The sequence below is a fragment of the Paraburkholderia sp. GAS448 genome (assembly GCF_050435685.1).
Classification (GTDB): Bacteria; Pseudomonadota; Gammaproteobacteria; order Burkholderiales; family Burkholderiaceae; genus Paraburkholderia.
In genome coordinates, this window is the sequence record NZ_JBNDKT010000003.1 from 456,824 (window position 1) to 513,228 (window position 56,405).

General features: G+C 63.3%; 51 protein-coding genes and 1 other RNA gene (1 of these 52 cut by a window edge). 26 read left to right on the forward strand and 26 right to left on the reverse strand.

The genetic code is table 11. From position 1 onward, the window contains the following. The 12 genes from P3T23_RS08525 to P3T23_RS08580 form a co-directional block, all read right to left on the reverse strand. Nucleotides 1-1,085, reverse strand: the 5' portion of a protein-coding gene (locus P3T23_RS08525) for an NlpC/P60 family protein (RefSeq protein ID WP_429315727.1). It extends 94 nt beyond the left edge of the window; 1,085 of the gene's 1,179 nt are visible here — the first part of the coding sequence; its start codon is at nucleotides 1,083-1,085; the stop codon falls past the left edge of the window. 223 nt (nucleotides 1,086-1,308) lie between these two features. Continuing rightward, nucleotides 1,309-3,141 carry a PhoH family protein gene (locus P3T23_RS08530; protein WP_429315728.1) on the reverse strand — a complete coding sequence of 611 codons (1,833 nt, stop codon included), beginning with the start codon at nucleotides 3,139-3,141 and terminating at the stop codon, nucleotides 1,309-1,311. A gap of 101 nt (nucleotides 3,142-3,242) precedes the next feature. Continuing rightward, complete coding sequence (locus tag P3T23_RS08535; protein WP_279571332.1) at nucleotides 3,243-3,374, reverse strand: hypothetical protein; 132 nt, start codon at nucleotides 3,372-3,374, stop codon at nucleotides 3,243-3,245. A 102-nt stretch (nucleotides 3,375-3,476) separates the two neighbouring features. Further along, nucleotides 3,477-3,938, reverse strand: a complete 462-nt coding sequence (locus tag P3T23_RS08540; RefSeq protein WP_429315729.1) for a peroxiredoxin — start codon at nucleotides 3,936-3,938, stop codon at nucleotides 3,477-3,479. Between the two features lie 156 nt (nucleotides 3,939-4,094). After that, complete coding sequence (locus P3T23_RS08545) at nucleotides 4,095-4,991, reverse strand: polysaccharide deacetylase family protein (protein ID WP_429315730.1); 897 nt, start codon at nucleotides 4,989-4,991, stop codon at nucleotides 4,095-4,097. Between the two features lie 10 nt (nucleotides 4,992-5,001). Further along, nucleotides 5,002-6,051, reverse strand: coding sequence for a bifunctional UDP-4-keto-pentose/UDP-xylose synthase (locus tag P3T23_RS08550; protein ID WP_429315731.1), 1,050 nt, complete (start codon nucleotides 6,049-6,051; stop codon nucleotides 5,002-5,004). Next, the gene (locus P3T23_RS08555; RefSeq protein ID WP_429315732.1) at nucleotides 6,048-6,986 is read right to left on the reverse strand and encodes a formyltransferase; all 939 of its coding nucleotides are present in this window, start codon (nucleotides 6,984-6,986) and stop codon (nucleotides 6,048-6,050) included. Before P3T23_RS08555 ends, P3T23_RS08550 begins: the two co-directional genes overlap by 4 nt. Continuing rightward, on the reverse strand, nucleotides 6,983-8,044 hold the full coding sequence (locus tag P3T23_RS08560; protein WP_429315733.1) for a glycosyltransferase: 1,062 nt from the start codon (nucleotides 8,042-8,044) through the stop codon (nucleotides 6,983-6,985). Before P3T23_RS08560 ends, P3T23_RS08555 begins: the two co-directional genes overlap by 4 nt. A gap of 6 nt (nucleotides 8,045-8,050) precedes the next feature. Next, entirely contained in the window at nucleotides 8,051-9,202 is a 1,152-nt protein-coding gene (locus tag P3T23_RS08565; protein WP_429315734.1) for a DegT/DnrJ/EryC1/StrS family aminotransferase, read from the reverse strand. Between the two features lie 164 nt (nucleotides 9,203-9,366). Beyond that, complete coding sequence (locus P3T23_RS08570) at nucleotides 9,367-9,738, reverse strand: SMR family transporter (protein ID WP_429315735.1); 372 nt, start codon at nucleotides 9,736-9,738, stop codon at nucleotides 9,367-9,369. Between the two features lie 33 nt (nucleotides 9,739-9,771). After that, nucleotides 9,772-11,454 carry a phospholipid carrier-dependent glycosyltransferase gene (locus P3T23_RS08575; RefSeq protein ID WP_429315736.1) on the reverse strand — a complete coding sequence of 561 codons (1,683 nt, stop codon included), beginning with the start codon at nucleotides 11,452-11,454 and terminating at the stop codon, nucleotides 9,772-9,774. Nucleotides 11,455-11,621: 167 nt separating this feature from the next. After that, nucleotides 11,622-11,996, reverse strand: a complete 375-nt coding sequence (locus tag P3T23_RS08580; RefSeq protein ID WP_133664196.1) for an Mth938-like domain-containing protein — start codon at nucleotides 11,994-11,996, stop codon at nucleotides 11,622-11,624. 469 nt (nucleotides 11,997-12,465) lie between these two features. On the opposite strand from P3T23_RS08580, the gene P3T23_RS08585 reads away from it, so the two are divergent. The 6 genes from P3T23_RS08585 (at nucleotide 12,466) to P3T23_RS08610 (ending at nucleotide 18,849) form a co-directional block, all read left to right on the forward strand. Continuing rightward, nucleotides 12,466-13,713: a pyridoxal phosphate-dependent aminotransferase gene (locus P3T23_RS08585; protein WP_429315737.1), complete on the forward strand. Its 1,248-nt coding sequence runs from the start codon at nucleotides 12,466-12,468 to the stop codon at nucleotides 13,711-13,713. 68 nt (nucleotides 13,714-13,781) lie between these two features. Further along, entirely contained in the window at nucleotides 13,782-15,113 is a 1,332-nt protein-coding gene (locus P3T23_RS08590) for a homoserine dehydrogenase (protein WP_429315738.1), read from the forward strand. A gap of 9 nt (nucleotides 15,114-15,122) precedes the next feature. Beyond that, on the forward strand, nucleotides 15,123-16,574 hold the full coding sequence (gene thrC / locus P3T23_RS08595; RefSeq protein ID WP_429315739.1) for a threonine synthase: 1,452 nt from the start codon (nucleotides 15,123-15,125) through the stop codon (nucleotides 16,572-16,574). Nucleotides 16,575-16,820: 246 nt separating this feature from the next. Beyond that, complete coding sequence (locus P3T23_RS08600; RefSeq protein ID WP_429315740.1) at nucleotides 16,821-18,065, forward strand: molybdopterin molybdotransferase MoeA; 1,245 nt, start codon at nucleotides 16,821-16,823, stop codon at nucleotides 18,063-18,065. A 30-nt stretch (nucleotides 18,066-18,095) separates the two neighbouring features. Continuing rightward, nucleotides 18,096-18,353 carry a molybdopterin converting factor subunit 1 gene (gene moaD, locus P3T23_RS08605; RefSeq protein WP_429315741.1) on the forward strand — a complete coding sequence of 86 codons (258 nt, stop codon included), beginning with the start codon at nucleotides 18,096-18,098 and terminating at the stop codon, nucleotides 18,351-18,353. A 22-nt stretch (nucleotides 18,354-18,375) separates the two neighbouring features. Further along, the gene (locus P3T23_RS08610; protein ID WP_429315742.1) at nucleotides 18,376-18,849 is read left to right on the forward strand and encodes a molybdenum cofactor biosynthesis protein MoaE; all 474 of its coding nucleotides are present in this window, start codon (nucleotides 18,376-18,378) and stop codon (nucleotides 18,847-18,849) included. A 67-nt stretch (nucleotides 18,850-18,916) separates the two neighbouring features. Here the strand turns inward: P3T23_RS08610 and P3T23_RS08615 are convergent, their stop codons facing one another. Further along, nucleotides 18,917-19,459 (reverse strand): group III truncated hemoglobin, encoded by a 543-nt coding sequence (locus P3T23_RS08615; RefSeq protein WP_429315743.1) that lies wholly within the window; start codon nucleotides 19,457-19,459, stop codon nucleotides 18,917-18,919. 254 nt (nucleotides 19,460-19,713) lie between these two features. Here P3T23_RS08615 and P3T23_RS08620 point away from each other — a divergent pair, with 254 nt between their 5' ends. Together P3T23_RS08620 and clpB are read left to right on the forward strand one after the other, a co-directional pair. Next, the gene (locus P3T23_RS08620) at nucleotides 19,714-20,187 is read left to right on the forward strand and encodes an RrF2 family transcriptional regulator (RefSeq protein WP_429315744.1); all 474 of its coding nucleotides are present in this window, start codon (nucleotides 19,714-19,716) and stop codon (nucleotides 20,185-20,187) included. 138 nt (nucleotides 20,188-20,325) lie between these two features. Next, nucleotides 20,326-22,923, forward strand: a complete 2,598-nt coding sequence (clpB, locus tag P3T23_RS08625; protein WP_429315745.1) for an ATP-dependent chaperone ClpB — start codon at nucleotides 20,326-20,328, stop codon at nucleotides 22,921-22,923. 166 nt (nucleotides 22,924-23,089) lie between these two features. Here the strand turns inward: clpB and P3T23_RS08630 are convergent, their stop codons facing one another. The 10 genes from P3T23_RS08630 to trxA form a co-directional block, all read right to left on the reverse strand. Next, entirely contained in the window at nucleotides 23,090-23,515 is a 426-nt protein-coding gene (locus P3T23_RS08630) for a YidB family protein (RefSeq protein ID WP_429315746.1), read from the reverse strand. Nucleotides 23,516-23,644: 129 nt separating this feature from the next. After that, entirely contained in the window at nucleotides 23,645-24,199 is a 555-nt protein-coding gene (locus P3T23_RS08635; protein WP_429315747.1) for a ComEA family DNA-binding protein, read from the reverse strand. Between the two features lie 258 nt (nucleotides 24,200-24,457). Then, complete coding sequence (locus P3T23_RS08640; protein ID WP_429315748.1) at nucleotides 24,458-25,837, reverse strand: MATE family efflux transporter; 1,380 nt, start codon at nucleotides 25,835-25,837, stop codon at nucleotides 24,458-24,460. Between the two features lie 2 nt (nucleotides 25,838-25,839). Beyond that, nucleotides 25,840-27,594 carry an ArnT family glycosyltransferase gene (locus P3T23_RS08645; protein ID WP_429315749.1) on the reverse strand — a complete coding sequence of 585 codons (1,755 nt, stop codon included), beginning with the start codon at nucleotides 27,592-27,594 and terminating at the stop codon, nucleotides 25,840-25,842. A gap of 318 nt (nucleotides 27,595-27,912) precedes the next feature. After that, nucleotides 27,913-28,176, reverse strand: a complete 264-nt coding sequence (locus P3T23_RS08650) for a type B 50S ribosomal protein L31 (RefSeq protein WP_133663386.1) — start codon at nucleotides 28,174-28,176, stop codon at nucleotides 27,913-27,915. Nucleotides 28,177-28,315: 139 nt separating this feature from the next. Then, the gene (locus tag P3T23_RS08655) at nucleotides 28,316-29,167 is read right to left on the reverse strand and encodes a M90 family metallopeptidase (RefSeq protein WP_429315750.1); all 852 of its coding nucleotides are present in this window, start codon (nucleotides 29,165-29,167) and stop codon (nucleotides 28,316-28,318) included. Nucleotides 29,168-29,170: 3 nt separating this feature from the next. Further along, a complete protein-coding gene (locus P3T23_RS08660) occupies nucleotides 29,171-30,727 on the reverse strand; it encodes an MFS transporter (RefSeq protein ID WP_429315751.1) in 1,557 nt (518 codons plus the stop codon). After that, entirely contained in the window at nucleotides 30,724-31,251 is a 528-nt protein-coding gene (locus tag P3T23_RS08665; protein WP_429315752.1) for a MerR family transcriptional regulator, read from the reverse strand. Before P3T23_RS08665 ends, P3T23_RS08660 begins: the two co-directional genes overlap by 4 nt. Before the next feature lie 162 nt (nucleotides 31,252-31,413). Next, the gene (gene rho / locus P3T23_RS08670) at nucleotides 31,414-32,676 is read right to left on the reverse strand and encodes a transcription termination factor Rho (protein ID WP_133663382.1); all 1,263 of its coding nucleotides are present in this window, start codon (nucleotides 32,674-32,676) and stop codon (nucleotides 31,414-31,416) included. 223 nt (nucleotides 32,677-32,899) lie between these two features. After that, complete coding sequence (gene trxA, locus P3T23_RS08675) at nucleotides 32,900-33,226, reverse strand: thioredoxin TrxA (RefSeq protein WP_074264820.1); 327 nt, start codon at nucleotides 33,224-33,226, stop codon at nucleotides 32,900-32,902. 408 nt (nucleotides 33,227-33,634) lie between these two features. On the opposite strand from trxA, the gene ffs reads away from it, so the two are divergent. From ffs to P3T23_RS08715, 8 genes are all read left to right on the forward strand, one after another. After that, nucleotides 33,635-33,733, forward strand: an RNA gene (gene ffs / locus P3T23_RS08680) — signal recognition particle sRNA small type. A 220-nt stretch (nucleotides 33,734-33,953) separates the two neighbouring features. Next, the gene (locus P3T23_RS08685) at nucleotides 33,954-36,590 is read left to right on the forward strand and encodes a DNA polymerase III subunit gamma/tau (RefSeq protein ID WP_429315753.1); all 2,637 of its coding nucleotides are present in this window, start codon (nucleotides 33,954-33,956) and stop codon (nucleotides 36,588-36,590) included. Nucleotides 36,591-36,671: 81 nt separating this feature from the next. Further along, complete coding sequence (locus P3T23_RS08690; protein ID WP_006048866.1) at nucleotides 36,672-36,998, forward strand: YbaB/EbfC family nucleoid-associated protein; 327 nt, start codon at nucleotides 36,672-36,674, stop codon at nucleotides 36,996-36,998. 45 nt (nucleotides 36,999-37,043) lie between these two features. Beyond that, on the forward strand, nucleotides 37,044-37,640 hold the full coding sequence (gene recR, locus P3T23_RS08695; protein ID WP_429315754.1) for a recombination mediator RecR: 597 nt from the start codon (nucleotides 37,044-37,046) through the stop codon (nucleotides 37,638-37,640). Between the two features lie 93 nt (nucleotides 37,641-37,733). Further along, nucleotides 37,734-38,948, forward strand: coding sequence for a CaiB/BaiF CoA transferase family protein (locus tag P3T23_RS08700; RefSeq protein WP_429315755.1), 1,215 nt, complete (start codon nucleotides 37,734-37,736; stop codon nucleotides 38,946-38,948). A 150-nt stretch (nucleotides 38,949-39,098) separates the two neighbouring features. Then, complete coding sequence (locus P3T23_RS08705; RefSeq protein ID WP_429315756.1) at nucleotides 39,099-40,136, forward strand: ABC transporter substrate-binding protein; 1,038 nt, start codon at nucleotides 39,099-39,101, stop codon at nucleotides 40,134-40,136. Between the two features lie 88 nt (nucleotides 40,137-40,224). Continuing rightward, on the forward strand, nucleotides 40,225-41,037 hold the full coding sequence (locus P3T23_RS08710) for an ABC transporter ATP-binding protein (protein ID WP_429315757.1): 813 nt from the start codon (nucleotides 40,225-40,227) through the stop codon (nucleotides 41,035-41,037). A gap of 41 nt (nucleotides 41,038-41,078) precedes the next feature. Next, nucleotides 41,079-41,903 (forward strand): ABC transporter permease, encoded by an 825-nt coding sequence (locus tag P3T23_RS08715; RefSeq protein ID WP_429315758.1) that lies wholly within the window; start codon nucleotides 41,079-41,081, stop codon nucleotides 41,901-41,903. A gap of 137 nt (nucleotides 41,904-42,040) precedes the next feature. Here the strand turns inward: P3T23_RS08715 and P3T23_RS08720 are convergent, their stop codons facing one another. After that, nucleotides 42,041-43,015 (reverse strand): NADPH:quinone oxidoreductase family protein, encoded by a 975-nt coding sequence (locus tag P3T23_RS08720; protein ID WP_429315759.1) that lies wholly within the window; start codon nucleotides 43,013-43,015, stop codon nucleotides 42,041-42,043. A 153-nt stretch (nucleotides 43,016-43,168) separates the two neighbouring features. On the opposite strand from P3T23_RS08720, the gene surE reads away from it, so the two are divergent. Genes surE through P3T23_RS08745 form a run of 5 tightly spaced genes read left to right on the forward strand, consistent with a single transcriptional unit; the run spans nucleotide 43,169 to nucleotide 47,672 of the window. Next, nucleotides 43,169-43,927, forward strand: a complete 759-nt coding sequence (gene surE / locus P3T23_RS08725) for a 5'/3'-nucleotidase SurE (RefSeq protein ID WP_429315760.1) — start codon at nucleotides 43,169-43,171, stop codon at nucleotides 43,925-43,927. Continuing rightward, nucleotides 43,924-44,835: a protein-L-isoaspartate(D-aspartate) O-methyltransferase gene (locus P3T23_RS08730; protein ID WP_429315761.1), complete on the forward strand. Its 912-nt coding sequence runs from the start codon at nucleotides 43,924-43,926 to the stop codon at nucleotides 44,833-44,835. The genes surE and P3T23_RS08730 overlap by 4 nt, the downstream gene beginning before the upstream one ends. 5 nt (nucleotides 44,836-44,840) lie before the next feature. After that, nucleotides 44,841-45,788 carry a peptidoglycan DD-metalloendopeptidase family protein gene (locus tag P3T23_RS08735; RefSeq protein ID WP_429315762.1) on the forward strand — a complete coding sequence of 316 codons (948 nt, stop codon included), beginning with the start codon at nucleotides 44,841-44,843 and terminating at the stop codon, nucleotides 45,786-45,788. Between the two features lie 11 nt (nucleotides 45,789-45,799). After that, nucleotides 45,800-46,891: an RNA polymerase sigma factor RpoS gene (gene rpoS / locus P3T23_RS08740; protein WP_429315763.1), complete on the forward strand. Its 1,092-nt coding sequence runs from the start codon at nucleotides 45,800-45,802 to the stop codon at nucleotides 46,889-46,891. A gap of 4 nt (nucleotides 46,892-46,895) precedes the next feature. After that, the gene (locus tag P3T23_RS08745) at nucleotides 46,896-47,672 is read left to right on the forward strand and encodes a 3'-5' exonuclease (protein ID WP_133663370.1); all 777 of its coding nucleotides are present in this window, start codon (nucleotides 46,896-46,898) and stop codon (nucleotides 47,670-47,672) included. A gap of 54 nt (nucleotides 47,673-47,726) precedes the next feature. On the opposite strand, the gene P3T23_RS08750 is transcribed toward P3T23_RS08745, so the two are convergent. Further along, entirely contained in the window at nucleotides 47,727-48,581 is an 855-nt protein-coding gene (locus tag P3T23_RS08750; protein ID WP_429315764.1) for an endonuclease/exonuclease/phosphatase family protein, read from the reverse strand. 53 nt (nucleotides 48,582-48,634) lie between these two features. Here P3T23_RS08750 and rlmD point away from each other — a divergent pair, with 53 nt between their 5' ends. Beyond that, nucleotides 48,635-50,071 carry a 23S rRNA (uracil(1939)-C(5))-methyltransferase RlmD gene (gene rlmD, locus P3T23_RS08755; RefSeq protein WP_429315765.1) on the forward strand — a complete coding sequence of 479 codons (1,437 nt, stop codon included), beginning with the start codon at nucleotides 48,635-48,637 and terminating at the stop codon, nucleotides 50,069-50,071. Nucleotides 50,072-50,223: 152 nt separating this feature from the next. On the opposite strand, the gene P3T23_RS08760 is transcribed toward rlmD, so the two are convergent. Then, complete coding sequence (locus tag P3T23_RS08760; protein ID WP_429315766.1) at nucleotides 50,224-51,108, reverse strand: outer membrane protein assembly factor BamD; 885 nt, start codon at nucleotides 51,106-51,108, stop codon at nucleotides 50,224-50,226. A gap of 38 nt (nucleotides 51,109-51,146) precedes the next feature. On the opposite strand from P3T23_RS08760, the gene P3T23_RS08765 reads away from it, so the two are divergent. The 4 genes from P3T23_RS08765 to P3T23_RS08780 all read left to right on the forward strand — a co-directional run. Further along, a complete protein-coding gene (locus P3T23_RS08765) occupies nucleotides 51,147-52,379 on the forward strand; it encodes an RluA family pseudouridine synthase (RefSeq protein WP_429315767.1) in 1,233 nt (410 codons plus the stop codon). Further along, nucleotides 52,376-53,209 (forward strand): peptidoglycan editing factor PgeF, encoded by an 834-nt coding sequence (pgeF, locus tag P3T23_RS08770; RefSeq protein WP_429315768.1) that lies wholly within the window; start codon nucleotides 52,376-52,378, stop codon nucleotides 53,207-53,209. Before P3T23_RS08765 ends, pgeF begins: the two co-directional genes overlap by 4 nt. 430 nt (nucleotides 53,210-53,639) lie before the next feature. Next, on the forward strand, nucleotides 53,640-55,559 hold the full coding sequence (gene phaC / locus P3T23_RS08775; RefSeq protein ID WP_429315769.1) for a class I poly(R)-hydroxyalkanoic acid synthase: 1,920 nt from the start codon (nucleotides 53,640-53,642) through the stop codon (nucleotides 55,557-55,559). 142 nt (nucleotides 55,560-55,701) lie between these two features. Continuing rightward, nucleotides 55,702-56,405 (forward strand): acetyl-CoA C-acyltransferase (locus tag P3T23_RS08780; RefSeq protein ID WP_429315770.1); only part of this gene is annotated, 704 nt, incomplete at its 3' end.

The following is a 56,405-nucleotide window of genomic DNA, read 5'->3' on the forward strand; positions in this document are numbered from 1 at the left end:
TGCACTTCACCGGCCGCGCCGGATTGCTGCGCCTGCTGCGCCTGCTGTGCCTGACGCACAGCGACTGCCGCGGGCGGCGGGGGCTCGAAGGCGTCGGCGGCGGCGTCGATGGCGTCCGGCGCATTGGCGACTGCGGCGTGCTCCGCGGAGGCTTCAGGCGCGACCTGGATGGGTGCTGGCGTGGTGGCCCGCGTGGACGCGAGGGCATCCGAACCTTCTTGCGCACGGGGCGCCTGCACAACCGAAGGCGCGATGGCCCCGGCAGCGCGCGCCTGCATCTGCGCCGCGCTCAAGCCTGGCGGGGGCGGTTCAAACGGGTCACTGGACGCAGCAGCGGGTTGGGCCGTGGCGGAAATGACTGTCGAAGTGGAGCCGGTGGCGGACGGTGTCCGGAATGAAGCAGCCGACACGCGTGCTGAAAGTGGCGACGAAGTCGCCACGGTCGGCGCAGCTCCGGATGCAGCCTGGCTAACAGGGGGCTGCGTCATCGAAGGGGCTTTATCCGGCTCAGTCGACGCCTGCAAGGTTGGTGTATCGAACGGAGCAGGGTTTCGGGCGGGCGGTGCGACTCGCCGGATGCCGTCAAACCGCTTCGCCCAGTAGGGATTCGTCAGGTAGTCGAGCCGGACCGTACCACCTGTCGATGGCGCATTCACAAAGCGCAGCTTGCCGACGTAAATGCCGACATGCGAATGTGGCCGACCCGTTGTATTGAAGAAAATCAAGTCCCCGGTGGCGATCTCGTCGGGTTCGACCGATTCGCCGCGCCCGCTCATGTCCGCTGTTGTACGAGGCAGACTCACCGAGGCTGCCCGCGATACTACATAACGCACGAGCCCGCTGCAGTCGAAGCCGCTGTCCGGCGTATTGCCGCCCCAGCGGTACGGTACACCGACGAGGCTCATGGCCTGGATCGAGATTTCCTCACGACCGACGCTGTGGTCGACGAAATTCGGGAAACCGGATGGGGTGGTGCGGTAGGCGCCTTCGCTCGAGGTGGCCGGCCCGCGCGAGACCTTCTGCGGCGCGCCGGAGCATGCAGCGAGCAGAAGCGCAATCAGCAGCGGGAACCAGAGTCGGCGCATGGACACACAGACGAGCGTAAACGTCCGCTTAAAGCGAAGATGTGCCGATGGTAGTCCGTGCGACCAGCCTCAGGCAAGAATTGCTGATAATTTACTTGAAGTATGCGCGCTAAGTGTTGCTTTGCCGGAACGGCGCGATTGCAGCACCCGAGTTGGGTTCACCAGGAAAAAAGCCGCGCCGGGCAATACCCGGCGCGGCTTCGAGACAAAGCAGGAGCGAAACTTAAAGAATCTCGGACGCGTAATCCGCCAGCCGCGAGCGTTCGCCGCGGGCGAGAGTCACGTGGCCGCTATGCGCCCAGCCTTTGAAGCGATCGACGACATACGTCAGCCCCGAGCTGCCTTCCGTCAGGTAGGGTGTGTCGATCTGCGCGATGTTACCGAGGCAGATGATCTTGGTGCCTGGTCCCGCCCGTGTGACAAGTGTTTTCATCTGTTTTGGCGTCAGGTTTTGCGCCTCGTCGATGATCAGGTATTTGTCCACGAACGTGCGGCCACGCATGAAGTTCATGCTCTTGATCTTCAGGCGCGAGCGGATCAGTTCCTGGGTCGCGGCGCGTCCCCATTCGCCGGCGGCATCGTCGGTTTTCTGGAGGACCTCTAGGTTGTCGTCGAAGGCGCCCATCCACGGCTGCATCTTTTCTTCTTCCGTACCCGGCAGGAAGCCGATGTCTTCGCCCACCGGCACCGTCGCACGCGTCACGATGATTTCGTTGTAGCGCTTGTCGTCGAGCACCTGTGCGAGGCCGGCCGCCAGCGCGACGAGCGTCTTGCCGGTCCCGGCCTGGCCCAGCAGCGTGACGAAATCGATCTCCGGATTCATCAGCAGATTGAGCGCAAAATTCTGCTCGCGGTTGCGCGCCGTGATGCCCCACACGTTGTTCTTGTGGTGGCCGTAGTCACGCAACGTCTGCAGCAATGCGGTCTTGCCGTTCAGTTCACGCACGAGCGCATGGAACGCCGGTTCGCCGTTCTGCGGTTCGAGATAAACGAATTCGTTGACGAGCATCGACGCGCACAGCGGGCCGGTTACGCGGTAATACGTGGTGCCGGTTTTCGTGTCCTGCCAGCTCTCCATGCCCTTCGCGTGCTTCGTCCAGAAATCCTGGGGCAGCGCGCGGATGCCGGAATAGAGCAGATCCTTGTCTTCGAGAACCTGATCGTTGAAGTAGTCCTCGGCGGGCAGGCCGAGCGCGTGCGCCTTGATGCGCATGTTGATGTCTTTCGACACCAGCACGACCTGGCGGTCCGCCCGGTCACGCTGCAACGCACGCACTACGCCGAGAATCTGGTTGTCAGCCTTGCCTTGCGGCAGGCCTTCGACCGGCTCGATGTGGGTCAGCCTGGTCTGAAAATACAGACGCCCCGACGCTTCACGGCTACCGAGGCGGGCCAGGGAGATGCCTTCCGACATGTCGCCCGCGTTCGCGACGAGCGCGTCGAGCGTACGGCTGACCTGGCGCGCGTTGCGCGCGACTTCCGACATCCCTTTCTTGTGGTTGTCGAGTTCTTCCAACGTCATCATCGGCAGATAGACGTCGTGTTCCTCGAAGCGGAACAGGCAGGTCGGATCGTGCATCAAGACGTTGGTGTCGAGCACGAACAGCTTGCGGATTTCGATTTCGCCGGCTTTGCGGCCACGGCTCTTTGTCGTGCCGCGTGTCGCGGGCGCGGACGCGGCGGGAACGGCGGCTTCGGCTTCCTTGCCGGCGCGTGCCACTACGGGGTGAGCGGGCTCGGCAGGTTGGCCCGGCTCGGTGCGTGCAGCGGGCACGGGCTGAAGCAGCGCGGCGGTCTGTTTCGAGCGGCGGCCCCGGGCGGGCGCCGGCGCTTCGGCCGCGGCAGGCGAAGCCGGAACGGGGCGCAGCGTAGTCGCGGCGTTGGCGGCGTGCGTCATCGGCGTGGCAACGCTGGTACGACCATAATCGGCCGTTTCCAGCTGCTCCCCTTCGTGGGCCTGTTTGCGGGCGGATTTCGCCGCTGGCTGGGCTTTCGCCTTGTACTCATCAGGCGGCAAGAGATTGCCGAGCTTGCTGGGCGGGGTAGGCAAAGGCATGGTTTCCCTCGGAAAAAGCGGGTCACATATCGTGCGTCGCCTGTCGCATCCTGTCGTGCCGGAACAGCGCACGCAGTTTGCGCCCGGAGACGCGCTTTGGTCTAGAAATGCCGGTTCGCCTGAGTTTCGATGCGCTCCTTGACAAAAACGCGTTGCTGAACGGAAGAACGGCTTCGCGCAAACAAAAAAGCCGCCTCCCCGGCAACCGGGGCAAGCGGCTCGACTTCGGTCATCGCGTTGCGCCTCACGACTTCAACAACAGCAGCGTGAAAGCCAGCGCAGCAGCGGAAAGAATGGGGTGATGGGGCACTCATTGCGGACCAATATAACGCGCCTCAAAGCGCTTGTACAGCCTCCAGAATCTCGTCGACATGCCCCGGCACCTTGACGCCGCGCCATTCCTGGCGCAACACGCCATCGCCGTCGATGAGGAAGGTGGAGCGCTCGATTCCACGTACTTCCTTGCCATACATTTTCTTCAGTTTCATGACGCCGAAGAGTGCGCACAGCGTTTCGTCCGGATCGGACACAAGCGGAAAGGGCAGTTCGAGCTTTGCCTTGAAGTTGTCATGCGAGCGTACGCTATCGCGCGACACACCGACGATTTCCGCGCCGGCCTTCCTGAACTTCGGGTAAAGATCGCGGAACTGCAGACCTTCGGTCGTGCAGCCCGGCGTGTTGTCCTTCGGATAGAAATACAGCACCGCCTTCTTGCCCCGAAGACTTGACAGCGTGAACTCGCCGCCGGTTGCGGCAGCGGTAAAGTCGGGGACGGGTTGGTCGACTGCGATGGGCACGAGGTTCTCCGGTTGTTATCGGCATGACGAAGCGGCTGGGGCGGCTTCGTCAGTCTTGAGCATCGAGGTGCGGGGAGTGGTCCGGTACGCGTGAAACGTCGCGACAGCGCGTAAGGTCCGGCGAGGTCCGCAAGGTCCGGTTTGGCGCGGCGCCGATCAGTCGGGCTGGACGATCAGTTCGCCGGAGCGGCCGGGAATTTCACCCCATGTAACAGGGTACGATGGCAGCGTGCTTCGGTCCAGCGCGGCGTGATAGTCGCCCATGGTCGCAAACGTATGGCCTTGCGCGCGCCAGCCGTCGAGGAGTTGCTCAAACACCGGCGCGAGCTTCTGTCCTTCGAGTTCGGCGTGCAGCGTGAAGACCTGATCGTGCGGATTGTTCTGCGTGCGCTTCAGGTACCACGCGGCAACGTTATCGATATCCACGCCATCGACCCCCAGCACTTCATCGAGCGTTGGCAGCGTGGTGGGCATCTGGACGTGCGACAGCGTTCGTCCGTTGACCACCGGAAAATACGGCGTATGGCCACGCCCGTCGGACGCGTAGTGCATGCCCCACGCGTCGATCTGCTCGAACGCGGCGCCGTTCATCTGCCAGCCGGCTGCACCGTGCGTAACAGGCGGCGAGCCGAAGATGTCGATGAACCGGGTGTAACTCTTCTTCATCTCGGCGGCGGTCCATTCGGGCGGACGCGAACGCACGTTGTCCTGCCAGTACACGTGATCCCACGTATGAATGCCGCATTCGAAGCCGGCTTCGTGGATCGCACGCATCTCCGACGTGGCGCGCACGCCGATATCCGGACCGGGCAACAGCACGCCATACATCAGTTGCTTCACACCGTAGTGCTCGACCACCGATGTGCGCGACACCTTCTTCAGAAAACCCGGGCGCAGCACGCGGCGCATCGCCCAGCCAGTGTGGTCGGGCCCGAGGCTGAAGAGGAAGGTGGCGCGCGCCTTGAAGCGGTCGAAGATACGCGCGAGATTCGGCACGCCTTCACGCGTGCCGCGCAGCGTGTCGACGTCGATCTTCAGGACGATACGAGGCAAGGCGCCGCCTTTACGGTTGCTGCTCGACGAGCGCGCGAGCGTCTGCGACGTGGCCGCGATATGCTTCGAAAATCTTGCGCAGTGCGTCGTCGAAGGTGGACACCGGCGCCCAGCCGAGTTCCTGCTTCGTGTTGTCGATCTTCGGCACGCGGTTCTGCACGTCCTGATAGCCCGCGCCGTAGTACGCACCCGACGACGTCTCGACGAGCTGAACCTTCTTCGCCGTTTCCGCGTATTCCGGGAATTCGGCGGCGAGCGCCAGCATCTTGTGCGCGAGTTCGCGCACCGAGAAGTTGTTGGTCGGATTGCCGATGTTGTAGATCTTGCCCGTCGCGACGCCGTTCCGGTTTTCGATGATCTTCATCAGCGCGCCGATGCCGTCGTCGATATCCGTGAACGCACGCTTTTGCGCTCCGCCGTCGACGAGGCTGATGTTCTCGCCGCGTACGATATGGCCGAGGAACTGCGTGACCACGCGCGAGCTGCCTTCCTTCGGCGTGTAGATCGAATCGAGGCCCGGGCCGATCCAGTTGAACGGACGGAACAGCGTGAAGTTGAGGCCCTCCATGCCGTAACCCCAGATCACGCGGTCCATCAGCTGCTTCGAGCACGCGTAGATCCAGCGCGGCTTGTTGATCGGGCCGTAGGTGAGTTGCGATGCGTCCGGATCGAACTGTTCATCGTCGCACATGCCGTAGACCTCGGAGGTCGACGGGAAGACCAGGTGCTTGCCGTACTTGACGGCCGAACGGACGATCGGCAGGTTTGCTTCGAAGTCGAGTTCGAACACGCGCAGCGGCTGCTTCACGTAGGTTGCGGGCGTAGCGATCGCGACGAGCGGCAGGATCACGTCGCACTTCTTCACGTGATATTCGACCCATTCCTTGTTGATCGTGATGTCGCCTTCGAAGAAGTGCATCCGCTCGTGATTGACGAGGTCGCCAAGGCGGTCCGTCTGCATGTCCATCCCGAACACTTCCCAGTCGGTCGTTTCGAGAATGCGCTTGGACAGGTGATGGCCGATGAAGCCATTGACGCCCAGAATCAGGACTTTTTTCATGAAGAGTGACGGGGAGAGTGAATGAGCTGGGTGAATCCGGCGGGGGTGACGACGGTTTCTTGACCGTCGTGCTGATGCCGCAATTCGTGGATAGCGATGGCGCGACCGTCGCCGCATATCGCAAAAATGGCATTATCGCTTACGTGGAGTCCCGGCGGCAAATCCGACTGCAGGGCAGCGGGTGGCGCCAGTCGTGCCCGCGCGACGATGAAACGCTGGCCTTCGAGGTCCGTGAAGGCACCTGGATAGGGCGGCGCGACCGCGCGTATCAGGTTGTAGACCTGATGCGCCGGCTGGTTCCAGTCGATGCGTCCATCTTCGGGTTTGCGTCCCCCGAAGTAGCTGCCGTGCGACAGATCGTTCGGCAGATGCGGCGCTTCGCCGGCAAGCAGGGCGGGCAACACGCGCCAGAGCGTCTGCTCGGCCGCGACAGTGACCTTGTCGAAAACCTGCGCGGCGGTATCGTCGGGCAGGATCGGCACAGGTGTCTGCGCGACGATTGCGCCGGCGTCGGGCTTCGTCGCCATTTCATGCAGCGTGGCGCCGGTTTCCGTTTCGCCGTTCAGCACCGCCCAGTTGGTCGGCACGCGGCCGCGGTATTTCGGCAGCAGCGAACCGTGCATGTTGTACGCGCCGCGTGCGGCGATCGCCAGCAGGTCGACTGGCAGCATATGCCGGTAATAGAACGAGAAGATGAAGTCCGGCCGCGCGGCGCTCACGGCGGCGCGCAGTTCGGGGCTGCGCGGGTCGGCCGGCGTGACGACAGGAATGCCATGTTCGGCGGCCACCGACGCAACGCTGCCGAACCAGATGTTCTCGGTCGGGCTGTCTTCATGCGTGACGACGAGCGCCACGTCGACACCGCGCGCGAGCAGCACCTGCAGGCAGCGCACGCCGACATTGTGATAGGCGAATACGACTGCGCGGGGTTTCATGGCTGCGGGCCCTGATCGATGGCTGGCGCGATCGGCACGTTCTGCACAGCCTGCACGACGGTCTGCCGCGGGGCCTGCGTGACCGTGGTGCCGTCGCGTTGTTCGAGGATCGTCTGCACCAGATAGCGTGGCCGCGCGCGCACCTGCTGATAGATGCGCCCGATGTATTCGCCAAGCAGCCCGAGCGCGAAAATGATCACGCCAAGCAGGAAGAACGTAATGGCGAAGAGCGTGAACACACCTTGCACTTCCGCCCCGATGATGAAGCGGCGGATCAGCAGCAGCACGAAGAGCGCGGCTGATCCGAACGACAGGATCACGCCGATGAACGACAGCCACTGCAGCGGCACGACTGAGAAGCCAGTCACCAGGTCGAAGTTCAAACGGATCAGGCTGTAGAGCGAATACTTCGATTCGCCTGCAAAACGCTCTTCGTGCGCGACCTCGATCTCGACCGGGTTTTGCGCGAATGTGTAGGCGAGTGCCGGAATGAACGTATTGATTTCGCCACAGCGGTTGATCGTATCGATGACCTGACGGCTGTACGCGCGCAGCATGCAGCCCTGATCAGTCATCTTGATGCGGGTGATGCGTTCGCGCAGACGGTTCATCGCACGCGACGCCTTGCGGCGCCACAGGCTGTCCTGGCGCTGCGTGCGGATCGAGCCGACGTAGTCGTAGCCCTCGCGCATCTTCGCGACGAGCTTGGCGATTTCTTCCGGCGGATTCTGCAGGTCGGCGTCGAGCGTAAGGATGATCTCGCCGCGCGACTGCTCGAAGCCCGCGAGGATCGCCATGTGCTGACCGAAGTTGCCGTTCAGCAGGATCACGCGCGTCACGTCGGGCCTCGCGCGGAACTGCCCGGCGAGTATCGCCGCCGATTTGTCCCGGCTGCCGTCGTTGATGAAGATCACTTCGTAGGTTGTGCCGAGTGTGTCGAGCGCCGGGTAGAGGCGTGCGAAGAGCTCCGCGAGACCTTGCTCTTCGTTGTACACCGGGATGACGATCGAGACTTCCGGCGCGTCCGACGCTCGGGAGTGATGTTCCGTTTGACTCATTTCCGCTTATTTTCCGAATTGTTCGCAAATTTCATTGACCGCGCGGCATACCCGTGCCACGTCACCTTCGTTCATCAGCGTGAAGAGCGGCAGCGTGACCGTGGTGGCGCCAAAGCGCTCCGCGTGAGGGAACATGCCTTCCTTGAAGCCCCGCGCGCGATACAGCGAGAACAGGTGGATTGCCGGGTAGTGCACCCCCGAGCCGATACCGCGTTCCTTCAGCTGCGCCATGAACCCGGCGCGATCCAGCGACAGCTTTTCGAGCGGCAGCGTGATCTGGAACATGTGCCAGTTGCTGTTCTCGAAGTCGGCGAGCGGCAGGCCGACGCCGAGTTTGACGGCCGCGCCGCCTTCGAAGCCTGAAAAGTAAGCGCGTGCAAGATTTTTGCGCTGCGCGATGAAGCGTTGCAGATGCGGCAGCTGACCGAGGCCGACGCGTGCGGCCACGTCCGTCAGGTTGTACTTGCCGCCGAGCACGTCGCAGTCCATGCCGTCGAAGCCGGTGCGCGTGATGCCCTGCAGCCGGTACTTCTGGGCGAGGATCGCTTCGTCTTCGTTGTTGAGCACGAGTGCGCCGCCTTCGATTGACGTCAGGTTCTTGTTCGCATGAAAGCTGAATGAAACCATATCGCCGAGCTTGCCGATGCGCTCACCTTTCCAGGTCGAGCCGAATGCCTGCGCGGCATCTTCGACGACACGCAGTTTATGTGCCCGGGCAATGTCGTACAGGCGGTCCATGTCGACCGGCAGGCCCGACAGATAAACCGGAATGATTGCTTTCGTGCGCGCCGTGATGGCCTTCTCGAGCAGGCCGAGATCCATGTTACGCGTCTTCGGATCGATGTCGACGAAGACCGGCGTCGCGCCCGTTTCGATGATCACGTTGCTCGTTGCGACCCACGAGGCCGGCGTCGTGATGACTTCGTCGCCTTCGCCCACGCCAGCGATCCGCAGGCCGATTTCGAGCGTCGCCGTGCCGGAATTGAACGTGCGCACCGGCCGCCCGCCGCAGAATTCCGACAGCGCGGCCTCGAACTTCTGGTTCTGCGGACCGGTCGTGATCCAGCCGGAGCGCAGCACGTCGGCTACGCCCTGAATCGTCTCTTCATCGATTTCCGGACGGACAAACGGCAAAAACGGGACTGATGGCTGGCTCATGAATGCTGTGCTCGATAAAAAGGGTGCAATGTGCAAGTGTGCTCAAACAGGCCTTATGCGAACCTTAAGGCACGCTTAAGCGCCTGCCAAAACGGCTCGACGCGGCGACCGGCAACGGACCGTTGCGCTGACGGTTGCAGGGCGGCTTTATACCACCACCGCGCCTAGCTTCGTGCAAGCACGAAAACGCCGACCAGGATAATGCCGATGCCAACGAGCTTCTGGACCGACAGCACCTCGCCGAACAGATACCAGGCCGCGAAGGCGTTGACGACGTAGCCGAGCGAGAGCATCGGATAGGCAATCGATACATCCACCCGTGACAACCCGATCACCCAGACGCCGACGCTCACCACATAGCAGGCGAGCCCGCCGATGATCGGCAACTGGGTTGCCAGCTTGAAGGCGATGGGCAGGATGTTCGCACGGGTGAATTCGAAGTGTCCAACGGCATTCGTGCCGGCTTTGAGCAGCAACTGCGCGCAGGCGTTCAGCGACACGCCTGCGAGGATGCAAAAGAGGGAAATGGGGTTCATCGGCGACAAGAGGTCCGTTGTTCTGATATGGGGTTACTGTTGCGGTTTTTCCACGATCACGCGCCGCACATCGCGGGCGACGACCTGCATCGGCACTTTCCTGGCCGACAGTTCGTTAAAGCGCTGCGGTGGCATCAAGGCGAGCGCATAACGGTCGCTGTCCCACCGTTTGATCCATTCGTCGACGGTCGGCACCCATTTCTCCGGTTCCACCGATACACCGAATGTCAGTTCATCCGGCTGCGCGACCATGATCATCGTGTGGCCGACGTAGAACGGCATCGTGTGATCGAGCACCCCCACTGAGTAGAACGGCGTATCGGGCGGCAGCTTTGCCAGCGCAGCCTTGACGGCGGGCGCGAGCGGCGCGCCGGAGCTCAGGCGCCCGAACACGTCGTGACCCGTGCCCGCGATGGTGGCAACCAGCAGCCACGCGGCGCCGAACGCCACGGTCGCGCCGACGATTCCGGTGCGGCTCCGCCGGTTGAGCCAGAGCGCGACGAGCGTCAGCAGGAACCCTACGCCAAGCGCCGCGAATACCCAGACCTGATAGGCGCGATACAGCTCGTTCGGCGTTCGCGCGTCGCCCAGCCGGCCGAGGAAAATCGCACCAAACCCTGCGACGACGAAGAACACGGCATAGCCGGTCAGATGGCGGCGCCACTGGTCGCGCGTCACGAGCGGCAGGTACATGCCGATCAGGAGCGCGAGGGCCGGGGCGATCGGCAGCGTGTACGAGAGCAGCTTCGAATGCGATGCACTGAAGAACAGGAAGATGAACACCGCCCACACCAGCAGCAGGATCACCGGCGAGAAGCCGTTCGGCTGGCGCGGCGTGCGCAGCGCGTGGCGGATGCTCTGGACGCTCACCGACAGCCACGGCAGAAATCCCACGAGGATCACCGGCACAAAGTAGTAGATGGGGCCGGGGCGGTTCTGCTCGGGCGTCAGATAGCGCTGGAACTGCTGGACGATGAAGAAGAAATTCAGGAATTCCGGGTTGCGCTGCTGGACAAGAACGAACCAGGGCGTCGCAATCACGAAGAAGACAATCAGCCCGCTGACCAGATACAGGCGCTTCCAGACCGCCCAGTCGCGCGCGATGAGCGTGTACAGCACGAGCACGGCGCCCGGCAGGATGATGCCGACCAGCCCCTTCGACAGCACGGCGAGCGCCATCGAGCCCCAACATAGCCACATCCAGAGCCGCACGTGGCTTGCCGGCAGGTTGGGGCGCTGCGCAAGCAGCAATGAACTGAGCGTCAACTCCATCCAGAACGACAGACCCATGTCGAGCGTGTTGAAGTGGCCCATCAGGTACCAGTACGGCGCAGTCGCCAGCACGAGCGCGGCGAACAGGCCCGTCGCCGCGTTGAACACGCGCGTGCCGGTGTAGCCGACGAGCAGCACGCCGGCGAAGCCCGTGAGCGCCGTGTAGAGCCGTGCCTGCCACTCGCCGACGCCGAACCACGCGAACGTCAGCGCATTGGCCCAGGTCTGCAGCGGCGGCTTTTCGAAGTATTTGTAGGCGTTGTAGCGCGGCGTGATCCAGTCGCCCGTGACGAACATTTCGCGGGCCATTTCCGCATAGCGGCCTTCATCGCTTGGCAGCAGGTGGCGCCAGCCGAGCGGCACGAACCAGATGACAGCGAGCGCAACGACGAGCAGCAGGATCGCGGTGCGGTTGAGCGGTAGCCGGGACGGCGTATCGTTCATGGGTTTTCAGCCTGTTTATCAATGCCGCGGAGCGGCGTCGTGAAAGGGTGAGCGACGATAGTGAGGCGGACCTGCGCCGGGCCTCGGTCCATTGAGGCGCCGTGGCGCAGCCGTGCCTGTTGCGCAGCGTGTGGCAACGCCGTGCCGCGTTAGCGGCGCCGCGCGCTCTAGCTTTCGATCAGCAATGCAGCCGCGACCTTGCGGCCTTCGGCCATCAGGATGTTGTAGGTCCGGCAGGCCGCCTTGAAGTCCATCGTCTCGACACCGATGCGGTGTTTCGCGAGCGCGGCGGTCAGGCGCGGGTGCGGGAAGCGCAGGCGTTCGCCGCTGCCGAACACGACGACTTCCGGTGCCGGTGCAATCAGCAGCTCGAAGTGTTCGGGGGTAAGCGATTCGAACGAAGAGACCGGCCAGGCGATGACGGGTGCGTCTGGAAGCACGAGGATGCTGCCCATATGGCGCTCGAGGTTGATTTCGACATAGTCGGCGCCGTAGCCGGTGACGGTGTTGAGGGCGCCGCTGGAATCCTGGTGTAGTTTCAAATTCGTGATCCGGGGTCGTCGTGAGGCATCGTGGCCATCGTGAATATCGGGGGCGGGTGCTGCGCGCGAAGCGCGCCGCGTCGCTTTACAACCAGCTACACACAAAATGGCACGAAATGGGCGAATTGGCCAAAAAGGCTGGCCGACACGCTTGGTGCATTGCGGAAGTCGGCCAAAATCCGCTAAATTATAACTTTTTAGCCGCCCGGCGGCGCCCCCTTGCTTCGCGCGACGCCACAAGCTGCGCCGGAGAGGTTCGTCAGACGGCAAAAGACCGGCAAAATGACGACAGAAGGGCGCGACTCAGACAGGTCCCCCCACATGGACCGGCCGCTCCCGGGCCTGCTTCCCCGTCAAGAGGCTTTCGCAGACCGGTCCGTCCAGACTGGTCGGCCTCGGCCGGACTTCGCAGATTGAACATCGCAGGCTGATTTTTCCAGACTGACACCGACTGATTGACCAGGACCCCGTGCCCGCCGTGAAACCGATTCTGAAATCCAACAAGCTGTTGAATGTCTGCTACGACATCCGCGGGCCCGTTCTCGAACATGCGAAGCGCCTCGAAGAAGAAGGCCATCGCATCATCAAGCTGAATATCGGCAACCTGGCGCCGTTCGGTTTCGACGCCCCGGACGAAATCATTCAGGACATGATCCTGAACCTGCCGGGCTCGTCGGGCTATTCCGACTCGAAAGGCGTGTTCGCGGCGCGCAAGGCGATCATGCACTACGCGCAGCAGAAGAACGTGCTGGGCGTCGAACTCGACGACATCTTCATTGGCAACGGCGCTTCCGAACTGATCGTGATGGCGCTGCAGGGTCTCCTGAACGACGGCGACGAAGTGCTGCTGCCCGCGCCGGACTATCCGCTGTGGACCGCCGGCGTGAGCCTGTCGGGCGGAACGCCAGTGCACTACATCTGCGACGAATCGAACGGCTGGATGCCCGACCCGGACGATATCCGCGCGAAGATCACGCCGAACACGCGTGCGCTCGTCGTGATCAATCCGAACAATCCCACCGGTGCACTGTATTCGAACGAACTGCTGCTCGAACTGATCCAGATCGCGCGCGAGCATGGCCTCGTGATCTTCGCCGACGAGGTCTACGACAAGATCGTCTACGACGGCAAGCAGCACACCGCGATCGGCGCGCTGTCCGAAGACGTGCTGACGGTCACCTTCAACAGCCTGTCGAAGAGCTACCGTTCGTGCGGCTATCGCGCGGGCTGGATGTTCATTTCAGGCCTGACCGGCGAGAACCGCCGCCGCTCGAAAGACTACGTCGAAGGCCTCGGCATCCTCGCCTCGATGCGGCTGTGCCCGAACGTTCCGGGTCAGTACGCGATCCAGACGGCGCTCGGCGGCTACCAGAGCATCAACGATCTGATCGTGCCCACGGGGCGCCTGTACAGGCAGCGCGAACTGGCGTATGACATGCTGACGTCGATTCCCGGTGTAACCTGTGTGAAACCGCAGGCGGCGCTCTACATGTTCCCGCGTCTCGATCCGAAGATGTACCCGATCGAAAACGACCAGCAGTTCATCCTCGATCTACTGCTCGAAGAGCGTGTGCTGCTCGTCCAGGGCAGTGGCTTCAACTGGAAGACGCCAGATCATTTCCGCGTCGTCTTCCTGCCGAACGTCGACGATCTTGCCGATTCCATCAACCGGATCGCGCGTTTCCTCGACGGTTATCGCAAACGCCACGCGGCCTGACGCCTGAACTGACGCACCGGCCGTCCGCAACCTGTTTCCTTAATCTCTTACTCGAAAACACACGCTGCATGGAACCGATCAAAGTTGGACTGCTGGGCTTCGGCACGGTAGGCAGCGGCACCTTCACCGTACTGCGCCGCAATCAGGAAGAAATCAAACGCCGCGCGGGCCGCGGCATTGAAGTGGCGCGCATCGCCGTACGCAATCCCGCGAAGGCGACAGCCGCGCTCGGCAGCGAAAGCGGCACCGTGCAGATTACGGACGACTTCGGCTCGGTGGTCGACGATCCGTCGATCGATATCGTTGCGGAAATGATCGGCGGCACGGGCATCGCGCGCGAACTGGTGCTGCGCGCAATCCGCAACCGCAAGCATGTCGTGACGGCGAACAAGGCGCTTCTCGCGGTGCACGGCACGGAAATCTTCGAGGCGGCGCGTGCGAACGGCGTGATGGTGGCGTTCGAAGCAGCGGTAGCGGGCGGTATTCCGATCATCAAGGCGCTGCGCGAAGGGCTCACGGCGAACCGCATCCAGTACATCGCGGGCATCATCAACGGCACGACGAATTACATCCTGTCGGAGATGCGCGACCGCGGTCTCGACTTCGCGACGGCGCTCAAGGCCGCGCAGGAACTGGGCTACGCGGAAGCCGATCCGACCTTCGACATCGAAGGCGTCGACGCTGCGCACAAGGCGACGATCATGAGTGCGATCGCGTTCGGCGTGCCGGTGCAGTTCGACCGCGCCTATGTCGAAGGCATCAGCAAGCTTGCCGCAATCGACATCCGTTACGCGGAAGAACTCGGCTATCGCATCAAGCTGCTCGGCATCGCTCGCCGCACGGATAGAGGTATCGAACTGCGCGTCCATCCGACGCTGATCCCGGAGAAACGTCTGCTCGCGAACGTCGAAGGTGCGATGAACGCGGTCGTGGTGCACGGCGACGCGGTGGGTTCGACGCTGTATTACGGCAAGGGCGCGGGCGCGGAGCCGACGGCATCGGCCGTGATCGCCGATCTGGTCGACGTGACGCGTCTGCATACTGCGGATCCGGAGCATCGCGTGCCGCATCTGGCGTTCCAGCCGGACAGCCTGTCGAGCACGCCGATCCTGCCGATCGACGAAGTGACGAGCGGTTACTACCTGCGTCTGCGGGTCGCCGATGTGACCGGCGTGCTGGCCGACATCACGCGCATCCTCGCCGACACGGGTATTTCGATCGACGCGCTGCTGCAGAAGGAATCGGAGCAGGTCGATGCGAACGGCAAGGGCGAAACCGACATCATCCTGATCACGCACGAAACGGTCGAAAAGAACGTCAACGCGGCGATCGCGAACATCGAAGCGCTGAAGACCGTCGTGTCGAAGGTGACGAAGCTGCGCATGGAAGCGCTGAACTAGGCCACACATATGAACTACATCTCCACGCGCGGCGCCGGAGCCGGCGAGCGCCACACTTTCTCGGACATCCTGCTCGGCGGTCTGGCAAAAGACGGCGGCCTCTATCTGCCCGCGCACTACCCGCGCGTCACGGCGGACGAACTGTCCCGCTGGCGCGGGCTGTCGTACGCGGATCTCGCCTTCGAGATCCTGTCGAAGTTCAGCGACGACATCCCCGCTGAAGACCTCCGCACGCTGACGCGCCGCACCTATACGGCCGAGACCTACTGCAACGTCCGCGACGACGAAAGCGCCGCGCAGATCACGCCTTTGAAGACCCTGGGCGTCGAAAATGGCGCGCCGCTGTCGCTGCTCGAACTGTCGAACGGACCGACGCTCGCGTTCAAGGACATGGCGATGCAACTGATCGGCAACCTGTTCGAGTACGCGCTCGCCAGGCATGGTGAGACGCTGAACATCCTCGGCGCGACCTCGGGTGACACCGGCAGCGCGGCCGAATATGCGATGCGCGGCAAGAAGGGCATCAGCGTCTTCATGCTGTCGCCGCACAGGAAGATGAGCGCGTTCCAGACGGCGCAGATGTACAGCCTGCAGGACCCGAACATCTTCAATCTGGCGGTCGAAGGCGTGTTCGACGATTGCCAGGATATCGTCAAGGCAGTGTCGAACGACCACGCGTTCAAGGCGAAGCACCGGATCGGCACGGTCAACTCGATCAACTGGGCACGGGTCGTCGCGCAGGTCGTGTACTACTTCAAGGGCTATTTCGCGGCGACGAAGTCAAACGACGAGCGCGTGTCGTTCACGGTGCCGTCCGGGAATTTCGGCAACGTCTGCGCAGGCCATATCGCGCGGATGATGGGTCTGCCGATTGAGAAGCTCGTCGTCGCGACCAACGAGAACGATGTGCTCGACGAGTTCTTCCGCACGGGCACCTACCGTGTGCGCAAGGCGGCCGAGACGTATCACACCAGCAGCCCGAGCATGGACATCTCGAAGGCGTCGAATTTCGAGCGTTTCGTGTTCGACCTGCTGGGTCGCGATCCGGCACGCGTACTGCAACTGTTCCGCGACGTCGAAGAAAAGGGCGGTTTCGATCTGGCGGCAAGCGGCGACTTCGCGCGGGTGCGGGAATTCGGCTTTGTGTCGGGGCACAGCAGCCATGCGGATCGCCTCGACGCGATCCGTGACGTGTTCGAGCGCTACGACACGATGATCGATACGCATACCGCCGACGGCCTGAAGGTTGCGCGCGAGCATCTGCAGCCGGGCATTCCGATGATCGTGCTGGAAACCGCGCAGCCGATCAAGTTCGGCGAGACGATCCGCGAAGCGCTGCTGCGCGAACCGGAGCGGCCGGCGGCGTTCTCTGGTCTCGAAGCGCTGCCGCAGCGATTCGAAGTGTTGCCGGCTGACGTCCAGCGGGTGAAGGACTTCGTCGCAACACACACCTCGAACTGAGTGGGTGAATGAGTGAACGACCGGCGCGCCGAGCGCGCGCCGGTCCGGAACGCGGAATGGCCATGATGCCGCTCATTGGAAGATGAGACCGGCGTCATGGCCGTTTTGCGTTGCGGGCGTCCGCAAAAGGATGCTATCCGTCCAGCGTGCCCCGCCTGCGCCCTCTGACCGCTACAATATTCTTTTCGGTCCTGCGCGCCAGCCCATTCGATGTCTACGCCTTCATCTTCCGCGCCTCGCGCGCCGATGCTTTCGACCGCCGATGCGCTCGCCACGCTGCTCGGCGCGGCCCGTGCCGTCGAAGGCACGGAAACATTGCCAACCCTCGATGCGCTGAATCGCGTGCTGGCCGCCGATGTCGTGTCGCCGCTCGACGTGCCGCCGATGAACACCAGTTCGATGGACGGCTATGCGGTCCGCGTGGCTGATCTGTCGCAAGGCGAGCGCCGCTTGCCGGTGTCGCAGCGCATTCCTGCCGGACATGCGCCGCAGCCGCTTGCAGCGGGCACGGCGGCGCGCATTTTCACGGGGGCGACGGTGCCGTCCGGTGCGGACGCCATCGTCATGCAGGAGCAAACCGAAACGACCGGCGACGAAGTCGCGATTCTGCACACGCCGAAGGCCGGCGAATGGATCACGCAGCAGGGCGCGGACATCCGCAGCGGTTCCGTGATCCTGCCTGCGGGCACGCGGCTTACGCCGCAGGCACTGGGGCTGGCGGCATCGGTCGGGTGCGCGACGCTGACCGTCGCGCGGCGCGTGAAGGTCGCCGTCTTTTTCACCGGCGACGAACTGACGATGCCCGGCGAGCCGCTCAAGCCAGGCGCCATCTACAACTCGAATCGCTTCACGCTGCGTGGTCTGCTCGCGAACCTGGGCTGCGAGGTATCGGACTACGGCATCGTGCCAGACCGGCTCGATGCGACCCGCGCTACCCTGCGCGAGGCTGCGCACGCACATGACCTGATCCTGACCTGCGGCGGTGTATCGGTGGGCGAGGAGGATCACGTGAAGCCGGCGGTCGAGGCGGAAGGGCGTCTGTCGATGTGGCAGATTGCGATGAAGCCGGGCAAGCCGCTTGCGTTCGGCGCGGTGCGCCGGTCGGGCGACGCGAACGCCACCGCCACCGCCACGGCCCCGGACGCGGGCGAAACCTTTTTCATCGGCTTGCCGGGCAATCCTGTGTCGAGTTTTGCGACCTTTCTGCTGTTCGTCCGTCCGTTCATCCTGCGGCTAGCCGGCGTGCGCACCGTCACACCGCGTGCGCTGTCGCTGCGTGCCGACTTCTCGCAGTCGAAGGCCGATCGCAGGAATGAATTCCTGCGTGCGCGTGTCAATCCGGCGGGTGGCCTCGACCTGTTCCCGAACCAGAGTTCGGCGGTGCTGACCTCGACGGTGTGGGGCGATGGCCTGATCGACAATCCCCCAAACCATGCGATCAGCGCGGGCGAAACCGTGCGTTTCATCCCTTTTTCCGAATTGCTGAACTGACGTTGCCTGACGCGGCGCCGGACACTGAACATGAAGATCCAGCTGAAATATTTTGCGAGCGTCCGCGAGGCGCTTGGCGTGGCGGACGAATCGGTCGTTCTGCCGGACGGCATTGCGACGGTCGGCGACGTGCGTGCCTGGCTGCGCGTGCGCGGCGGCGCGTGGGCCGAAGCGCTGGCCGAAGGCCGCGCCCTGCGCATGGCGTGTAACCACGAGATGACCGACGCCGCCACGCGTGTGACCGACGGCTGCGAAGTCGCGTTCTTTCCGCCCGTGACGGGCGGCTGAGAGACTGTCCGGGAGCTCGCCGATGACCGTTCGCGTCCAGACCGAAGATTTCGACCTGACCACCGAAGTAGCCGCCCTGCGCGCGCAGAACCCGAAGGTCGGCGCGGTGGCGTGCTTTGTCGGCACCGTGCGCGATCTGAACGACGGCAGCGCCGTCGAGACGATGGAACTCGAGCACTATCCGGGCATGACGGAGAAGGCGCTGGAGCAGATCGTCGAGACCGCGCGCCGCCGCTGGCCGGGCATCGATGTGCTGATCGTGCATCGGGTCGGCAAGCTCTGTCCGCTGGACCAGATCGTGCTGGTTGCCACGACTGCCTCGCATCGTGGCGATGCGTTCGCGTCGTGCGAGTTTGTGATGGACTACCTGAAGACCCAGGCGCCGTTCTGGAAGAAAGAGAAGACCGGCAGCGGCGAACGCTGGGTCGATGCGCGCGTCACCGATGACGCCGCGCTCGCCCGCTGGGGCGTCGATTCAGGCAACGCGAAGGCTTGATCCGGCGTGTGTGGCGGCAAGAGGCGGCCCCGGGATGGGAAGCGGGGCGATGCGGCTAACGGCGCACTCAATCTTCCTTGTTACGCCCGATGATCTTCGTCGGGAACGGCTCGCCACGCGGCCGTGCGCTTTCGTGCGCGTTGTCGTCACGATTGGGCCGCCGTGGCGCGATGCGTTCCAGCAGCGCCTGCTGTTCCGCAGGAATCGTGTAGTCCCAACCGAAGCGCGACAGTTGCAGGCTTTGTGCGATGCGCAACGCGGGCTCCATGAAACGGACTGCCGCGGCAGGTTCATAGCGCGACTCCACCGTATCCAGGAACAGATATAACCAGCGGCTGAAGTGCTGCGGCTCGATGCCCGGCAGCGGCTGATGCGCCTGCTGCACGTTGCCGCGATACTGTTTCGCGCCGAGCACGATGCTTCCCCAGAAGGTGCACATCTTCGGCAGATGCTCGTCCCAGCTTCCCGCAAGTGTGCGTTCGAAGACCGGCCCCAGCAGGGGATCGGCGCGCACGCGCTCATAGAACGCGTAGACCAGATCGCGGACGTTTTCTTCGGTCGGCTCAGGCTGGCGCGTGACGGCCGGCAGCGGGGGAAAGGACGGATTCATACAGTGAACACGGGTGAAAAGCGAAAATGGCGGAATTCAGCCGCACGGGCGCGCGGGACCGGGCGCGACCCTGAAACCGGCAAAATGCCGGTCCGTCTTGGAACACAGCGCAACGTGGCGCACACTAAACGTTCTGCGTTCGGACATACGTGCATCCAGGCGGCATGTTATTGCGTAGAGACAGGATCGACAACCCTTGTGCCGACGCGGTCGTCATGCTGATTGCGCCTGCCGCTCAATGCGACCGGAATCCCATGAGACTCACCGACTATACCGATTACGCGCTGCGCGTGATGCTTTATCTGGCGGTCCGCCGTGAAGGGCTCGCGACGATCCAGGACATCTCCGAGGCGTACGGCATCTCGAAGAATCATCTGATGAAGGTGGTCCAGCGGCTTGGCGAACTCGGCTGGGTCGAGACAGTGCGCGGCCGTCATGGCGGTCTGCGGCTCGCAGGTCAGTCGGGAGCGCTCACGGTTGGCCAGGTCGTGCGTGCGACCGAGACCGACTTCGCGCTCGTCGGTTGTATTCCCGATGACACGGGTAGCCTTCGGCATTGCGTGATTCAATCGCAATGCCAGTTGAAGGGGGTGTTCGAAGCCGCGCGCGAAGCGTTCCTGCTGGAACTCGACCGGCATACGATCCGTGATCTGGCGCAGCCGGCCGCGCCGCTCGCCGCATTGCTGGGTTTGCGCACGGCGGTGCCGATCATGCCCGTCGGGAAGTAAGCGGCGCCTGCCGGCTGGTGCGGCAGTCCGCGGTTTGTCGCGTCAATTTGTCAAAAAACTGCCGTCTAATGCAAAAAGGCGCTTGAAACCCGCACAAAGTACCCCATTTTGGTGATATTCGAAATTGGAGGTCTCTTAATGAGAATCGACAAACTTACCACCAAATTCCAGGAAGCATTGGCGGATGCGCAAAGCCTGGCTGTCGGCCACGACAATCAATACATCGAACCGGTCCATGTCCTCTCCGCGCTGGTCGCGCAGCAGGACGGCTCGGCCCGCTCGCTGCTCTCGCGTGCAGGCGTGCACGTGCAGCCGCTGCAAACGGCGCTGAACGACGCGATCACGCGTCTGCCGCAGGTGCAGGGCACCGACGGCAATGTGCAGATCGGCCGCGAAACCACGGGCCTGCTCAACCAGGCCGACAAGGAAGCACAGAAGCTCAACGACACCTTTATCGCGAGCGAAATGTTCCTGCTCGCCGTCGCCGACGACAAAGGCGAAGCGGGCCGGCTCGCGCGCCAGCACGGGCTGTCGCGCAAGTCGCTCGAAGCGGCGATCGCCGCGGTGCGTGGCGGCTCGCAGGTGCATAGCCAGGACGCCGAGAGCCAGCGCGAAGCCTTGAAGAAGTACACGGTCGACCTGACCGAGCGCGCCCGCGCCGGCAAGCTCGATCCGGTGATCGGCCGCGACGACGAAATTCGCCGCTCGATCCAGATCCTGCAACGGCGCACGAAGAACAATCCGGTGCTGATCGGCGAGCCGGGCGTGGGCAAGACGGCCATCGTCGAAGGGCTTGCGCAACGTATCGTCAATGGCGAAGTGCCGGAGACGCTCAAGGGCAAGCGCGTGCTGTCGCTCGACATGGCGGCGCTACTGGCCGGCGCGAAGTATCGCGGCGAGTTCGAAGAGCGTCTGAAAGCCGTGCTGAACGACATCGCCAAAGACGAAGGCCAGACCATCGTCTTCATCGACGAAATCCATACAATGGTCGGCGCGGGCAAGGCCGAGGGCGCGATGGACGCGGGCAACATGCTGAAGCCGGCGCTGTCGCGCGGCGAACTGCATTGTGTCGGCGCGACCACGCTCGACGAGTACCGCAAGTACATCGAGAAGGACGCAGCGCTCGAACGCCGGTTCCAGAAGGTGCTGGTCGACGAGCCGACGGTCGAAGCGACGATCGCGATTCTGCGCGGCTTGCAGGAGAGGTACGAACTGCACCACGGTGTCGATATCACCGACCCGGCGATCGTTGCCGCCGCGGAGCTGTCGCATCGCTATATCACCGACCGCTTTTTGCCGGACAAGGCGATCGATCTGATCGACGAAGCCGCTTCGAAGATCAAGATGGAAATCGATTCGAAGCCGGAAGAGATGGACCGGCTCGACCGTCGTTTGATCCAGCTGAAGATCGAGCGCGAAGCCGTCAAGAAGGAAAAGGACGAAGCGTCGCAGAAGCGCCTGCAGTTGATCGAGGAAGAAATCGAGCGGCTCAACCGCGAATATTCGGACCTCGAAGAGATCTGGGTGGCTGAAAAGGCCGCAGTGCAGGGCAGCGCGCAGTTGAAGGAAGATATCGAAAAAGTGCGTGCCGAGATTGTCCGGCAGCAACGCGAAGGCAAGCTCGAAAAGGTCGCGGAACTGCAGTACGGCAAGTTGCCGCAACTCGAAGCGCAACTGAAACAGGTTACGCAGGCGGAGGCGCAGGAGCAGAACAATCCGACGCGCCGGCGTCTCTTGCGCACCCAGGTTGGTGCGGAGGAAATCGCGGAAGTCGTGTCACGGGCGACCGGCATTCCAGTCTCGCGCATGATGCAGGGCGAGCGCGAAAAGCTGCTGCAGATCGAAGAGAAACTGCACGACCGTGTGGTCGGTCAGGACGAAGCGATCAGCGCGGTTGCCGATGCGATTCGTCGTTCCCGTGCGGGTCTCGCCGATCCGAACCGGCCGTATGGCTCGTTCCTGTTCCTCGGCCCGACAGGCGTCGGCAAGACCGAGTTGTGCAAGGCGCTGGCATCGTTCCTGTTCGATTCGGAAGATCATCTGATCCGCATCGACATGAGCGAATTCATGGAGAAGCACAGCGTCGCGCGTCTGATCGGCGCGCCGCCGGGCTATGTCGGCTATGAGGAAGGCGGTTACCTGACTGAAGCGGTGCGTCGCAAGCCGTACAGCGTGATCCTGCTCGACGAAATCGAGAAGGCTCATCCGGATGTCTTCAACGTGCTGCTTCAGGTGCTCGACGACGGCCGCATGACCGATGGCCAGGGACGTACCGTGGACTTCAAGAACACGGTGATCGTGATGACATCGAACCTCGGGTCGCAGGTGATCCAGTCGATGGTTGGCGAGCCACAGGAGGCCGTGAAGGATGCGGTCTGGGAAGAAGTGAAACTTCATTTCCGGCCCGAGTTCCTGAACCGGATCGACGACGTCGTCGTGTTCCACGCGCTTGACCGGTCGAACATCCAGTCGATTGCGCGGATTCAGTTGCAGCGGTTGCACGAGCGGCTGGCGAAACTCGACATGCAGCTGGTGGTGTCGGACGCAGCGCTGGAATTGATCGGCAAGGTCGGTTACGACCCTCTGTACGGCGCACGGCCGTTGAAGCGTGCGATCCAGCAGGAGATCGAGAATCCGGTCGCGAAGTTGATTCTGGCGGGCAGGTTTGGTCCGAAGGACGTGATTCCTGTCGAAGTGGAAAACGACAAGCTCGTGTTCGAGCGGGTTGTGCACTAAGCGAAAGAGGCGTGGGCCGCAGCCCACGCCCGGCGTTTGACGTAGTTTAAAGGGCAGCGATGGGATTCGTTGCCCTTTTTCTTTGCTGGGTGCTCAAGAAAATCCACGGGTATGCATGAATGACAGGATTTTGGCCCTGACCACCCCTGAATGACGCGTTCTTGTCCTAGGATTTGCCGAACAAGGAGGTGAGGCTACCGAGTGCGCCGAGCACGGTCGTCGAGTTCAACTGACCTTCCGCGGGAACCTCGCCTTCCGGTGTCGCAGCATTGACCACGTGAGGCAGTACCTGCGACAGCAAACCCGTCACCTGTTCCGGAGCGATACCGGCCTTCGAAGCGATACTCGTGACGGCGTCCGAACCGAGCACGTTGTGCAACGTATCCGGCGAGATTGGCTGGTTCTCACCGTTGCCGACCCACGAACTGATGATGTCGCCGGCGCCTTTGTCCTTGAACTGCTGGATCAGGCCGTTGAGGCCGCCCGGCTGGTTGTTCACGAATTCGAGTGCGGTCGCAATCAGCGCCTGCTGACCTCCGCCGCCTTCGGGTGATTTGTTGAGAAGGGAACCGATACTGTCGAGTAAGCTCATGACGGTCTCTCTTGAATGCCGGCAAACGCGAAGCGCGCCGGCGGTGGAACACGCCGCGCCGAAGCGCGGCACCGGTTAGGGGCAGTGGTGGGTGGCGAGGGCGCAAGGAGCACCGTCTGGCGCCAGCGATCACGCGCCCGATGCCGCCGAGGCAGCCTTCGCTTTCTTCGCCTTCTTCTTCGAAGCTTTTGCGTCTGATGCGCCGGCCGGTGCGCTGGCCGCAGCGGTCGGTGCTGGCGCCGATGCGGCGGCCTCTTTGGTCTTCTTCGATTTTTTCGTCCCCGAAGCTTCAGCTGGTGCGCTGGCTGGCGTCGCCGCGGGGGCGGCCGTTTCGGTCGAAGTCTTTGCCTTGCTGCTGGCGCTGCCGGACTTCGTCGTGGCAGGCGTCGAAGCCTTGGCGCCGGTCGGCGCGGCCGTTGAGCCGTTGATCGTCAAACCTGCCGCTTCGAGATTGACCACCGATTTGGCGCCGAGCCCCTTGACGCGTGCGGCGAGATCGTCAGCGTCCTTGAACGGCCCGTTTTTGGTCCGTTCGTCGATGATCGCCTTGGCATGGACGGGGCCGATCCCCTTGACCGATTCGAGCGCGGCCGTATCGGCTGTATTGACTTCGACCGCTGCCGCAAATGTGGCGGATAGCGACAGCGCAAACGCAACGCAGAGCATCAACAGCTTCTTCAGCATGGCAGGCACTCCATTGAGGGCAAAAAAATAGCCGGGAACGGACGACGTCTCCAGTCAGCAGGCGCTGCGTTCAAGCATAGGATAATTTGCACGCCCTTTTTACGAAAGCCGCTGATTTATAACGATTGATTCGTGACAAGCAAATTAATGTGGGCTCGATTTAACAGTTCACGCTGACCGGCAGGCTGTGGATGAAGCGCACGACAGCGCCGCTCGCCATGCATTTCTGCTTCGTTTCGGCGTCGTGTGACGCGTGGACTATGCGGCTGTATCGACGTGCGGCGTGGCGTTCATGCGCAGAAATCGTACGCTGACGTTGCGCCAGTAAAGGGCGAGCCCGATGCCCGCGATCGCGAGGCTGGCTGCGTTGGCGCACCAGAATCCGCGGGCGCCGGTGAGCCATGCGGGCGTCCCGCCGAGGACGTCGAAACCCAGCAGATAGCCGCCGCCGAGACCGACGCCCCACAACGCGACGGCATAGATGACAGTGGGCACCACCGCGACGCGGTACGCACGCAGCACGAATGCTGTCGTGATCTGCAACGCATCGAAGAGGTGATAGACGATCACGATCAGCACGAGCGGCATGGCCGCTGCCGCAACCTGCGCGTTCGATGTATAGCCCGCGACGATGAACGGCCGAAGTGCCAACACGATCGCGCCGTACAGGCAGGCGATTGCGCACGCCATCAGGATGCCGTGCCGGGCGAGGCTGCGCGCGGCCGGATAGCGCTCTCCGCCGACAGCCTGCGCGACGAGCGTCGATGATGCGATACCGATCGACAGCGGCGTCATGTATAGCACCGCGCCGAGATTGCCGGCAATCTGGTGACCGGCAAGCGTTGTCGTACCGAAGCGTGCGATGAAGAGCGCCATGAACGTGTACGACGTGACTTCGATCAGGTAAGAGAGCCCCATCGGTACGCCCAGCTTCAGCAGGGCCACCTGGCGATGCCTAACGGGCCAGCAGAAGCGCGAAAAAGTCCCGAACGGGCGGAACACGCTAACGCGCACCATCAACACCATGCCGACGACAGCGAGTGTCCAGTTGATTGCGGTGCTGGCCAGCGCACAACCCGGACCGCCGAGCGCCGGCACACCCGCACCGCCGAAGATCAGCCACAAGTTGAGCGGAAACTTGAGCAGCAGCGCGCCGATCTGCAGGATCATCACGAGACGCGGTTGACCGACTGCATTGGTCAGCGAACTGTAGACGCGAAACGCGAGACTCGCGGGCAGTCCGAACGAGAGGATCTGCAGATAGGCGACAGTGCGTTCGCGCAGTGCTTCGGGCGCGTGCGCGATGCGCAGCAGCGGACCGGGAAAGTACAGGATCAGGAAGCCGATCACCATCAGCGCGAGCGTAAGCCACAACGCCTGGCGAACTTCTTCGCCGATCTCGCTGTAGCGCCGCGCGCCGTAGAGTTGTGCCGTGATGGGTTGCAGCGCCGTGAGGATGCCGGTCAGGCCGATATACACGGAGATGTAGATCGACGAGCCGAGGCCGAGTGCGGCGAGATCGATGGCCGAATAACGGCCGACCATCGCGGTGTCGACGACGCCGAACGAGATGATCGCAAGCTGACCGATCAGCACGGGCCACGCGAGCGCGGCTATTTTCCGCACGTCGGCAAGCATGATCAGCCTGGTTTCGGGTGCCAGTTGCGGCGTTTGACCGGCGCTTTCGGCCTGTCGATGCGCACGTACAGACGGAAGCGCTCGTCGCGGTCGGCAACCCGGCGGCCTTCCCACACCAGCTTCCAGACGAAGTCCGACATCGCACTCGGTTCGCCGTAGTCCTGCGTATCCTGGCGAAGGATCACGTCGCAGTCGTCGGTGAACGAGAAATGCATGTCGCCGAAATAGGCGAAGGTCGCGATCTGCGCATCGCCCAGACGCACGGGCGAGATGCAGGTGTAGTCGTCGGGCAGGTGGCTCGCGATCTGCTCGGCGACATCCTTGTAGGTCCGGCTGTAGTTCACGACCGGCAGCCACAGCGTCATCAGCAGTACCCACATCAGGGTCGTGCCGGCGCTCGACAGCACCACGCTACGCCACAGCACTTTGGGATGGCGCGCGATGCGCCACCGAACCAGTGCGATCCAGCACACCGTGACCGCGACCGCGCATACGAACGACAGGATCTTGAACTGCGGATTGAAGCCAGGTGCAAGACGCGCGAGATTGCGCGCGAGCTGATGCGGAAAACCGGTGAGGCTGGCGAGCCAGACGAGCCAGACGAAGCTGCCGAGGATCGTGAAGCTCAACACGGCGAACCAGTCGAACGCATTGATCGCTCCGCGTTTCAGCGTGGGCAAGGCGAATGCAGCAAGCACGGCCAACGCTGGCAGGAGCAGCATATACAGACGATTCGTCGAATGGCTTTGCAACACGACGAGAACGAGCAGCGGCGCAATGATCGACGAAGGAATCGCGATATGTGGCGCGCGTCGCAGGCCGGCCCAGCTGAACCATGCCCAGATTGCCAGCGGCCACGCAGGCCACGTGAAGAGCGGCAGGTTTTTCAGTGCGTAGCGGAGCACGGAGCCGGGCGGCCCGGAGAACGCGCTGACGCTGCCGCGCAGCCACTGATTGAGGAACCACACGGCGTCGTCCGGGAACGCGGCCAGCGCGGCGAGCGGCCACGCCACCGAAAGCACCAGCGCGACCGGCAGGCCGGCGAGCAGCAGCCAGCGCGTGCGGGCCTCGCGCACGACGATCGTCATCGCCAGTGTGCCGACAAGCAACGCGATCACCAGCACCGGGCTGCTCGTCAACGTGATGAGTCCAAGCGCGACGCCCCATAACAGCGAGCCTTGCAGCGGCTTGTCGATCATCCGCACGAGGCTGTAGACGAGCATCGCGATGCAGAAGAATTGCGCCAGCTGCGGCGTGGTTTCGTGCCCGCGCTCGGCGAGGCCGAAGCAGCCCAGCAGGATCAGCAGGGCGCCGTCGGCGAGCGTGCGGCCATAGTCGCGTGGTTCAGGTTCACCGCCGAACGCGTATTTGAACGGCTGCACTTCGGCGCGTCGGCCAAGCAGATAGGCGGCGTACCAGACGAACGCGCACGCCGCGCAAAACAGCAGACCGGTGAAGACGCGCGACGCATTGCTCGCATCGACCCACGGCGCAAGCGCGCGGATTGCGATCGCGCCGAGCCAGTAGCTGAGCGGCGCGTCGCCCGTGATGTATTTGCCGACGAGGTTGGGCAGCAGCCAGTCATGCCAGGTGCCGTTGGCCATTGTCCACATCACGCCGAAACCCGCTGCATCCTCGTTCTTCCATGGATCGCGGCCGAACAGGCCGAACGACGCATAGATGATGCAGATGGCAAGTAGCAGCGAGCGCGGTAGCGCGCTGGTCGCTGAGGCAGTCAGGCGGACGACAGATCTCATGCAGATGTGCAGTATCGGATAAGCGGTTCGGCTAGCGACGGACGACGTGTCCGGCGGGCGCGGCCGGCCCGGATCCGGCATTGTAGACGGGCTGCGCTGCACGCGTCACGAGGGGTAACAAGCGGCAAGGTCAGAAGGGCAACATTAGCGCTGCGGCGCTTCCGACCACGCGGTCGCGCGTCATTCACCACATGCCCGGGACGCTTCTTGTGACCGCTTCCTTTGACGGATTCAGGCGATAAAAAAGGGCAGCTTTCGCTGCCCTTCGTGCGTCGGTCCGGCTCAGGTTGAAACACGAGGCCGGTAACGAGGCGGATATTACTTGACTGCCTTGCCCGTTGCGCGCGCACCGAACTTCTTGTTGAACTTCTCGACGCGACCGGCCGTGTCCATGATCTTTTGCTGGCCAGTGTAGAACGGATGCGATTCCGACGACACTTCGATCTTGGCGAGCGGGTAGGTCTTGCCGTTGTACTCGGCGGTTTCACGCGTCTGAATGGTCGAGCGCGTCACAAACTTGAAGTCGATCGACATATCGACGAACAGGACTTCGCGGTAATCCGGATGGATGCCTTGTTTCATGGTCTTTCCTTTAATCTGGCGGTAGCCAACCCGCGTGCCGCCGCGAGGTGACGCGAACGGACTTTCGGCGCGAGCCACTTGCCTAAGGTCGAAAAACGGCGATTATGCCAGAAAATCAGTCGGTTGACGAATTTCCTGACTATTTTGGCATTCCCGGACCGTCCTGTGTGTCAAGCGCGCCCACGCGCGCCGGATCCTGACGGTAATAACGGGCCAGAAGCCGGTATAGCTCGGGATATTCGGCCTCGAACGCGCGCGGCTGCACGAACAGCGCCTCGCTGCAGACGGCAAAAAATTCCGATGGATGATCCGCCGCGTAGGGATCGATCAGCGATTCGCGCTCGAAGCGCGTCCAGCGGCGCTGCGGCACCGCGTCGACCTTCGCGCAGAAGTGGTCGTAGGCGTGGTCGAACACGGCGGCCCAGGCGGGCGCGTCGAGCGGGGCGTGCAGGCGGCGAAAGAGCGGCGGATGGCCGTCTGCTTCGCCCGTCAGCATGTCGATCTTGTGTGCGAACTCGTGGATCACGACGTTGTACGCTTCCGTGCCGTCTGTCATCTGGGCGTCTTCCCATGACAGCACGACCGGGCCGCCTTCCCATGCTTCGCCGCTCGCGTCCTGCTCGATCTCATGGACGACGCCGTCCTCATCCTCGACAGTTTTGCGGATCACGAATTCGCCCGGATACACGATCACGCCGACCCAACCCTTGTACAGATCAAGGCCCAGGTTCAGCACCGGCAGGCACGCCTGCACGGCAATGCCGACCGTCATGGCGTCGGTCAACTCGAGATCGTGTGCAGTCGAAAACTCCTTTTGCGCAATAAAGAGGCTGGCTAGTTCGCGCAGTCGGGCGAGGTTGCCTGCGTCGAGGTAGGCGAGAAACGGCAGGCCGTCCAGCGTGGACTGCCACAGCGCGTCCGGGATCGCGTGACTGCGCAACGCGCGATCGCGGCGGCGGGCATCGAGCCAGTGTGTCAGTTTCGATAGCATCGGTCAGTCGATCTGTTTTTGCCACGCGGCGAAGATTCCGCCGCACACGGCGACGCCGATCAGAAAATAGAACCCGTCCAGCGACGCCAGGAAGCTCGCCTGCTGCGCGACCATCCGGCTCACCTGAACGATGGCAAGCGCGTGCGCTTCGCTCATCGAGTGGCCGGCGGCGGCAAAGCCGTTCGAAAGCGTTGCGATCGTGCTCTGAAAAACCGGATTGTACGGATTCGCGTATTCGGCGAGCCGGGTCTGATGCAACGCCTGCCGATGCTGCTCGACAATGATGACAGATGCAGTCGCGAACGAGATCGTCAGTTGCCGGACGATGTTCTTCAGCCGGTAGCCGTGCGTAAACTCCTCGATAGCGAAGATTTTAAACGTCAGATTGGCGACCGGCAGCACGATGAAGAGCAGCAGCAGTCCCCGCAGCAGGAGCGGGCCGATCAACGCGCGCTGATCCACGCCCGGCGACATGCGTGTCATCCAGGCCGCGGCGAGCGCGGCTACCGCGAAGCCCGGCACGATGATCCATTTTTTGCGTGGCAGCAGCTTCGCGTAACGCAGATAAACGAAGAGGGCGCTCGACGAGATCAGCGACGTAATGCCGACGAGCCGCCCGGCGTTTTCCACCGGGTAGCCGAGCCCCTGTTCGAGAAGGCGCGACACGAGATAGCTGAAACCCGTCGACTCATAGTAGTAGAACATATACAGCACGAGGCCGACCTGGAAGGTCTTCTCGCGCAGCGCATGGAGACGGACGAGCGGCGACGGATGGTGCCACTGCTGGTACGCGAACCAGGCAAGCGCGGCGATGCCCGCCACCGCGAGGATGATGAGGCCGGGCGACGCGCTGAACAGCTGGAAACGCACCTGCTGCATCACGATCTGCAGCGCGCCCTGTGCGAAGGCGAAGATCATGTAGGGCCAGAAATGCGATGCGCCCCGTTCTTCCGGCAGCACGTCGCCCGAATCCGGCAGTGCGAACAACGCGAGACCGGCGAAGATCGCCCCTGCCGGGGCGGTGCAGGCGAACAGCGCGCGCCAGGTGAAATGGGCAACCAGCTGGCCGCCGACGAGCGGCGCCAGCGCGCTGCCCGCCACGATCAGGATGAGGAACGCGCGAATGGCGCCGGCACGCTGTTGCGGCGTGAAACTGCTCTGGATCAGGATGCGGCACGTACCCATCATCGGGCCGATGAAGTAGCCCTGAAAGCCGCGCGCGAACAGCAGTTCGAACGATGTATCGCATAGCGCGGCCGCGACTGCGCCGGCGGAATAGAGCAGCATGCAGCCCGCGACGTAGCGCCGGTAGCCAAAGCGCTCGACCCACCACTGTTGCTGCAGGATACCGAGCACGGCGGCCACCGCATACGCGCTTGAAGACCACACGAGTTCGTCCGGCGACGCGTTGACGCCGCCCGCGATATAGCTTGCGAAGAACGAGAAGACCGCGTTGTCGAAATAATCGAGACCGGTGACGAGCGCAAGCGCCCACGGGAAGAAATCGCCGCGCAGCCTGGTGGCGCTGAATCGCGGCACGCGGGACGGCGCAGCGTTCATGCGGTCTCACCCCTTTTGCCGCTGGCAGGTGAGCGGCGTCCCGAAGGCTTTTTCTTCGACTGGGCGTCGCGCCGCTGCGCGAGCAGCGCGTCGGCGTTCTCCCCAGCGAGCCGCCGTTGCACGTAGTCGAGGTCGTCGCTGAGTTCGGCCTTCAGCGTCTGCGCTTCCTTCAGTTCGCGCCGCACGGCGTCGATGCGAGCGTTCAACGCCTCGACCTGCTGTGCCAGCGCGTCGCGGATTTCCAGCAGCGATTCCATTGAAAAGCGGTTGCGTCCACCTTCGACCGGTTCCAACGGACGCTTCAGCATCTCGGTGATGCCGTGCAGCGAGAATCCGAGCGAACGCAGGCGCAGGATTCGCGAGAATCGGTCGAGGTCGTTTTCGTCGTACAGCCGGTATCGGCCTTCACTGCGGGTCGGTGTGACGAGGCCCCGCTCTTCGTAATACTTCAGCGTGCGAGGCGTGACGCGCAGACGTTCCGCTGCCTCGCTGACGGTGAGGAGGGTGGGTGATTCGCTGGACATGGCAGTCGCAAAACCGTGACGGGCTGCGCGCATTATAGTTCAACGTGAACGTTTACGTGCAGGTTTGACTATGCGAACGGTACAGGCGAAAAAAAACCGTCCGCAAAAGCGGACGGTTTTTGTGCAACCTGCCGGTGAGTCGATGGCGCTGAGCTGAGCCTGTTAGCCGCCGCGACGCATCATGTCGAAGAACTCAGAGTTACTCTTGGTCTGGCGGATCTTGTCGAGCAGGAATTCCATCGCTTCGACTTCGTCCATGTCGTGGATGAACTTGCGCAGCACCCAGATCTTTTGCAGGATCTCGGGCTTGATCAGCAGTTCTTCGCGACGCGTGCCGGACTTGTTCAGATTGATCGACGGATAGACGCGCTTTTCAGCGAGGCGTCGTTCCAGGTGCACTTCCATGTTGCCGGTGCCCTTGAATTCTTCGTAGATCACGTCGTCCATGCGGCTGCCGGTTTCGATCAGCGCCGTGCCGATGATGGTCAGCGAACCGCCTTCCTCGATGTTCCGTGCCGCGCCGAAGAAGCGCTTCGGACGTTGCAGCGCGTTCGCGTCGACACCGCCTGTCAGCACCTTGCCCGACGCCGGCACAACCGTGTTGTAGGCGCGCGCGAGACGCGTGATCGAATCGAGCAGAATCACGACGTCGTTCTTCATTTCGACGAGGCGCTTGGCCTTCTCGATCACCATTTCGGCAACCTGCACGTGACGCGCAGCCGGTTCGTCGAAGGTCGAGGCAATCACTTCGCCCGCCACCGAACGCTGCATTTCAGTCACTTCTTCCGGGCGTTCGTCGATCAGCAGCACGAACAGCACGACATCCGGATGGTTCTGTTTGATGGCGTGCGCGATATGCTGCAGCATGACCGTCTTGCCGGACTTCGGCGAGGCGACCAGCAGGCCGCGCTGGCCCTTGCCGATCGGCGCGATCATGTCGATGATGCGGCCGGTGACGTTTTCTTCACCGCGCATCTCACGCTCGAGCAGCAACACCTTGTTCGGGTGCAGCGGCGTGAGGTTCTCGAACATGATCTTGTGCTTCGAGGCTTCTGGCGGCTGCCCATTGACCTTGTCGACCTTGACCAGCGCGAAATAGCGCTCGCCGTCCTTCGGTGTGCGGACTTCGCCTTCGATCGTGTCGCCGGTATGCAGGTTGAAGCGGCGGATCTGCGACGGGCTGATGTAGATGTCATCCGTGCTCGCGAGGTACGACGTTTCCGGCGAACGCAGGAAGCCGAAACCGTCCGGCAGCACTTCGAGCGTGCCGTCGCCGAAGATTGTTTCGCCCGTCTTGGCGCGCTTTTTAAGAATGGCGAACATTAACTCCTGCTTGCGCAGGCGGTTAGCACTTTCGATCTCGAGGCCATTGGCCATCTCGATCAATTCGGACACGTGCAGAGTCTTAAGCTCGGATAAATGCATACGGAGAACCCGCCGGGGAGGAGAAGGTGCGACGAAATGAAATCTGGGAGGAGAGTGAGCGGAACCGCTCAAGGACTTACACGTCTTTTCGACGTTTTGTGGATTCTAGCATAGCACATGCCGATTTCCGCCAGTGCAGCGGAAATGCCTGATCTTGTCGTGCGTGTTGTCGACTGACAACACGCACCGCGCAGACGCGCTATGCGCGCGTCATGCGATCAGCTTAGAGATTGCCGTCGAGGAACGCGGTGAGTTGCGACTTCGACAGTGCGCCGACCTTTTGCGCGGCGACCGCGCCATTCTTGAAGAGGATCAGTGTCGGGATGCCGCGCACGCCGAACTTGACCGGCGTCGACTGATGCTCGTCGACATTGATCTTGGCGATCTGCAGACGGTCGCCGTAATCCTTCGCGACTTCATCGAGGATCGGCGCAATCATTTTGCAGGGACCGCACCATTCAGCCCAGAAATCGAGCAGGACGGGTTTGTCGGATTTCACGACGTCCTGTTCGAACGATGCGTCGCTGATGTGCTTGATTTGTTCGCTCATTGTATGAATACCTCTTTCGGATCGAGGCCCGCCTTGATTGCTCGCCACGATACACCAGAACTGAAAAAAACTTCCGTTCGCCTCGCCGCATAAACTGCCCGGTTCGGTCACCCATCGATATGCTGCCGGGTGCGCCGCGTGCCGTGGCATTGCGGGTCATTCGTACGTCAGTTTAGCCTAAATCGCTATGCGTTGCCCGTGGTGATAGTAGTCATGCCGGCAGTAGGGCCACGTGCTACCGACGCGATGCTTCGGGACCTATCTGGTGGTTGCGGCGCCAAACACAAGTGCCTCCAGATGTGAGCGCGCCGTGAAACCGACCGCGAATACATGTCAGGCATGGACTTTGATCGACCTCGTCGCCATTAAGAGTCGCATTGGCAGCCTCGCGGTGATAGAATGCTTCGTGACGGGCCTCCTCGCATGGAGGGATGGTCAACCTGGTCAGGTCGGGAACGAAGCAGCCACAGCCGTTTTCCACCAGTGCCGAGGGTCGGGCTCGTCACCTTCCTCTTTCTGCCGTTCCGTTTCTGTTGTTCTTCCGCAGTTGTTCCCCTGGCGTTCCCTTGGCTTTCCCCCGATTCCTCCTCGCGGTTTCCCGGTCGTTCAGTGTAAGTTCCTCCTGTTTGCGCTATCGCTTCATTAGCGAAATTCAATGAAGCGGCGAGGCGTTGCCGCGTCTGGTCGATTCGTCTTTGCGCCCCATTGTTGCTGATACAATTTCCGGATGACCTATCAAGTTCTCGCACGCAAGTGGCGGCCGAAGGATTTCGCGTCGCTCGTCGGACAGGAGCACGTGGTGCGCGCGCTCACGCACGCGCTCGACGGCGGGCGTCTGCACCATGCCTATCTGTTTACCGGAACCCGCGGCGTCGGCAAGACGACGCTCTCGCGCATCTTCGCCAAGGCGCTGAACTGCGAAACCGGCGTGACCGCGACCCCATGCGGCGTCTGCCGTGCGTGCCGGGAGATCGACGAGGGACGCTTTGTCGACTACGTCGAAATGGACGCGGCCAGCAACCGTGGCGTCGACGAAATGGCCGCGCTGCTGGAGCGCGCGGTGTACGCGCCCGTCGATGCGCGCTTCAAGGTCTATATGATCGACGAAGTGCACATGCTGACGAACCACGCGTTCAACGCCATGTTGAAGACGCTTGAGGAACCGCCGGCGCACGTCAAATTCATCCTCGCCACGACCGACCCGCAGAAAATTCCCGTCACCGTGCTGTCGCGCTGCCTGCAGTTCAATCTGAAGCAGATGCCGGCAGGACACATCGTGTCGCATCTCGAGCGGATTCTCGGCGAAGAGAAGATTCCCTTCGAGGCTCAGGCGCTGCGCCTGCTCGCGCGTTCGGCCGACGGCTCGATGCGCGACGCGCTCTCGCTGACCGATCAGGCGATTGCCTATTCGGCCAATCAGGTGACTGAGGAAGCCGTGCGCGGCATGCTCGGGGCGCTAGACCAGAGCTACCTGATCCGCCTGCTCGACGCGCTGGCGGCGGGCGACGGTGCGGGCGTGCTGGCTGTTGCCGACGAGATGGCGTTGCGCAGCCTGTCGTTCTCGACCGCGCTGCAGGATCTGGCGAGCCTGCTGCATCGTGTTGGCTGGGCGCAGTTCGCGCCGTCGTCGGTGCTGGAAGAGTGGTCGGAAGCGGCCGACCTGCGACGCTTCGCCGACATGCTGAGTCCCGAGCAGGTTCAGCTGTTCTACCAGATCGCAACGATAGGCCGGAGTGAACTGGGTCTCGCTCCGGATGAATACGCCGGCTTTACGATGACGCTGCTGCGGATGCTGGCTTTCGAGCCGGCGCCGAATGGCGGCGGCGGTGGCGGCGGAGGCGGGACAGTGCCGGCGGCGCGATCTGGAACAGCCGGTAGTGCTGAGGGCACACGCACCGCGGCGCCGACGGTGGCAGCCCGGCAGGGCGCGGCGGCGAGCCTGTCGCGCATGGCCGAGCCTGTGGCTACGGCTGCGCCAGCGCGTGCGGCCGAGCCAGCGCGCCCAGCTGCGACGACCCAGGCGGGTAACGTGACTCAGACGTCATCGGCGCAAGCGACCTCCGCCTCACCTGTGCCGCACGCCGCCGAGCACGGGCAGGCCGGGTCAAGAGAAGTGGGTGCTGGCGCCGCAGCATCCGACGCTTCGACCGCGACCGCCATCGAAGGTGACACGCAAACCGACATTTCGGGGAGCAAGGCTCCCGCCGGGGCGGGTACTTCCCCTGGTGGCGCGCCAGCCGTAGCGGAAGTCAACGCAGTAGCAGAGACGGCACAAGGCGCCGATGTGGCAACCTCCTCGCCCGTGCGGCCAGCTCAGGAAGATGCAACGCTACCTGCAGCGCGGGACGATAGCCGCCAGGTTCCTTCGTTCGCACACGCATCAAATGGACCCTCTGCCTCGACGCAGGCAGTTGCGCCGGCGGCACAGGAAGACGCAGGCGTTGCCGCACGACAGATGCCGCCTCCCGCAGCCGCCGACGCCGCACCCCGTCGGGCAGGCGGAGCGAGTGCCGCGCTTGACGTGCTGCGCAGCGCGGGCCTGAAAGTCTCCTCTGACCGCGGTCGCAGCGCGGCGCCGGCAGCCCCAGCAGCGCCAGCGCCGAAACCCGCCGCGCCGCGCGTAAATGTCCCGATCCCGACAGCTGGCGCGCCTCTTGACAGGCAGGGCGCAGCATCCGCGCCGGCCCGGCCGCAGCGCGACAGCGCACCCAACGCGGCACAGGGCGCTTCGTCCGTGCCGCCGTGGGAAGACATTCCCCCGGACGACTACATGCCCGCGTCAGCGGACGATGCATATTTCGGCCCCCCCGACGACGGCTACGTGCCGGTCTTCGACAGCGGTCCCGACGATGTCCGCCTGACGCCCGCCGCGACGACGAAGGCGCCGGTGGTCGACACGACGCCTTTGCCGCCCGCGATTCCGCTCGATGCAATCGGTTTCGACGGCGACTGGCCCGCACTCGCGGTCGGCCTGGCGCTGAAGGGCATCTCGTACCAGCTGGCGTTCAACAGCGAACTGATGTCGCTCGATGGCGGCACGCTCCGGCTGAATGTGCCGGTTCCGCAATACGCGGATCCCGCCCAGGTTGCCAAACTGAAAACGGCGCTGGCCGAGCGGCTCGGCAAACCCATCGACGTCCAGGTTGAAGTCGGCCCCGCGCGCCGCACCGCCGCCGCGCTCGATTCCATCGCCCGTGCGCAGCGCCAGCAGGACGCCGAACGGGAAATCCGTCAGGATCCGTTCGTGCAGTCGCTGATCCGCGACTTCGGTGCGAGCATCGTTCCCGATTCGATCAGGCCGATCGCACCGGAAGGCGGCCGGGGGCAGCAGGCGGCGCGGCCGCTGCCCACTGACCGGGCGTGAACGCCCTGGCAAACCCAACGGACTTGAGGCGCGTCATACCGCCATATCCCTGAATTTCACACGATCAAGAAGGAGCACGCCATGATGAAAGGTCAACTCGCCGGGCTGATGAAGCAGGCCCAGCAGATGCAGGAAAACATGAAGAAGATGCAGGAGCAACTCGCTCAGATCGAAGTCGAGGGGCAGTCGGGCGCGGGCCTCGTCAAAGTGACGATGACGTGCAAGAACGACGTGCGCCGCGTCTCGATCGACCCGAGCCTGCTCGCCGACGACAAGGACATGCTGGAAGACCTCGTTGCCGCGGCGTTCAACGACGCCGTGCGCAAGGCCGAAGCGACCGCGCAGGAAAAGATGGGCGGCATGACCTCCGGCCTGCCGCTGCCGCCGGGCTTCAAGCTCCCGTTCTGAGCGGGCGGACATCCGTTTCACCTTTTTCGACGACGCCGATTTCGCATGAAACAACCTTCCGCCCTGTCGGCGCTCGTCGAAGCGCTGCGCGCGCTGCCCGGAGTCGGGCCCAAGTCCGCGCAACGCATGGCGTACCACCTGATGCAGCACGACCGCGACGGCGCCGAACGTCTCGGTCGCTCGCTGCTGTTTGCCACCGAAAACCTGCAACATTGCGAGAAGTGCAACACGTTCACCGAGGCGCAGGTCTGCGAAGTCTGCCTCGACGAGGAACGTGATCCGACCTTGCTATGTGTCGTCGAAACACCCGCCGATCAGATCATGCTCGAGCAGACCATGACCTATCGTGGCCTGTACTTCGTGCTGATGGGCCGTCTGAGCCCGCTCGACGGCATCGGTCCGAAGGAGATTCATTTCGACCGGCTGGTGAAGCGCGCATCGGATGGCGTCGTCAAGGAAGTCGTGCTTGCGACCAACTTCACGAATGAAGGCGAAGCCACCGCCCATTACCTCGGGCAGACACTCAAGGCGCGCGGTCTTGCCGTGACGCGGCTTGCGCGCGGCGTGCCGGTCGGCGGTGAACTCGAATACGTCGACGCCGGCACGATCGCCCGCGCGATGCTCGACAGGCGTTCGCTATAGCGCAGCAGCCGGCATGGGTTGGGCGCGTGTTGGGCGCACTGCAGGCGCATCCGGTACCAGAGAAGACCACGCAAAGAGACACGAAGGAGACACATGAGCGCAACCACTGGCCAGTCCGGCCCGCTTGCGGGCGTCAAGGTGCTCGAACTCGGCACGCTGATCGCGGGTCCGTTCGCGGCGCGTTTTCTCGGTGAGTTCGGCGCGGAGGTCATCAAGATCGAAGACCCGAAGGGCGGCGATCCGCTGCGCAAGTGGCGCAAGCTCTACCCGGAAGTGGGCGGCACGTCTCTGTGGTGGGCGGTGCAGGCGCGCAACAAGAAGTCGGTGACGATCAACCTGAAAGCCGAAGAGGGCAAGGAGATCGTCCGGCGTCTTGCCAGGGAAGCGGATATCGTCGTCGAGAATTTCCGTCCAGGTCTTCTTGAGAAACTCGGTCTCGGCTATGACGTGCTGTCCGCCGACAATCCAGGTCTCGTGATGGTGCGGCTGTCGGGCTATGGCCAGACCGGACCGTATCGCGATCGTCCGGGGTTCGGCGCGATCGCCGAGTCGATGGGCGGCCTGCGCCATATCACGGGCTATCCGGATCTGCCGCCGCCGCGCATCGGCATTTCGATCGGCGATTCCATCGCGGCGCTGCACGGCGTGATCGGCGCGCTGATGGCGTTGCACCACAGGCAGGTGAATGGCGGCAAAGGGCAGGTCGTCGACGTCGCGCTGTACGAAGCCGTCTTCAACATGATGGAAAGCGTGGTGCCGGAATACGGCGTGTACGGGATGGTTCGCGAGCGCACCGGCGCTTCGCTGCCGGGGATCGTGCCGTCGAATACCTACCCGTGCCGCGACGGCAGCATCGTGATTGGGGGCAACAGCGATCCGATCTTCAAGCGGTTGATGCTCGCGATCGACCGCGCGGACCTCGCCAACGATCCCGATCTAGCGCACAACGATGGCCGCGTGCCGCGCACCCAGGAGATCGACGGCGCAATCGCCGCCTGGCTCGCCACGCGCACGATCGAGAAGGCGCTCGCCGTGCTGAACGCCGCCGACGTGCCGGTCGGACGCATCTTTAGCGTTGCTGATATGTTCACCGACCCGCAGTTTCTCGCACGGCAGATGATCCAGCGCTTCAAGTGGCAGGACGGCGTCGACATCACGCTGCCCGCCGTGACGCCGAAGCTGTCGGAGACGCCCGGCGAAACGCGCTGGCTTGGGCCGGAACTGGGTGAACATACCGATGAAGTCCTTCATTCGCTAGGTTATGATGCTGACCACATCGCGCGCCTGCATGCCGGGCAGATCGTCTGAGCAGCGTGCGCGGCGGCCTGATGTTTGCTGAAACCCGGGCCGCTCGACAGATCACAGCCGTACACAGCAAGCGCGGATCAAGGACCGTCCGCAAAACCCGGCACACGACCGGGTGAAAGCAAAGACAACTAAAAAACGGAGACATCGAAGATGCAACGCAGAACGTTCCTCACCGGCTCGGCCGCGCTCGCTGGCGCGGCATTGGCCGGTACGCCGCTCGCCTTCGCTCAGGGCAAACCCGAAACGCAGAAAGTCGCGATCGCGGTCGGCGGAAAGAACCTGTTCTATTACCTCCCGCTCACCATCGCGGAGCGGCGCAATTACTTCAGGGACGAAGGCCTGGAAGTCGAGATCTCCGACTTCGCGGGCGGCTCGCAGGCGTTGAAGGCGGCCGTCGGCGGCAGCGCGGACGTGGTCTCAGGCGCGTTCGAGCACACCTTGCTGTTGCAGGCCAAAAACCAGATGTTCCGTGAATTCGTTCTGCAGGGACGTGCGCCGCAGATCGTGCTCGCCGTCTCGAAGAAGACGATGCCGAATTTCAGATCGGTTGCCGACCTCAAGGGCAGGAAGATCGGCGTTACTGCTCCGGGTTCATCGACCTCGATCATGGCGAGCTTTGTGCTGGCAAAGGCCGGCCTGACGGCGAAAGACGTCGCGTTCATCGGCGTGGGCGCTGGTGCGGGCGCCATTTCGGCGATGCAGTCAGGACAGATCGACGCGCTCGCCAATCTCGATCCGGTCATGACGAAGCTGGAGCGCTCGGGCGACATCCGCATCGTGTCCGACACGCGCACGCTTGCCGATACGCGCACGGTGTTCGGCGGCAACATGCCGGCCGGTTGCCTGTACGCGTCGCAGAGCTTCATCACGAAGAATCCGAACACCACGCAGGCGCTGACCAACGCGATGGTGCGCGCGCTCAAGTGGCTGCAGACGGCGACCGGCAGCGAGCTCATCAACACGGTGCCGGAGTCGTACCTGCTCGGCGACCGCGCGCTCTATCTGGATGCGTGGGCGCACGTGAAGGAAGCGATGTCGCCGGACGGCCTGATGCCGGCCGACGGTCCGGCGACGTCGCTGCGTACGCTGCAGACGTTCGACGAAACGGTGAAGGGTGCGTCGATCGACCTGTCGAAGACCTGGACCAACGACTTCGTGAAGAAGGCGCTCGCCACTGTCAAGGCGTAAGCGATGGCGGCAACGGCGGTGCAGTTCAAAGCCTGCCCGCCGCTGAACGATTCTCACTGCATCAGAAACAGAAGAAGCGAGTCGAACGATGACCGTTGCCGCATTGGCGCTCGAAAACATCACCTGTACGTTTGCGTCGCGTGACGACCGCTCGCAGCGTTACACGGCAGTCAGGGACACGACGCTGCGCATTGCTCCGGGCGAATTCGTGTCGGTCGTCGGGCCGACGGGCTGCGGCAAGTCGACGTTGCTGAACATCGGGGCGGGATTGCTCGAACCGTCATCGGGCACGGTCAGCGTGTTCGGCGAACCGCTCGCGGGCATCAACCGCCGCGCCGGCTACATGTTTCAGGCCGATGCGCTGATGCCGTGGCGCTCCGCCATCGACAACGTGATGGCTGGCCTGTCCTTTCGCAATGTGCCGCGACATGAAGCGCGCGCGAAGGCGGATGAGTGGCTGAAGCGCGTGGGTCTCGGCGGCTTTGGCGACCGCTATCCGCATCAGTTGTCGGGCGGCATGCGCAAGCGCGTCGCGATGGCGCAGACACTCATTCTCGACCCCGACATCGTCCTGATGGACGAGCCGTTCTCGGCGCTCGATATCCAGACGCGTCAGCTGATGGAAAACGAACTGCTCGACCTGTGGGCCGCGAAGCGCAAGGCGGTGCTCTTCATCACTCACGATCTCGACGAGGCGACCGCGATGTCGGACCGCGTCGTCGTGCTGTCGGCGGGACCGGGCACGCGGCCGATCGGCGAGTTCGCGATCGATCTGCCGCGTCCGCGCGACGTCGCCGAAATTCGCGCGCATCCACGCTTCGTCGAACTTCACGCACAGATCTGGAGCGTGCTGCGCGATGAAGTGCTGAAGGGCTATCAGCAGCAACTAACGGCCGTCTAGGCGCGGCCGGCCAGCCATCTATCAAAAAGGTAAGGACAGACATGTGGAAGCGTGTGCGCCCGAATCGCGCCAACCTCGCGATCTGGCAGTGGCTGCTGCTGGTGTTGAGTTTTCTGCTCTGGTACGCGTTGACGAGCCCGACGCTGTTGCCGCCGTTCTATTTCGACGATCCGAACAAGGCGGCATTCTTCTTCGGCGAGCCGCAGAAAGTGCTGATGCGGATCTGGGACTGGTTCGTGACCGGTGAAATCTATATTCACCTGTGGGTCACACTGATCGAAACCGTGCTCGCGTTTGCGTTCGGCACGATCTTCGGTCTTGCAATCGGTCTGTGGCTTGCGCTGTCGCCGCTCGCGAGCGGGCTTTTCGATCCGTACATCAAGGCCGCCAATTCGATGCCGCGCGTGATCCTCGCGCCGATCTTCGGCGTGTGGTTCGGGCTCGGGATCTGGTCGAAGGTCGCGCTCGGCGTGACGCTGGTGTTCTTTATCGTCTTCTTCAACGTCTATCAGGGCGTGAAGGAGGTGAGCCCCGTCGTGCTGGCGAATGCGCGAATGCTCGGCGCCAACCGCAAGCAGCTATTGCGCCACGTCTATCTGCCGAGCGCGATGAGCTGGGTGTTTTCCAGTCTGCACACGTCGGTCGGGCTGGCGTTTGTCGGCGCGGTGGTCGGCGAATATCTGGGCTCGGCGCGCGGCATCGGCTATCTGATCCTGCAGGCCGAAGGCACTTTCGATATCAACACCGTGTTCGCCGGGATTCTGGTGCTGACGGCGTTTGCGCTGGTGCTCGACGGCGTGGTCGGTGTGATGGAACGGCGTCTGATGAAGTGGCAGCCGAAGAGCGGCGAAACCGAAAAGCTGTGAAGACCTGAGAGCGCGGCAAGGAAGGACAGGTGGAAAGACAGACGGCGCGCGATTGATCGCGCGTCGCGCTGGTTTTCTGGCTGGTAGAGGCGTAATACCGGCGACACGCGAACGCCGCCGGTTGTATCGGAAGCAGGTCAGGGCGTAATCACGATCTTGCCGACGACGCGCCGCTCCGCCATATCGCGCAACGCGCGTCCAGTGTCTTCCAGCGCGTAACGGGCGGAGATGTACGGCCGCAGCTTGCCTTCTTTCATCCAGCCGAGCATCTGCATGAAGCCCGCGGTATTGCGCTCGGGTTCACGTCGCGCGTAATCGCCCCAGAATACGCCGACTACGCTCGCGCCTTTTAGCAGCGTCAGGTTGAGCGGCAGTTTCGGAATTTCGCCATTCGCGAACCCGACGACCAGATAACGCCCGCGCCAGCCAATGCTGCGAAACGCGGGCTCCGTATAGATGCCGCCGACCGGGTCGTAGATCACGTCGGGACCTTTGCCGTCGGTGAGCGTCTTGATCTGCTCGCGCAGGTCGTCGCGGCTGTAGTTGATCGTCGCATCCGCACCGTGCTCGACGCAGGCGGCAAGCTTCTTGTCTGTCGACGCCGCGGCGATCACCCGTGCGCCGAGCGCCTTGCCGATCTCCACCGCAGCAAGGCCGACGCCGCCTGCCGCGCCGAGCACGAGCATCGTCTCGCCGGCCTGCAAGGCGGCGCGGTCGACGACGGCGTGATGCGACGTCCCGTACACCAGCGTGAATGCGGCGGCCACCGCAAAATCGGCGTCGTCGGGAAGCGCGATGCAGGCTGTGGCCGGCGCGACGGCCTGTTCGGCGAAAGCGCCCGATCCCGTGAACGCGACCACGCGTTGTCCTGGCCGAAACTGGGTGACGCCATCGCCGACCGCGCGCACCAGACCTGCGACTTCCGAGCCGGGCGTGAAGGGCAGAGGCGGCTTGACCTGATACCTGTTCTCGATGATCAGCACATCAGGGAAGTTGACGCTCGCCGCCTTCACGTCGATCACGACCTCGCCGGGCGCAGGCACGAGATCGGGAATGTCTTCGATGGTCAGGCTTTCCGGCGGCCCATACCGGTTGCAGCGGATTGCGCGCATCGTGTCTCCTCGTCGTTGCAGGGCAAAGACAAAGTGTAAGTCAAAGTCGAAGCTGGTTCGAACGAACGTGCGTTTATGGCATGTCCCGTATCGACGCTACGCATCGTCTGGCGCGTCGTTCGCGTGCCATCTTTCCTCGGTTACAATCGCCGCATGCGAATCCTACTCAGCAATGATGACGGTTATCTGGCGCCTGGCCTCGCCGCGCTCCATGACGCGTTGAAGCCGCTCGCCGATGTCACCGTGATGGCTCCCGAGCAGAACTGCAGTGGCGCCTCGAACTCCCTGACGCTGTCGCGCCCGCTCTCGGTGCTGCGCTCGTCAAACGGTTTCTATTATGTGAACGGCACGCCGACCGACTCCGTGCACATCGCGCTGACGGGCATGCTGGACCACACACCGGATCTCGTCGTGTCGGGTATCAACAACGGCCAGAACATGGGCGAAGACACGCTCTACTCGGGCACCGTTGCCGCTGCCACCGAAGGCATCATGTTCGGCGTGCCCGCGATCGCATTTTCGCTTGTCGACAAAGACTGGGCGCATCTCGGCGATGCGGTTCGCGTCGCCGCGGAGATCGTCGCGCACTACCTCGCTCATCCGCTGTCGGGCCATCCGTTGCTGAACGTCAACATTCCCAACCTGCCTTACGACCAGTTGCGCGACTGGCAGATCACGCGTCTTGGCAAACGCCATCCGTCGCAGCCGGTGATCCGCCAGACCAACCCGCGCGGCGAGCCGATCTACTGGATCGGCCCGTCGGGCAGCGCCCGCGATGCAAGTGAAGGCACCGACTTTCACGCCGTCGCGCACGGCCACGTCTCGATCACCCCGCTGCAACTCGACCTGACCCACACGCAGATGCTGCCCGCGGCGCGCGAATGGGTGCGCGCCGGGAGCAGCGCTTCATGACCAGCGAGCGCGCGAAGCGCTTTCCGCTCGGCCTCGCCGATCTGGTGCGCGAGCCGCGCCGGCCCGAAGGCCGGACCGGCGAGACTCGCACGAGCGGCGTTGCAGGCAGCGATGCGCGGCCCGGGACCGCACGCGCGCCGCTTACCGCGCGCGAACAGCCGGGCCACCGCACACCGGGCTCGCGTCAGTCAGCGAACGGCAAGCCGGTGAGCGCGAAGGCCGAACGCAGCGCAGCACCGAACGTCGCGTTGAACAGCGCCATGGCGCTGACCTCGGAACGGGTGCGCGAGCGGATGGTCGAACGGCTGCGGGCGAATGGCGTGACGGATCAGCGCGTGCTGAACGCGATGTCGGTGGTGCCGCGCCACATGTTCGTCGACCCCGGTCTCGCGACCCAGGCTTACGAAGATGCGGCGCTGCCGATCGGTCATCACCAGACGATCTCGAAGCCGTCGGTGGTCGCGCGGATGATCGAACTTGCCGCGGCAGGCCGCCCACTCACAAGCGTGCTCGAGATTGGCACCGGCTGCGGCTATCAGGCCGCCGTGCTGAGCCAGGTCGCGCGCGACGTGTATTCGATTGAACGCATCAAGCCGTTGTATGAGCGCGCCAAGACAAACTTGCGTCCGCTGCGCATTCCGAACATCCGTCTGCATTACGGCGACGGGCGAATCGGTTTGCCGGCCGCTGCGCCGTTCGACGCCATTGTGATTGCCGCGGCTGGCCTCGATGTGCCGCAGGCGCTGCTCGAGCAGCTCGCGATCGGCGCGCGGCTCGTCGCGCCAGTCGGATCGCAGGACGGGCAGGCGCAGGTGCTGACGCTCGTCGAGCGCACCGGGCCGGCGCAGTGGCGCGAATCGCGGCTTGATCGCGTTTTCTTTGTACCCTTAAAATCCGGAGTGATCTGAAACCGATGAGTATGTTGCGCGCGATGCAAAGAACCAGCCTGAATATCGACCTGACCGCACTGACCGTGGCCCGAAGCAGCGTATGCGTGGTCGCGCTTTCCCTGTTGACGGCCTGCGCGACGCGGTTCGATCAGGCGCCGGTCGTCGATCGTTCCGGCTCGGGCGCGATCGGCACGCAGGCGGCCCAGCCGTCCGTTCCGCTCGGGCCGCCGCCACCGGGTTACTACCGTGTGAAGCCGGGTGATACGCTGTACCGGATCGCGCTCGAAAACGGCCAGAACTATCGCGACATCGCCAGCTGGAACAACCTCACCAATCCCAACCAGATCGAAGTCGACCAGTTGCTGCGCGTCGCGCCTCCGGGGGCGAACGTCGCTGCGCTGACGCCTGGCGTCGCCACCTCGCCGGTTGGCGTCGGCGGCGGCGTGCAGAGTGCGCCGCTCGGCGCTCAGGCGCCGGCTACGACGGGCGCCGCCGCCGGCGTGATGCCCGCGCCACCGCTCTACAGTTCGGGTGCGAACGCACCAGCGGCAACAGCGCCCGCGCCGCAGCCGTCGGCGAGCGATACGACGGCGGGAGCCAACGGCAATGTCTCGTTCGCATGGCCGGTGCGCGGCCCGCTGCTCAATACGTTCGACGATTCGAAGAACAAAGGCGTGAATATCGGCGGGGCAGCCGGCGATCCGGTCAAGGCTTCGGCAGATGGTCGGGTGGTTTATGCTGGAAATGGGCTGCGCGGATACGGCAATCTCATTATCATCAAGCATGATGCGACTTATCTCACGGCGTACGCACATAACCGCGCTTTGATGGTAAAAGAGGGAGACGCGGTGACCAGAGGGCAGAAGATCGCCGAAATGGGCAACAGCGATTCGGACCGTGTGATGTTGCATTTCGAAGTTCGCCGGCAGGGTAAACCTGTCGACCCACTGAAGTACTTGCCGCCGCAATAAGCGATACGACCATGCCGAAATCGAAGCGCCGCCTGCCGCAAGCCGGAACTGAGTCGATCAGCCGTGCCACGCATGTTTCGGTGGAGGACGGTGGCGCCGTGAATGAAGACGACGGCATGGACGAGGTCGACAACCCGGCCGACCTGGATGAGCGCGCGGTCGCAGCCGATGAAGTCGCTGACGTGCGCGACGGCGCAAACGATTCCGCGCCTGACGCAGATGACTTCCGCGCGCTGCTGCAGGCGGAACTCACCGCCGACACCATCCAGCATTATCTGAATCGCATAAGCGTCAAGCCGCTTCTGACCGTCGAGGAAGAGCAGCGTTATTCGCGGCTCGCCAAAGCGGGTGAGTTCGAGGCCAGGCAGGTGATGATTGAACGCAATCTGCGGCTGGTCGTCAGTATTGCCAAGGGCTATCTGAATCGCGGCGTGCCGCTGCTCGATCTGATCGAGGAAGGCAATCTGGGTCTGATGCACGCGATCGAGAAATTCGATCCCACGCGCGGCTTCCGTTTTTCGACCTATGCGACCTGGTGGATCCGTCAGAGCATCGAGCGGGCGATCATGAACCAGGCGCGCACGGTGCGTCTGCCGGTGCACGTGATTCGCGAACTGAATCAGGTGCTGCGCGCAAAACGCCATCTCGAGAAAAATTCAATGAATGCAGGCCCGGCGGCCGACCGCCGTGACGCCAGCATTGACGACATCGCCTACCTGACCGGCAAGACCACCGACGAAGTCACCGACATCCTCGCGCTCAACGAGCACACGGCGTCGCTCGACGCGCCGCTCGATCTCGACCCCGCGAGCAGCCTGCTTGATCTGTTGTCGGATGACCAGAGCCAGTCGCCGGATGCCGAAGTGCAGCACCGCGAACTGGAAACGCTGACGCGGGCGTGGCTCGCACGGTTGTCGGACAAGCATCGCCATGTAATCGAACGCCGTTTCGGCCTGAATCACATCGAGCCGGCCACGCTGGAAGAACTCGCCGATGAAATGGGCCTGACCCGTGAACGCGTGCGTCAGATCCAGCAGGAAGCGCTCGTGCGCCTGAAGCGTTTCTTTGCCTCTAATGGTGTTCGCAAGGACGCCGTCTTATAACCTGATGACACCGATTCTTGTATTCGACATCGAGACGATTCCCGATGTCGCCGGCATTCGCCGTCTCGAAGCGCTCCCGGACACACTGACCGACGAAGAGGTCGCCGAACACGCGTTCGCCGCGCGCCGCGAAAAGACCGGCAGCGATTTTCTGCCGCACCATCTGCAGCGGATCGCGGCAATCTCTTGCGTGTTTCGCGATAACGCCGGTTTTCGCGTCCGCTCGCTCGGCACCCCCGCCGACGGCGAGGCGGCGCTTGTCCAGTCGTTTTACCGGGTGATCGAAAAATACACGCCGCAACTCGTGTCCTGGAACGGCGGCGGGTTCGATCTGCCCGTGCTGAACTATCGGGCGCTGGTGAATGGTATTCCGGCGTCGCGCTTCTGGGATCTCGGCGAGGACGACCGCGATTTCAAGTGGAATAACTACATCAGCCGTTACCACGCACGCCACACCGACCTGATGGACGTGCTTGCGATGTACCAGGCGCGCGCCAACGCGCCGCTCGATGCGCTCGCCAAGCTGTGCGGATTTCCCGGCAAGCTCGGGATGGACGGCGGACAGGTCTGGCACGCCTTCCAGCAGGGCCGTATCGAAGAAATCCGCAACTACTGCGAAACGGACGTCGTCAACACGTATCTGTTGTATTGCCGCTTCCAGCTGATGCGCGGCGGCTTTTCTGCCGCCGAATACGACGACGAAATCAATATCGTCAAGAACGCACTCGCGCAGGAGCCCGCAGCGCACTGGGCCGAATACCTCGCCGCGTTCGAAGGCTAGCCATCCTGACGCCGTTTTGCCGGCGCCTCACCAGCGCCCAGACGGCGCTGCCTGTCAATCCAGTTCCAGAACGATCGGCTGATGATCCGACGCGCGCGTGGCGCCGTCGATCTCGCAGCGCCGCAAGCGGCCACGCAGATCCTCAGTCGCGAAGACGAAATCGCACGTAAGCGGCCCATTCTTCCATTGCACGGTGTCGTAGATGCCGGCGGTCGGTGGCGGCGTCGCGCCCGGATGCAGCGCGGTCCAGGCGTCGATGAACGCAGGACTGCCTGGAAGCGGCTCGAGCATCCGCTGGTACGCCTCGCTGCCGAACGCGCTGTTGAAATCGCCGCAGACGATGGCGCTCAGAGGCCGCGCGCTACTGGCGAACGGGCCGGTTGCATTTTCTGCCCGGGCGGGACGCGCTGCGTGTCCGGCCGCTTCCTGCTGCACACGCCGCAACGCATCGACCTGCGCAAGCCGTTGCGTGAGCGAATAGAACTCCAGATGCGTGACGAGCACCCGCAACGGGCCGCCGGGCGCCTCCAGCGCTGCTTCGAGCGCGACCCGCTGCATTGAGGGAGCCGCCGGGTCCGCCGGCCACGGCAGCGAATGGCGGATCACGCGCTCGACCGGCAGGCGCGTGACCAGCGCGTTGCCGAACTGGCGTCGGCGCGCGCCCGGCGCGATCGGCGCCAGATCGGCGCCGATCGCATGCACTACGGTAAACCCTGGCAGCAGATAGGCGAGTTCCGCGACCTGGTCGTCGCCAGGCCGGCCCGGCAGCCCGCTGAAGCCGAGCGTGATTTCCTGCAGGCACAGCACGTCGAAATCGGCGAGGCGGTGCGCCTCGTCCAGCGTGCGGGCGAGATTCACGTTGCCATCGGCGTCGCGTCCCCACTGGACATTCCAGCTGATCAGTCTCATCGTCAAATCTCCGTCGCCGGTTGCGGTTCGTCTACAATCTCGCCTTTCCCCACATGTCTGTCAGGAAGCCGCAGGTGTCTCGAACTGCCCATCATCGCTCGCGTAGAAACAAGTCAGCGTCCGCCGAAGCGGGCGCGAGTGCCGTACCCGTTACCGCCCCGATTCTGGAAATCGACTCGCTCGACATGGAGGCGCGCGGCGTCGGCCGCACGGTCAACGAGAACGGCGAGCCAGGCAAGGTCATTTTTGTCGAGGGTGCGCTGCCCGGCGAACGCGTCAGCTATTCAAGCTACCGCAGGAAGCCGAGTTTTGAGCAGGCGCAGGTGGTCGAGGTTCTGCGTGAGAGTGTGATCCGCACGAAGCCGCAATGCCAGTTTTTCGGCACCTGCGGCGGTTGTTCAATGCAGCATCTCGACATTCGGGCGCAGATCGCAGTCAAGCAGCGCGTGCTGGAAGACAATCTCGCCCATCTGGCGAAGCTGCGCGCCGAAACCGTGTTCCGTCCGATTCACGGACCGACGTGGGGATATCGCTACCGCGCGCGGCTGACGGTGCGCCATGTCGAGAAGAAGGGCGGCGTGCTGGTCGGCTTCCACGAGAAGAAGAGCAGCTATGTCGCCGACATGACGAGCTGCGAAGTGCTGCCGCCGCATATGTCGGCGATGCTGGTGCCGCTGCGCCGGCTGGTCGAAGGGCTCTCGATTCGTGACCGGATGCCGCAGATCGAGCTCGCGGTGGGCGAGTCGGTGACGGCCCTGGTGCTGCGCGTGCTGGAGCCGATCAACACCGCCGACGAACAGTTGCTGCGCGATTTCGCCGACGCGCACAACGTGCAGTTCTGGCTCCAGCCGAAGGGGCCGGACACAGTTACGCCGTTCTATCCGCTCGACGCGCAACTCGACTACACGTTGCCGGAATTCAACATCCGGATGCCGTTCAAGCCGACCGACTTCACCCAGGTCAACCACCAGATCAACCGCGTGCTGGTGGGCCGCGCGCTGCGCCTGCTGGCGCCGTCGAGCACGGATCGCGTGCTCGACCTGTTCTGCGGAATTGGCAATTTCACGTTGCCACTTGCGCGGCTCGCGAAGGAAGTGGTCGGTATCGAAGGCAGCGAGGTGCTGACGGCGCGCGCGCTCGCGAACGCTGAAGAGAATGGTGTCGCGGGCCATACGTCGTTCGCGTGCCGAAACCTGTTCGAGATCACCGCAGACGATCTGCGCGCGCTCGGCCACTTCGACAAGTTCCTGATCGATCCGCCGCGCGAAGGCGCGCTGGCCGTAGCGAAGGCGCTGGCGGAGATCGCGCAGAGTGGCGACGGCCCGTTGCCCAGGCGTATGGTCTACGTGTCCTGCAATCCGGCGACGCTGGCGCGCGACGCGGGCCTGCTGGTGCACGAAGCGGGCTACCGGTTAAAGGGTGCGGGAGTGGTGAACATGTTCCCGCACACATCGCATGTGGAGTCGATCGCGTTGTTCGAGCGAGACTGAATGGGGTTGAGCGCGATTGAGCGGGGCAGCTGGCTACGCCGCTCATGCTAACGATAAAGCCGGCGTCGCAAACAAAAATGCCATGGAGTGATCCATGGCATTTTGTTTGACCTGAGTCGACACTCAGGTCGTGATGCGAAACGAAGGACGGCTTAAAACTGCCACCAGGATTTTTGCGCACCCGGCCGTGAGTGTCCGGTGATGTACGGACTGTCCGGGAAGGTGCCAGCCAGTACGCGCCTCGTATCTTCGGCGAGCTGCGGCTGGTTGAGCCTTTGATAGGACAGCAGCATGATATGCAGCGCGTCTTCGATGGCCGGCGCGTTCTTGTATTCCCTGATCGCGACCTGCGCGCGGTTGATTGCGGCGACGTACGCGCCACGGCGATAGTAATAGTCCGCCGCATGTACTTCGTGCGATGCCAGCGCATTGACGATGTAACGCATGCGCTGCGCGGCGTCCGGCGCATACTTGCTGTCCGGATACTTGTCGATCACGACCTTGAACGCGTCATACGACTCGCGCAGCGACTTCGGGTCGCGCTCGCTCATGTCCTGGCCCGAGAAGCGGCCGAACAGACCGAGGTCGTCGTTGAAGTGGATCAAGCCTTTCAGATAGTACGCGTAAGCGATGTCCGGGTGATCCGGATGCAGCTGGATGAAGCGGCTGATGGCCTGGTCGGCGGCGTCGGCTTCACCATCTTTCCAGTTGCAGTACGCAACGTTGATCTGCGCCTGCTGGGCGAAGTGGCCGAACGGGTCGCGCCCTTCGAGGTTTTCGAAGTATTTCGCGCACTTACCCCAGTCGCCGCCGGACAAGGCGTCCTGCGCCTCCGTATATAATTTGTTGTTCGCCCACGTGGCCGTTTCATCGGTCTTTTCGGGCAGGCCATGACAGGCCGCCACGATTGCCAGGGCGGCGGTGCAGGCAAAATATCGGGCTACGCTTGCGGTCATTTTGCCGGCCGTCTTGCGGGCCGCTTTCGTTTGGGCCGCTGTCGTTCGGGCCATATTGGTAATGGTGTTCAAGGCTCGCATTTTCCAGTCTATCTTTACGTCCAGGTGACCCAGACTCAATGACCCGCTCAAATTCTCCGGGTACCGCTGCCGGTACGCGGAACAGCAGCAAAGATTATAGCTTAAGCGCCGACCCCGACGACGCGCTGTCAGGCGATTCCCTCGATGACGATCTCGGCAGCGACGCGCTTGTGCCGCAGCCCGCTCCCGCGGCCGCGCGCGAAGGCGTCGACGAAACGCCGCGCATCGTGCAGGTGCCGGACGAACTCGCGGGCGATCGCCTCGACAAGGTGCTCGCGAAGGTGTTCCCGGAATTTTCGCGCAGCCGTCTGCAGAGCTGGATCGAGGCTGGGCGCGTGCAGGTGGATGGCGCGCCGGCGAAGATCCGTCAGCCGGTGCCTCTCGGCGCCACGATCGAACTCGTGCCCGACCTGCTGCCGGAGCAGCTGGCGTTCACGCCGGAGCCGGTGCCGCTCGACATCGTCTATGAGGACGACACCCTTGTCGTGATCAACAAGCCCGCCGGTCTCGTCGTGCATCCCGCGGCAGGGAACTGGAGCGGCACCGTGTTGAACGGCCTGCTGCACCGGTACGGCGCCGCGGCGGCCGGTCTGCCGCGCGCGGGCATCGTGCACCGGCTCGACAAGGAGACCTCCGGTCTGATGGTCGTCGCGCGCACGCTCGAGGCGCAGACCGATCTCGTGCGCCAGTTGCAGGCGCGTACCGTCAAGCGCCGCTATCTCGCGCTCGTATGGGGCAACATGCCCGATGAAGGCACGATCGACGCGCCGATCGGGCGCGATCCGCGCGAACGCACGCGGATGGCGGTCGTCACCGGTGCGTCGGGCAAGCCCGCGCGCACGCATTTCCGGCGGGTCGACTCGACCATCTGGGAGCGCCAGCCGGTGTCGGCGATTCACTGCGATCTGGAGACCGGGCGCACCCATCAGATTCGCGTCCATTGCGCGCACATCGGTCATCCGCTGCTAGGCGATCCGGTGTATGGACGGGCGCGCGGCAAACGCTCGGTGACGCCGCTGCCCGACGGCTTCGCGCGCCAGGCGTTGCATGCGTGGCGCCTTGGCCTGATCCATCCGCGCACCGGCCGCACGATGCAATGGCGCGCCGACGTGCCGGACGACCTCGCCGCGCTGTCGGCGGCGCTCGGCCTCGGGCGCGACGACGAAGGCGCCTTCGACGAAGCGTATTACGACGGCGATGAAGACTACGACGCCGCTTTCGACGACGATCTGCCCGACGAACAGGACGATATCGAGGACGACAATCGATGAGCACACCGGAACTGACGCTTGCCGACGTGCTGCAACCTGAATGGCGCGTATCGCCGCGCGTGCGCGCGCTCGTCACGACGCGCAATGGCGGCGTGAGCGCACCGCCCTTCGGTCGCTGGCGTGACGGTGTCGATCTGCCGGGCGGCCTGAACCTCGGCCGCCGCGCGGGTGACGACCCGCAAGCCGTCGAGATCAACCGCGCACGGCTCCTTGCGTTGACGGGCGCACCCGCGGCCTGGCTCGAACAGGTCCACGGCGCGGAAGTGGTTCGTGCCGACGAAGTGCTCGCCGGCGCGCAGCAGGGCGCGGCCCCCGTGCGCGCCGACGCCAGCGTGACCGATCAGCCGGGCGTCGTCTGCGTCGTCATGATCGCCGACTGCATGCCGGTGCTCCTCTGCGATGAAAAGGGGCGAGCAGTCGGTGCGGCACACGCGGGATGGCGCGGCCTCGCGGCAGGCATCGTCGAGAAGACGGCGCAGCGCGTCGCGGATCTCGCAGGCGAGGGGACGGGGGCGCTGCACGCGTACCTCGGTCCGGCGATCGGGCGAGGCGCCTTCGAGGTCGGGGCAGACGTTCGTGACGCGTTCATGAATGGTGTCGAGGCTGTGCAACGCGATGCAACGGCAAAAGGATTTGTCCCGCGGCCGGAAATGCCCGGCAAATATTTTGCCGATCTGGCGGCGCTCGCGCGTATCCGTTTGAATCAAATCGGTATTACGCGTGTGAGCGGTGGCGATATATGTACTGTTACCCAGCGCGAGCGTTTCTATTCTTATCGCCGTGACCGGGAAACCGGCCGTATGGCCGCGATGATCTGGCTCGCCGGTTAATGCGCCCCTCAGGCACAAAGAGCGGCCGCCTCACCAGGGTTTGCGCGAAGTCGCTTTGTCAGCGGACAGGCAGCGCAATTTTGTTGCGCTGCCTCAGTCCCGCGTAAAGCGCATAAAAACATCGGGCTTAACATGCCAGTCCGGCTGCGCTAATACACGACAAGCCCTGCATTCAGGGCTCGTTTTACATTTGATAACATCGCACGCACCCCCCGCTTTACAGACTGCAGAAAAAACATGGGGAAAACGATAATTAAAAAAGTATCGCACTGCGGCAAAATCGGGAACAAGCATTGACATGCCTTGCGATGGGGAGCAAGAATGTTCCTCACCACGGGACAGGGCGTGACGAGGTCGCGAGCAATCGCCCACGTGCGCAAAAAACCTGCCTCTCAACCAGTCCGCGAGGACCCACCGGTCAAAAGCAGGTATGGCTGCATCAAAACGTTCCTCGACTTCCTCCCGTACGGACACTTCATCGGACGCCACGCAACAGCAGGGCGATACCGCTACCGCCGGGATGCAACAAATGTTCGATACCTGGATGAACGCATGGCGTTCGCTGGGCAATCCTGCGCAGAGCCCGGAAGGCAATATGCCAGGTGTGTTCTGGCCGGGTGCGAACTTCGGAGCCAACGGCACGCCGTTCCCCATGCCGCAGATGCCCCAGATGCCCTCGTTTGCATCGATGCCGGATTTCACGAAAGCAGCCGCGTCGATGTCGCCTTTCGCCGGCTTGAAGATGCCCACCGCGGCGATCCCTCCGGACCGTCTTCAGCAACTGCAGACTGATTATTCGCGCGAGGCGATGCAACTCATCCAGCAGGCTGCGGATGCGAAGCAGACCGTCCCTGAACTGAAGGACCGGCGTTTCAGTTCGGAAGCGTGGAAAACCACGCCGGCCTATGGTTTCACCGCGGCCTGGTATCTGCTGAACGCGCGCTATCTGCAGGAACTCGTCGACGCGCTCGAAACCGATCCGAAGACGCGCGAACGCATCCGCTTCGCCGTTCAGCAATGGACGGCGGCGGCGTCGCCGAGCAACTTCTTCGCCTTGAATCCGGAAGCGCAGAAAACGCTGCTCGAGAGTCAGGGCGAAAGCCTGCGGCAGGGCGTGATGAACCTGCTGGGCGACCTTCAGCGCGGCAAGATTTCGCAGACAGACGAGTCACGTTTCATCGTCGGCAAGAACCTCGCGAATACCGAAGGCTCGATCGTTTTCGAGAATGACCTGTTTCAGCTGATCCAGTACAAGCCACGCACGGCCACCGTGCGTGAGCGGCCGCTGCTCATCGTGCCGCCGTGTATCAACAAGTTCTACATCCTCGATCTGCAGCCGGAGAATTCGCTCGTCGCGCACGGTCTCGATTCGGGCCATCAGGTATTCCTGATTTCGTGGCGCAATGCGGACGCGTCGGTGGCGCACAAGTCGTGGGACGACTACATCGGCGATGGTGTGCTGAAAGCGATCGATACGGTCCGGCAGATCAGCGGTCGCGAGCAGATCAATACGCTCGGCTTCTGTGTCGGCGGCACGATGCTCGCTACCGCGCTCGCCGTCGCGTCCGCGCGCGGCGAACATCCGGCGTCGTCGATGACCTTGCTCACTGCAATGCTCGATTTCTCGGACACAGGCGTGCTCGACGTGTTCGTCGACGAAGCTCACGTGAAGATGCGTGAGCAGACGATCGGCGGAATCGGCGGCGGTCAGCCGGGCCTGATGCGTGGCATCGAGTTCGCGAACACGTTCTCGTTCCTGCGTCCGAACGACCTCGTGTGGAATTACGTCGTCGACAACTATCTGAAGGGCCGCACGCCGGTGCCGTTCGACCTGCTGTACTGGAACAGCGACTCGACGAACCTGCCGGGGCCGATGTATGTCTGGTACCTGCGCCATACTTATCTCGAGAACAGGCTGCGCGAGCCGGGTGCGCTTACTGTTTGCGGCGAACCGGTCGACCTGTCGCGCATCGATGTGCCCACCTTCATTTACGGTTCGCGTGAAGACCATATCGTGCCGTGGCAGACGGCTTACGCATCGGTGCCGCTGCTCAAGGGTCCGGTCAGGTTCGTGCTGGGTGCGTCCGGCCATATCGCCGGCGTGATCAACCCGCCGAAGAAGAACAAGCGCAACTACTGGGTATTGAAGGGCGAGGATCAAAGCCTGCCGCAGGATGCCGAGGAATGGTTTGGGCAGGCCGAGGAAGTGCCTGGCAGCTGGTGGCCCGACTGGACGGAATGGCTTGATCAGTACGCTGGCAAAAAGGTGAAGCCGCATAGCGAACCGGGCTCTGCCGAGTTTCCGGAGATCGAGCCCGCGCCGGGGCGCTATGTTCTGCAACGCGACTGATCAGACCGACGCATGACGTCGCGTCGGTGTCTTCGCGGGCATCGGGTGCGCGTCGCGCGAAGCGATGAAGCAAATGAAGCAGTTGGTTTTTTAACTTGACGGGCTGCGGCGCATGACACCGCGGCGCCCGGAGGAAATGAAAATGACTGATGTTGTGATCGTATCGGCCGCGCGTACTGGTGTCGGCAAATTCGGCGGGTCGCTTGCGAAGATCGCAGCGCCCGAGCTGGGCGCAACGGTGATCCGCGCCGTGCTCGAACGCGCGGGCCTGAAGCCTGAGCAGATCAGCGAGGTCATCCTGGGCCAGGTGCTGACGGCCGGCTCCGGCCAGAACCCGGCCCGCCAGGCCCTGATCAAGGCGGGGCTGCCCTCGGCCGTGCCGGGGATGACGATCAACAAGGTCTGCGGTTCGGGCCTGAAGGCCGTGATGCTGGCCGCCAACGCGATCATCGCTGGCGACGCGGATATCGTCATTGCAGGCGGCCAGGAAAACATGAGCGCCGCGCCGCACGTGCTGCCGGGCTCGCGCGACGGCTTTCGCATGGGCGACGCGAAGCTCATCGACAGCATGATCGTCGACGGCCTGTGGGACGTGTACAACCAGTATCACATGGGCGTCACGGCCGAGAACGTCGCGAAGGAATACGGCATTACGCGCGAGCAGCAGGATGCGTTCGCGGCTTTGTCGCAGAATAAGGCGGAAGCCGCACAGAAGGCGGGCCGTTTCGATGCTGAAATCGTGCCGGTCGAAATTCCGCAACGCAAGGGCGAGCCGCTGCGTTTTGCCAGCGACGAATTCGTGCGTCATGGCGTGACGGCCGAATCGCTGGCGGGCCTGAAGCCGGC

Bases quoted from the DNA above. Each gene is read 5' to 3' on its own strand.
- P3T23_RS08530 (WP_429315728.1), bottom strand. From the start codon at position 3,141: ATGCCTTTGCCTACCCCGCCCAGCAAGCTCGGCAATCTCTTGCCGCCT.
- P3T23_RS08535 (WP_279571332.1), bottom strand. From the start codon at position 3,374: ATGACCGAAGTCGAGCCGCTTGCCCCGGTTGCCGGGGAGGCGGCTTTT.
- P3T23_RS08550 (WP_429315731.1), bottom strand. From the start codon at position 6,051: ATGAAAAAAGTCCTGATTCTGGGCGTCAATGGCTTCATCGGCCATCAC.
- P3T23_RS08555 (WP_429315732.1), bottom strand. From the start codon at position 6,986: ATGAAACCCCGCGCAGTCGTATTCGCCTATCACAATGTCGGCGTGCGC.
- P3T23_RS08560 (WP_429315733.1), bottom strand. From the start codon at position 8,044: ATGAGTCAAACGGAACATCACTCCCGAGCGTCGGACGCGCCGGAAGTC.
- P3T23_RS08565 (WP_429315734.1), bottom strand. From the start codon at position 9,202: ATGAGCCAGCCATCAGTCCCGTTTTTGCCGTTTGTCCGTCCGGAAATC.
- P3T23_RS08570 (WP_429315735.1), bottom strand. From the start codon at position 9,738: ATGAACCCCATTTCCCTCTTTTGCATCCTCGCAGGCGTGTCGCTGAAC.
- P3T23_RS08575 (WP_429315736.1), bottom strand. From the start codon at position 11,454: ATGAACGATACGCCGTCCCGGCTACCGCTCAACCGCACCGCGATCCTG.
- P3T23_RS08590 (WP_429315738.1), top strand. From the start codon at position 13,782: ATGGAACCGATCAAAGTTGGACTGCTGGGCTTCGGCACGGTAGGCAGC.
- thrC (WP_429315739.1), top strand. From the start codon at position 15,123: ATGAACTACATCTCCACGCGCGGCGCCGGAGCCGGCGAGCGCCACACT.
- P3T23_RS08600 (WP_429315740.1), top strand. From the start codon at position 16,821: ATGCTTTCGACCGCCGATGCGCTCGCCACGCTGCTCGGCGCGGCCCGT.
- moaD (WP_429315741.1), top strand. From the start codon at position 18,096: ATGAAGATCCAGCTGAAATATTTTGCGAGCGTCCGCGAGGCGCTTGGC.
- P3T23_RS08610 (WP_429315742.1), top strand. From the start codon at position 18,376: ATGACCGTTCGCGTCCAGACCGAAGATTTCGACCTGACCACCGAAGTA.
- P3T23_RS08615 (WP_429315743.1), bottom strand. From the start codon at position 19,459: ATGAATCCGTCCTTTCCCCCGCTGCCGGCCGTCACGCGCCAGCCTGAG.
- P3T23_RS08620 (WP_429315744.1), top strand. From the start codon at position 19,714: ATGAGACTCACCGACTATACCGATTACGCGCTGCGCGTGATGCTTTAT.
- clpB (WP_429315745.1), top strand. From the start codon at position 20,326: ATGAGAATCGACAAACTTACCACCAAATTCCAGGAAGCATTGGCGGAT.
- P3T23_RS08630 (WP_429315746.1), bottom strand. From the start codon at position 23,515: ATGAGCTTACTCGACAGTATCGGTTCCCTTCTCAACAAATCACCCGAA.
- P3T23_RS08635 (WP_429315747.1), bottom strand. From the start codon at position 24,199: ATGCTGAAGAAGCTGTTGATGCTCTGCGTTGCGTTTGCGCTGTCGCTA.
- P3T23_RS08640 (WP_429315748.1), bottom strand. From the start codon at position 25,837: ATGCTTGCCGACGTGCGGAAAATAGCCGCGCTCGCGTGGCCCGTGCTG.
- P3T23_RS08645 (WP_429315749.1), bottom strand. From the start codon at position 27,594: ATGAGATCTGTCGTCCGCCTGACTGCCTCAGCGACCAGCGCGCTACCG.
- P3T23_RS08650 (WP_133663386.1), bottom strand. From the start codon at position 28,176: ATGAAACAAGGCATCCATCCGGATTACCGCGAAGTCCTGTTCGTCGAT.
- P3T23_RS08655 (WP_429315750.1), bottom strand. From the start codon at position 29,167: ATGCTATCGAAACTGACACACTGGCTCGATGCCCGCCGCCGCGATCGC.
- P3T23_RS08660 (WP_429315751.1), bottom strand. From the start codon at position 30,727: ATGAACGCTGCGCCGTCCCGCGTGCCGCGATTCAGCGCCACCAGGCTG.
- P3T23_RS08665 (WP_429315752.1), bottom strand. From the start codon at position 31,251: ATGTCCAGCGAATCACCCACCCTCCTCACCGTCAGCGAGGCAGCGGAA.
- rho (WP_133663382.1), bottom strand. From the start codon at position 32,676: ATGCATTTATCCGAGCTTAAGACTCTGCACGTGTCCGAATTGATCGAG.
- trxA (WP_074264820.1), bottom strand. From the start codon at position 33,226: ATGAGCGAACAAATCAAGCACATCAGCGACGCATCGTTCGAACAGGAC.
- P3T23_RS08685 (WP_429315753.1), top strand. From the start codon at position 33,954: ATGACCTATCAAGTTCTCGCACGCAAGTGGCGGCCGAAGGATTTCGCG.
- P3T23_RS08690 (WP_006048866.1), top strand. From the start codon at position 36,672: ATGATGAAAGGTCAACTCGCCGGGCTGATGAAGCAGGCCCAGCAGATG.
- recR (WP_429315754.1), top strand. From the start codon at position 37,044: ATGAAACAACCTTCCGCCCTGTCGGCGCTCGTCGAAGCGCTGCGCGCG.
- P3T23_RS08700 (WP_429315755.1), top strand. From the start codon at position 37,734: ATGAGCGCAACCACTGGCCAGTCCGGCCCGCTTGCGGGCGTCAAGGTG.
- P3T23_RS08705 (WP_429315756.1), top strand. From the start codon at position 39,099: ATGCAACGCAGAACGTTCCTCACCGGCTCGGCCGCGCTCGCTGGCGCG.
- P3T23_RS08710 (WP_429315757.1), top strand. From the start codon at position 40,225: ATGACCGTTGCCGCATTGGCGCTCGAAAACATCACCTGTACGTTTGCG.
- P3T23_RS08715 (WP_429315758.1), top strand. From the start codon at position 41,079: ATGTGGAAGCGTGTGCGCCCGAATCGCGCCAACCTCGCGATCTGGCAG.
- P3T23_RS08720 (WP_429315759.1), bottom strand. From the start codon at position 43,015: ATGCGCGCAATCCGCTGCAACCGGTATGGGCCGCCGGAAAGCCTGACC.
- surE (WP_429315760.1), top strand. From the start codon at position 43,169: ATGCGAATCCTACTCAGCAATGATGACGGTTATCTGGCGCCTGGCCTC.
- P3T23_RS08730 (WP_429315761.1), top strand. From the start codon at position 43,924: ATGACCAGCGAGCGCGCGAAGCGCTTTCCGCTCGGCCTCGCCGATCTG.
- P3T23_RS08735 (WP_429315762.1), top strand. From the start codon at position 44,841: ATGAGTATGTTGCGCGCGATGCAAAGAACCAGCCTGAATATCGACCTG.
- rpoS (WP_429315763.1), top strand. From the start codon at position 45,800: ATGCCGAAATCGAAGCGCCGCCTGCCGCAAGCCGGAACTGAGTCGATC.
- P3T23_RS08745 (WP_133663370.1), top strand. From the start codon at position 46,896: ATGACACCGATTCTTGTATTCGACATCGAGACGATTCCCGATGTCGCC.
- P3T23_RS08750 (WP_429315764.1), bottom strand. From the start codon at position 48,581: ATGAGACTGATCAGCTGGAATGTCCAGTGGGGACGCGACGCCGATGGC.
- rlmD (WP_429315765.1), top strand. From the start codon at position 48,635: ATGTCTGTCAGGAAGCCGCAGGTGTCTCGAACTGCCCATCATCGCTCG.
- P3T23_RS08760 (WP_429315766.1), bottom strand. From the start codon at position 51,108: ATGCGAGCCTTGAACACCATTACCAATATGGCCCGAACGACAGCGGCC.
- P3T23_RS08765 (WP_429315767.1), top strand. From the start codon at position 51,147: ATGACCCGCTCAAATTCTCCGGGTACCGCTGCCGGTACGCGGAACAGC.
- pgeF (WP_429315768.1), top strand. From the start codon at position 52,376: ATGAGCACACCGGAACTGACGCTTGCCGACGTGCTGCAACCTGAATGG.
- phaC (WP_429315769.1), top strand. From the start codon at position 53,640: ATGGCTGCATCAAAACGTTCCTCGACTTCCTCCCGTACGGACACTTCA.